The organism is Micromonospora sp. NPDC049523 (assembly GCF_040676775.1).
In the GTDB taxonomy this organism is placed as follows: Bacteria; Actinomycetota; Actinomycetes; order Mycobacteriales; family Micromonosporaceae; genus Micromonospora_G.
Map to the genome: position 1 here is coordinate 1 of NZ_JBFAPP010000006.1, position 57,671 is coordinate 57,671.

Sequence of the window (57,671 nt, forward strand, 5' to 3'; positions counted from 1 at the left end):
GTGGGTGTGGCGTGGGGGTATGTGGGTCGGGCGGGTTTGACGGCGGGTCGGTTTGTGCCTGATCCGTTTGGTGTGCCGGGTGGGCGGTTGTATCGGACGGGGGACAGGGTGCGGTGGTTGCGGGGTGGGGGGTTGGAGTTCTTGGGTCGGGTGGATCATCAGGTGAAGGTGCGGGGGTATCGGATCGAGTTGGGTGAGGTCGAGGCTCGTTTGGTGGAGCATCCTTTGGTGGGTCAGGCGGCGGTGGTGGTGGCGGGTAAGGGTGAGGACGCCCGGCTGGTGGGTTATGTGTCGCCGGCGCCGGGTGAGGTGCCGTCGGGGCGGTTGTTGCGGTCGTATCTGGCGGAGTTGTTGCCGGGGTACATGGTTCCGGGGCAGGTGGTGGTGTTGGACGCGTTGCCGTTGAACACGGCCGGGAAGATCGACCGACGCAACCTCCCCACCGGGGAGTTGGCAGACCCGGAGGCACGCGACTACGTCGCACCGCGTACGGAGATCGAGGAACTGGTCGCGGCGATCTGGGGTGAGGTGCTCGGGCGGGAACGGGTCGGCGCGCTGGACGACTTCTTCGACCTCGGCGGCCACTCCCTGCTCGCCACGAAGGCGGTCGCCCGGCTCGGCGCCGCGCTGGAGCGGGACGTACCGATCCGCATCCTGTTCGTGCAGCCGACCCTGGAGGGATTCGCCGAGGCGATCGAGGACCTGCTCGACGGGAAGGGCGAGTCAGCCCTTTCCGCGTGAGGTTCCCTCCGGGCGCATGCCGGTTTCCTCCTCGAGCGGGTTGTCCGCCAGTGAGCCGGTCGAACTCTCGTCCGGGAACGAGTGGCGCCCCGGCGTGTCGGGGGCCAGGCCCGGTCCGCCCTCGTGGAACGGGGTCGGCTCGACCGTGCCGAGGCCGTCGCCACCGGCGGCGGCCGACTCGCCGGCCCGGCGTTCGCCGCGCCGCCCCTCGCTGACCGCGGTCGGCTCGCTGCCCTCGTCGATCGGTGAGTCCTCCTCGACCCCCCAGGGCGCGTCCTGGTCGAGGCCACGGGTCGTACCCCATGGGCCGACCGACTCCGGCCCGCCCTCCCCGGCGTTCACCGCCTCGCCGTTCGTCGTGGACTGCTTCTTCGCGGCCATGGACTCACCTCGCTGACGGGTCTGTAGCGGTGCCCGTGTGTGTGCCCACTCCCGCACCGGTCATGCCGACAACACCGCCGCAGCCTCCACGTTTGCCGCCCACCGGAACGGGTAGGGGCCCCCACTCCCCACGGGTAGAGCACCCCAGCCCCCAACAGCCGGTACGGGGGATTCCGCGTGCCCGGCACTGCCGGACCGGCGTCTCCGTCGCCGCCGGATGGTCGGTTTCTCCACGGCGGCGGTCCGAGCCGGGTGACGATGGCTCGCGGCGGGGGCGATTGGCCGCCCGAGCGGGGGAAACGACGTGGCGGGTCAGACGATGGGGGAGCCGGGAGCGGCGCGGCCCGCTGGTGGGCTGCGCCGCTGGCTCCTGCACGGTCTGCAACCGGGGAGGGCGAGCGGGCCGTACACCACCGAGAGCGCCGAGCACCAACGGTCGTGGTGGCGAGTCATGTGCCTGACCGGCCTGGACTATTTCTCCACGCTGGGTTACCAGCCCGGCATCGCCGCCCTGGCCGCCGGGGTGATCTCGCCGATCGCCACCCTGGTGCTGGTGGCACTGACCCTGTTCGGCGCGTTGCCGGTCTACCGGCGGGTGGCCCGGGAGAGTCCACACGGCCAGGGGTCGATCGCCATGCTGGAGCGGCTCCTGCCGCGCTGGAACGGCAAGCTGCTCGTCCTGGCCCTGCTCGGCTTCGCCGCGACCGACTTCATCATCACGATCACGCTCTCCGCGGCCGATGCCAGCGCGCACATCATGGAGAACCCGTACCTGCCGGAGTCGCTGGGCGGCCTGCAGGTCGAGATCACCCTGGTGCTGATCGCGCTGCTCGGGGCGGTGTTCCTCAAGGGCTTCAAGGAGGCTATCGGTATCGCGGTGGTGCTGGTCGCCGTCTACCTGGTGCTGAACCTCGTCGTGATCGTCGTGTCGTTCGGTCACCTGCTGGCCAACCCCGGGCTGGTTTCGGACTGGCGGCGGCTGCTGTTCAACGAGCACCCCGACCTGCTCGGCATCGTGGTGGTCGCCCTGCTGGTCTTTCCCCGGCTGGCCCTCGGCCTGTCCGGCTTCGAGACCGGCGTGGCCGTCATGCCGTTGATCCGAGGGCACTCCAGCGACATCCCGCGCCGGCCGGAGGCGCGGATCCGGGGCGCACACCGGCTGCTCACCACCGCCGCCATCATCATGAGCATCTTTCTCATCACCAGCAGCTTCGTCACCACCGTGCTCATCCCGCAGCGGGAGTTCGAGGCCGGCGGTGAGGCCAACGGGCGGGCGCTGGCCTTCCTCGCCCACCAGTACGTCGGCAACGGGTTCGGCACCATCTACGACATCAGCACCGTCCTGATCCTCTGGTTCGCCGGTGCGTCGGCCATGGCCGGCCTGCTCAACCTCGTACCCCGGTATCTGCCCCGCTACGGCATGGCGCCCGACTGGAGCCGCGCGGTACGCCCGCTGGTCCTGGTCTTCACCCTGATCGCGTTCCTGATCACCGTGGTGTTCAAGGCCGACGTCACCGCACAGGGCGGTGCGTACGCGACCGGAGTCCTGGTGCTCATCACCTCGGCCGCGCTCGCCGTCACGCTGTCCGTGCGCCGTCGCCACCGGCGCGGCGCGACCGTGGCATTCGCACTGATCACGGTGGTGCTCGGCTACACCACGGTGGCGAACGTGATCGAGCGTCCCGACGGTGTCCGGATCGCCTCGCTGTTCATCGCCGCGATCATCGCCACCTCCATCCTGTCCCGGGTGTTCCGGGCGACCGAACTGCGGGTCACCGGCGTGCACCTGGACCCGGTGGCGCAACAGTTCCTCGCCGACGTGGTCGAGCGTGGAGAGATCCACATCATCGCGAACGAGCCGAACGAGCGTGACGAGACCGAGTACCGGGAGAAGGAGGCCGAACAGCGTGATGACAACCACATCCCGGCCGGAGAGCCGGTCCTGTTCCTCGAGGTGACCGTCCGCGACCCGTCCGAGTTCGAATCGGAACTGATCGTCACCGGCGAGGAGCGCTTCGGCTACCGGATACTTCGCCTCGAAGGCGCCAGCATCGCCAACGCCATCGCCGGCCTGCTGCTGCACATCCGGGACACGACCGGGAAGCTGCCGCACATCTACTTCGCCTGGACCGAGGGCAACCCGCTGATGTACCTGCTCCGGTACCTCTTCTTCGGCGACGGCGAGGTTGCCCCGCTCACCCGCGAGGTGCTCCGCCAGGCCGAACCGGACCGACGTCGCCGCCCCCTGGTACACGTCGGCTGATCCACGAGCGTGCCGGAACCGTTGAGGGTGGCCCCGCCCGGGGACCCGGATCGGTCCACCGGGCGAGCGCCCAGCATCGACAGACGGTGGTCAGGGCACCTCCGGCGGGTCGACGTAACTCCACTGCATGCCGTCCATGGACAGCCACGCACCGCTCGACCATGGCCAGCCGGACTGGGCGTACCCGCCGGGGACCAGGACGGCGGTCGCGCCCGGTCCGGCCGGGATCGGGCGGATGGTGAGGCCGCCGTCCACGCTCTCGAACAACAGCGGGGCTTGGTCGCCCTCCGGTCCAGCCTGGATCACCAGCCGACCGCCGGGCCCGAGCGCGGCCCGGATGGTCAGGTTGCCCACCTCCCGTCGGACGGGGGTCCCCTGCCAGTGCTGTCCGCCGTCGACGCTGCGGTAGATGCGCAGTACCCCGGCGACCCGACCGACCGCGTAGACGGTCCGGCCGTCCTCGGTGGCGATCGCCGCCGCCGCGAGGTCGCCCTCGGAGCTGGCGACCAACTCCTCCGGGAAGACCTGCCGCTCCCAGGTGCGTCCGCCGTCCCGGCTGACCGCCACCGCGCTGCCGGTGCCGGTGGTCCGGCCGTACGTGGCTGCGCCGGTGTTGTCGGTCGTCTGGGTCGTCACCGTGTCGACGTAGCCGCTCACCCACAGACCGGCGTCGGGCGGCAACCCACTCACCGCCCTGGCCATCTCCAGCGGGCCACGGGGCAGGGACGCGACAGCGCCGGTGACCGGGTCCACCGCGGTGATCCCGCCGTGCAGGAACTCGAAATCGTCCAGCACGCGCCAACCCGCCGGGAACGCGTCCACCGTCTCCGGCTGCACGTCGTGCCAGGTGGCGCCACCGTCGGTGCTGGCGTGCCAGGTCTGGTCGGGTTGCCCCTCGGCCACATCGTCCTGTGCCCAGGCCACCAGTACGCGTGGTGCGACCGCGCGTAGGTCCACCATCGCATTGCGCCCGACTGGCAGCGGGTGGCTGCGCCAGGTCGCGCCGCCGTCCTCGGTGGCCGCGACCATGAGCGTGCAGTCGTCGGCCGAGCGGCAGTCATGCCAACGTACGTAGAGGTGGTCGAGGTCGCCGACCACCATCGCCCCGGTCTTCGACCGGACCTCACCCGGAGCGGGTGTGCCGCCGGGGGTGGGAATGAAGTCGGGGGTTCGGTGCGGTTCGAAGACGGGGCCGCCGCCGATCCCCGTACGGTCGCTGCCAGGCAGTGCGACGGTGGCGACGCCGGCCACCGCCAGGACGGCGGCGCTCAGCGCGGCACCGGTCAGCCGTACGGTTCGGCGACGGCGGGCCTCCCGCCGTACGACATCGGAGAACTGGGGCCGGAACGCCGCTCGGGCGGCCTCGGCGAGGCCGGTGAAGTCCAGGTCAGGCATGACGGTTCTCCGGCTTCTCCGAGGGGGTGGGTGCGGATCGCAGTGACCGTGCGGGAGTCGGTCGAGGTGATCTGGCGGGAACCGGCGGGTCCGGCTCGGCCGCCGGTCCGGTCCGTCGGTCGTCGAGATGTCCGGCGAGGGCGCGCCGGCCCCGTACCAAGCGGCTCTTCACCGCCTCGACCGAGCAGCCCATCGCCTCCGCGACCTCGGCCACCGGCAGGTCGGCTATGTGGTGCAGCACCACGGTCCGGCGGGTCTCCGGTGGCAGCCGTTGCAGTGCGGCGACCAGCGCGACGTGGTCGGCGGACATGCCGGGCGCGTACTGCTCGGGCTGCGTCACGCGGCCGGCGCGGACCAGCCGGTCGAACAATGCCCGCCGCCGGTGCCGGGAGCGGGCCAGGTTCATCGCCACCGTACGCAGCCACGCTTCGGGGTTGTCGACCTGTAGCAGCCGGTCGGGTCGGGCCAGTGCTCGGACGAAGGCCTCCTGCACCACGTCCTGCGCTTCGGCGAAGTCGCCGGTCATCCCGAAGAGTTGGGCCACCAGGCGGCCGGCCGAAGCGGCGTACACCTCTCGTACCTGATCGCGTTCGCTCACACCCACCCCTGTTCCACGGCTCCGGTCATGAGTACGACCCGCGAGCCCGTTCCCCGGTGACATTCCCGGCGGGTTGCCGGGAAGTCCGACGGGTGGAGGACGTCGGCGTGGCGTAACGATCGAGCGATCGGGGCAGGAAGACTCCTGTCCGGAGCCGGCTGTCCGATGGGGCGGACCGGCTGCGGTTCATCGGGAGCCAGGAGGACGTGTGGACTCGTCTGTTGTTGTCGCGCTGCTGATCGTGGCCGCCGCCGCGACGCTCGTCGTCGCGATCGTGCTCGTTGTCAGGCTGCTCAGGATGAGATCGCTGGTCCGGAGCAGCCGCATGCCACTACCGGGCAAGTTCGCCTTCTGGGCAGCGGTGATCTACGGCATCTCGCCGGTGGACGTCCTGCCCGATCCGATCTACCTGGACGACATCGGCATCCTGCTGGGCGCGATCACCTATCTCGGGCACCTGGCCAGGCGGCACGGAATCATCGGTGGCAAATCCACCGCGGGCCCGGTCGAGCAGCCGGCGGTCAAGCGGGTCGAGAGGTTGCCCTAGCGGTGGTCGCGGTCGTCGCCGCCCGCGGTGGCCTCCGTGTCGACCTCGAACGGGGTACGCAGGCGCGTCATCGCGGCCAGGCTCACGTCCACGGTCGGCCGCTGGTCGACCGTGGGGTCACCCTCCGGCAGGTCGCCGAACGGGCTGGGGTCATGGGTGGTCACGTCGGTCAACATCTGCTCCAATGCTTGCGCGCCGGTGCGCGTCTCACCCGCTGGCAGGTGCGAGTCGGGTGCGGAATGAAAAGAACGAGCGGGGTGGATCCGGTCGGGGTGGATCCGGTCATGCCGGAGGATGCATCCCATTCGTGCCATGAGCGTACCCGTAGCGTGCGACACGACTTTGGCGTACGGTCGTCGTCCGTTCCCCGGCGACGGGTAGACTGGTACGTGCAGCCCGCTGGTCTCGACCGCTACCTGCGCTGATGTCGACCACCACGCGCCGCGACCGGAACGGTCAGCGCCGTGCAGGGCGATTCCTTCCACGTTCGGAGACACTCCATGGCGGCACGCCGCCCCAGTAAGACGCTCGATTCCCCACCCCGGTCCTTCGCCGAACTCGGCGTGCCCGGCCCGCTCGTCGCCGCGCTCGATCAGGTGGGCATCACCAGCCCGTTCCCGATCCAGACCGCGACCCTGCCGGACGCGCTGTCCGGACGCGACGTGCTCGGCCGGGGCAGGACCGGGTCCGGCAAGACGTACGCGTTCGCGATCCCGCTGCTCGCCCGGCTGACCGCCAGTCGCCCGACCCGGCGCCCCGGTCGCCCGCGATCGCTGATCCTGGCGCCGACCCGCGAACTGGCCACCCAGATCGAGGCGACGATCGCCCCACTGGCCGCGGCCCTGTCGCTGCGTACCATGACCGTTTTCGGTGGGGTCGGCGCACGACCCCAGGTGACCGCCCTGCGCGCCGGGGTCGACATCGTGATCGCCTGTCCCGGCCGGCTGGCCGACCACGTGTCGACCGGTGAGGCCGTGCTCGACGCGGTCGAGATCACCGTGCTGGACGAGGCCGACCACATGGCCGATCTCGGCTTCCTGCCGGTGGTGAAGCGGCTGCTCGACCGTACGCCGGCCGCTTCCCAGCGGCTGCTGTTCTCGGCGACGCTGGACGCCGGGGTCGACGTGCTGGTCCGGCGGTACCTGACCAACCCGGTCACGCACAGCGTCGACTCCGCGACGTCCCCGGTCGCCGCGATGACCCACCACGTGCTCCGGGTACGCCACGACGACCGGCTGCCGGTCCTGATCGACCTGGCCGCGGCACCCGGTCGCACGCTCGTGTTCACCCGTACCAAGCGGGGGGCGAAGAAGCTGACCAGTCAGTTGGTCGCCTCGGGCGTGTCGGCCGTGGAGTTGCACGGCAACCTGGCGCAGAACGTGCGTACGCGTAATCTGGCGGCGTTCTCCACCGGCGACGCCCGTACGCTCGTGGCCACCGACATCGCCGCGCGCGGCATCCACGTCGACGACGTGACCCTGGTGATCCACGCTGATCCGCCGGCCGAGCACAAGGCGTACCTGCACCGCTCGGGGCGGACCGCCCGTGCCGGAGCCAGTGGCACGGTGGTCACCCTGATGACCGAGGACCAGGTCGCCGACGTCCGGGACCTCACCCGTCAGGCCGGGATCAATCCGACGATCACTCCGCTGCGGCCCGGTCACGCGTTGCTCGCCGAACTCGCCCCGGGCGAGCGGCTGTTCACCGCGCCGCCGATGCAGCGCCCAGCGGTGTCGTCCGGGTCCTCGACCCGCGACACACCGACCGGTGGCGGCTCGGGTCGCGGTGGGTCGGCCCGCAGCGGGTCAGCCCGTGGCGGGTCCGCCGGTGGCGGGTCGGCTCGTGCAGGCTCCGCCGGTGGTGGGGCAGGCCGTGGAGGCTCGGCGCGCGGCGGCTCGAAGCGCGGCGGATCTTCACGTAACGGGGCAGAACAGCACGAATCAGCCCGAGATGCCGCAAATCATGCTGGTTCAGCGCGTCCGGCCCGAGTGGCCGCGTCCCCGGCGGGCAGTGCGGCGGCGTTCTCCGCCGGCAGCCGGGTGGGTAGCCGCGGCCGGCGCTGACCGCACGCCTGAGCGTACGGCCGACGCCGGCCGGGGTGCAGGGGAAGAGGGTATGACCAGCGGTGAGGGCCGCTGGCCGTGGTCCGGCACGGGGGTAAGTGCCGTCATGATCGAGTAGCGCGGGGCGATGTTGGGTCGCCCCGCGCCGGCCGGCTGCCGGGCCTCAGGCCCGCGGCGGCCCGTCGTAGTCCGGTGCCACGTAGACCGGGAGGCGTTCGCCGCCCCCGCGGGCGTAGCGACGGGTGTAGGTGACGTGCCCGCGTGGCTGCGGCAGCCGCGAAGCCGCCGTGGCCGGGTCAGCGGACTCGCCGCCCTCAACCGCCGTTACCGGAACTTTCAGGTACATCGGCAGCGAACGCGCCGCAGCCACAGAACGAGCGGGAGTCACCTCGTGGCGTTGGTCGTGCCACGGACCGCCAAGGAATAGGACCTTCATCCGCTTATCGTCCCCTGTCCAGGGCTCCAATGCCTCATCCGTCGGTCCTTGAATCCGCGAGACGCCCGAAAATCGTCCGATCAGGCGGTAAATACCGCACCACCGCCGGACGACAGAGGGTCTATCGTCCCGGCGGTGGCGGATATTCGAGCGGTCGAGCGGTTCACCCTCCCGAGGCGCCTTCCGGCAGGTCAACGGTGAGTGGTCGGACAGTCACCCGCCGATCAGGTCGAATCGTTCCCATGCCCCGATCGCACCTCTGTTCGCGATCAGAGGCGCGGCGCCGCTGTTTTCCGCGGCGACGTACTGGTTGTTGCCGAGGGAGCGGAGACTGACGCTGCCGTCGCTGTTACGGACGAGTTGGAAGGTCTCCCAGGTGCCGATGGTGGTTTTGTTCGCGATCAGGGGAGCGGTGCCGTTGGCGGCGCTGACTATCAGCCCGTTGGCCTTCGACCTCAGCGCGATGTTGCCGTTGCCGGCGTCCAGGCGGTCGAACTGCTCCCAGGGCCCGATCGCGGCCCGGTTGGCGATCAGCGGTGCCGCCCCGCCGTTGTCAGCGCTCACGTACTGGTTGTTGATCCGGGCCCGCAGACTGACCACCGGAGCCGTCGGCGCGCTCGGGTTGAACCGTTCGGCCCAGTAGCGGGTCCGGTCCAGGTACGCGTTCTGCGCCGCCGCCCCGGTCAACCCGTACGCGCCGGAGTAGGTGAGGTAACCGTGCCCGGCCGGCGGGGTGGAACTCGCCGGCTCGATGGTCGAGCCCTCGTGCCACTCGTTGAACGACGTGATCGACACCCAGTCCGGCGGGGTCGGCGTGCCCAGGGCGTTGGTCCACTGCCGGTCGTACGCGGCGCCGTTGTCCCGGCCGAGCGTGGGTGTGGTGTTGCCCGGCACGGCCCGGTCGTCGAGGTAACCGGGCGCCACCGAAGGTGCCCAGACCAGCCCGTTCGCCCGGCAGTACGCGGCGGCGTTCGCCCAACCCGGTGCGGTCGCCCCGGCGATGCCGTCATAGGTGTACATGCCGCCGAAGTTGGCCACCTTCGAGGTGTCGGTGGTCTGGGCCAGCACGATGTTGTTCGCCCGCACCTGCGCCAGCGGCGACCAGTCGGTGATCCGCAGGCTCTCGAAGACGTAGAACGCCGGGCGGTTGCCGTGCGCCGCGTCCCGGTAGAAGGCGGGGCTGGACCCGTACCGGGAGTTGATGTAGTTGATGTCGGCGACCGTGCTGGCCGCGGTCCGCCCGTTGTACGGCTCCAGGTGCCAGGCGACCTTGATGCCGTACTGGGCGGCGGCGGTCATCACCCGGGCGGTCAGGTTGTCCTCGTACGAGCCCTGACCCCACCAGCTGTAGACGATCGTGCCCACCCCGGCCTGGCTGATCCAGGCCATGTGCTGGTTGATCGTGGCGACGTCGCCGGAGTCGTAGGCGCCCCGGGTCGGGTAGTAGTTGGCGCCGATGTCCTGCGGCGGGGTGTGGTTGCCCTGCTGCCAGTGCCGGTAGCTGCCGGCGACGGTCGGATTGCCGTACCAGGAGTAGTAGAAGATGTGGACGTTGGACGCGGGAGCGGCCAGCGCCTGGACGGGTGCCTGTGCTCGCGGCGCCGCCTGCGGCGCCGGGCCGGGTGCGCCGGCGAGCCCAGCCGCGGTCAGCAGCAGGGTTGCCAGGGCGGTGCGCCCCCAGCGGGAGATCCGGTGCATGTGTTTCCTCCGTGGTTGCCGAGCCTGGCCCTGACCGGTGCGGGCGGTGGCACGCCCGCACCGGTCGAGGGTGCGGCGATCAGCCGCCGATCAGGTCGAAGCGTTCCCAGGCGCCGATCGCCGCTCGGTTGGCGATCAGTGCCTGGCCGCCGGCGCCTTCGGCGGCGACGTACTGGTTGTTGCCGAGGGAGCGCAGGCTCACGCTGCCGTCGGTGTTGCGGACGAGTTGGAAGGTCTCCCAGGTGCCGATGGTGGTTTTGTTCGCGATCAGGGGAGCGGTGCCGTTGGCGGCGGTCACGATCAGCCCGTTGGCCTTGGCCCGCAGCGCGATGTTGCCGTTGCCGGCGTCCAGGCGGTCGAACTGCTCCCAGGGGCCGATCGTGGCCCGGTTGGCGATCAGCGGCGCCGCCCCGGCGTTGTCGGCGGTGACGTACTGGCTGTTCACCCGGGCCCGCAGGCTGATCACCGCGGGTGTGCTGGTGGTGCCGGTGGTGAAGGTGAACGCGTCCAGGTCGAACAGGTTCCCCTGCCCGGTCACGCCCTTGAACACCAGGTAGAGCGTGGTGCTGCCGGTGGGCGCGTTGGACAGGTTGGCGCTGACGTTGGCGAACGTGTCCCAGCTGCCGGTCGGCGCGACGGCGACGCTACCGAGCAGGGTGCCGGTGGCCGAGCCGGTACGCACCTCGATGGTGCCGCCGACCCCGCCGGAGGAAACCCGGGCGGTGAACTGGGTCGCGTTGCCCAGCAGGTACGGCTGGTACGAGATCCAGTCGCCGTTGTCGACGAAGCCGGCCGTACGGCCACCCTCGGCGGCGGCGTGGTCGGCGGTCTGGATGCCGGACTGGGCGCCGAAATGCTCGCCCTGCCGGTGCTTCGGCTGGAGCGTCCGGGTGCTGCGCGAGGTGAGACCGCCGTTGTCGGTGTACGAGGCGTCGAAGACCCCGAAGATGTTCGCGGCCGAGTCGTGCTCCCCGTCGACCGGGATGGTGATCGTCCCGGTGCAGCCGGTCTTGGAGGTGATCTGGTGGGCGTGGCTGTCATGCCCCAGCGAGTACGTCACCGTCACCCGGGCACAGTTGATCGTCCCGTCCTCGTTGTCGGCCGCGCTGACGGTGAACGGGACGGTGTCGCCGAAGTTGAACAGCTGGCCGTTCGCCGGCAGTTGCAGGTTCACCGTCGGCGCGGTGTTGCCGACCGTCACCACCAGGCTCGCCGTACCGGTCAGGCCGGTCGGGTCGGTGACCCGCAGTGTCGGCGAGTACGTGCCGTTCGCGGTGTACGTCTTGGTCGGGTTGGCCGCGGTCGACGTGGTGCCGTCGCCGAAGGTCCAGAGGTACGACAGCGCACCGCCCTCGGGGTCCGAGCTGCCGGCCGAGGAGAACGTCACGGTCAGCGGGTTCGGTCCGGAGGTCGGATTGGCCGAGGCGACCGCGACCGGGCTGCGGTTGCCGCCGCCGATGTACTCGACCCGGATCAGCGCCTGGTTGTTCGAACCGGTGCCGTAGTCGAGCACGTAGAGCGCGCCGTCCGGCCCGAACGCCATGTCCATGACCTGGGTGCCGGTCCATGGGAACGCGGAGATCTCACCGGGGGTGCCGTTGGAGTTGACCGCGATCGCCTTGATCCAGCGGCGGCCGTACTCGCCGGCGAAGAACTGGCCGTCGAGCGACTGTGGGAACTTGACCGGGGAGTTCAGCGAGGCGTTGTACCGGTAGACCGGGCCGCCCATCGGCGACTCCGAGCCGCCGCCGAACTCCGGCGGTGAACCCGCGTCGCCGCCGTACCGGATCCAGCTCGCCTTGGCCGGCGGCAGCGTGGTCTGGCCGGTGTTGCGGAACGAGTTGTTGGTCGGGCCGCCGGTGCAGTTGTACTTCGCCTGCGACGGGCCGGACGGGAAGGTGTACTCGTTGTACGTCTCCGCGCTGGTGTTCGTACCGGTGCAGTACGGCCAGCCGTAGTTGCCCGGCGCGGTGATCCGGTTGAACTCCACCTGACCGCCAGGTCCCCGGTTCGCGTCGCTGACACCGGCGTCCGGGCCGTAGTCACCGAGGTAGACGATGCCGGTGGGCTTGTCGACACTCATCCGGAACGGGTTGCGGAAACCCATCGCGTAGATCTCCGGCCGGGTGTTGGCCGTGCCCGGCGCGAACAGGTTCCCGGCCGGGATGGTGTACGTCCCGTCCGCCTGCGGCTTGATCCGCAGCACCTTGCCGCGCAGGTCGTTGGTGTTGCCCGAGGAGCGCTGGGCGTCGAACTGCGGGTTGCGGTTGGTCCGCTCGTCGATCGGGGTGTACGAGTTCGACTCGAACGGGTTGGTGTCGTCGCCGGTGCTCAGGTAGAGGTTGCCGGCGGCGTCGAAGTCGATGTCACCGCCGACGTGGCAGCACTGCCCTCGGTCGTTGTTCACCTGGAGCATGATCCGCTCGCTGCCCATGTTCAGCGTGTCGTCGGCGTTCAGGGTGAACCGGGACAGCCGCAGGTGCCCCTTCCACGCGTCGAAGTCGGCCGCCGTGCCGGTGGTCGGGGCGTCCCCGCCGGGTGTGCTCAGGGTGGGGGAGTAGTACAGGTAGATGAAGCGGTTAGAGGCGAAGTTGGGGTCCGCCGCCACGCCCTGCAGCCCCTCCTCGTCGTGGGTGTAGACCGGGATGTTGCCGGCGACCTTGGTGTTGCCGGCCGCGTCGGTCACCCGGACGGTGCCGTTGCGGGCGGTGTGCACCACCGAACGGTTCGGCAGCACCGCCAGGCCCATGGCCTCGCCGATCTCGGCGGAGCCGGTGGCCAGTACGACCTGCTGGTAGTCGGCGGGCGGGATCACCACGGCCTGGGCCGCGCTCGGGGCGGCGGCCACGGCGAGCGCGGTGCTCGTCGCGGCGACCGTGGCCGCGACGAGCAGTCGCGACCAGCGGTGGAGGGTGGGGGACATCTGGTTCCTTTCCGGGGGTGGTGCCGGCGGGGGTGAGGGGAAGCGCAGGGTCAGGAGCCGTAGACCTCGAACTCCCAGAGCGAGTAGCCGTAGGGGGCCAGGGCGCGCTGGGTGCCGTACACCCGGACGTAGCGGCCGGTGCCGGTGAGGGTCAGGTCGTCGATCCCGCCGTCGGAGGCGGTGGTCGAGTAGGCGGTGGTCCAGGTGCTGTTGTCGGTCGAGGTCTGGACCTGGTACGCCCGCCCGTACGCGGCCTCCCAGTTGAGCCGTACCCGGCTGATCGACCGGGTGGCGCCGAGGTCGACGGAGATCCACTGCGGGTCGGCGTACGCGCTGCCCCAGCGGGTGGCCGGGTTGCCGTCGACCGCGTTGGCGGCCACGTGCGCGCTGCCGGTCTCGACGCTGGAGGCGACGGTGGGCCGACCCGTCGACAGGAGCGTGGGCGTGCCGGTGACCGGGGTGCCGTACACGTTCAGGTCCCACAGCGAGTAGCCCCAGGCGGTGGCGCGCTGGGTGCCGTACACCCGGACGTAGCGCCCGGTCCCGGTGAGGGTGACGTCGTCGACGCCGCCGTCGGAGGCGGTGGTCGAGTGCACCGTGGTCCAGGTGCTGTTGTTCGGCGAGGTCTGGATCTGGTACGCCCGCCCGTACGCCGTCTCCCAGTTGAGCCGGACCCGGTTCAGGTTGTACGTCGCACCGAGGTCCACCGAGATCCACTGCGGGTCGGCGGAGAGGCTGCCCCAGCGGGTGGCCGGGTTGTTGTCGACCGCGTTCGCGGCCACGTGCGGGCTGCCGGCCTCGACACTGGAGGCGGTGGCCGGCTTGCCCTGGGCCAGGTCGGTGCCGGGCTGCGGCGGGTTGCCGCCCTCGGCCTTGATCCGGATGTTGCGGTAGTTGATGTCCATCCCGGCGCCGTCGTTCTGTACGCCGATGTAGCCGTTGGCGATGTTCCGGGTACTGGTGTAGTCGTTGATCTTCACGCCGTTGAGCCAGATCTCCACCCGCTGCCCGTGCACCCCGATCTCGTACGTGTTCCACGACCCCGGCGGGTTCAGCGCGGCGGCCCGCAGCGCGGTGTCGGGCGCCTTGAAGCTGTAGACGCTGCCGGTGGTGCGGGACGGGTCGGCGTCGGTCGCGTCGATCTGGATCTCGTGGCCGGCGTCGACCGGCTGCCACGGGTCACCCTGCGGGTCGGGGAAACCGATGAACACCCCGCCGTTGTCGTCGCCGGGCATCATCCAGTCGAGCTTCAGCGAGTAGTTCGCGAAGGTGCGGACCGGGTACCAGAGCAGGCCCATCCCGCCGACCGAGGTGAGCGTCCCGTCGGCCAGGGTGAAGCCGCCCGGACCGGCCTGACGCCACTGGTTCAGGCTCGCCTGGCTGCCGTCGAACAGCGCGGTGTAACCGACCTCGGGACGGCAGTCGGCCGGCTTCGCCCCGGCCGCGATCTGGATCCCGCCGAGCAGCATCCGGGTGAAGTTCGCCTCGGTGTACGTCTGCTCGGTGTGCCCGAGGCCGGTGTACCAGGACCGCCCGCCGCCGTAGTTCTGGCACCAGGTGATCGGGTGGTCACCGCCCATCGACCCACCGCTGTACGACGACTCGTCCAGGTTGGACAGCACCTTGACGTTGGCCCTCGGGTTGGCGCGGTAGTTGTACCACTCGTCGGTGCGGGTCCAGTTCTGCGGCAGGTGCGCGGTGGACACGTTCGACCTGTCCTCGGTGCGTACGGTCGCCTGCTGGGTCGCTGGGTGCGAGGCGAAGTAGCCGCCGACGAGTCCGCCGTACCAGGCCCAGTCGTACTCGGTGTCGGCGGCGGCGTGCACCCCGACGTACCCGCCACCGGCGGCGATGTACGACTGGAAGGCGGTCTGCTGGGTGGTGTCGAGCACGTCACCGGTGGTGGAGAGCCAGACCACCGCCTGGTACTGGGCCAGGTTGGCGGTGGTGAACTGACCGGCGTCCTCGGTCGCGGTGACCGTGAAACCGTTCGCCGCGCCGAGTTGCTGGATGGCGGCGATGCCGTTCGGGATCGAGGAGTGGCGGAAGCCGGCGGTCTTGGAGAAGACGAGCACCTTGGTCAGGGGTGCCGCCGACGCCGCCGGTGGCGTCACCCCGACCAGGGCGGCCGTCGCCACCAGGGCGACGCTGAGGACCGTGGAGAGCGCACGGATGCGCATGGTTGCTCCTTCGCGGAGGACTGGAGGGGCTCGGGGAGTTCGCCGTCCATGGGCGTGGACGGAACCGGTCGTCCGCCCGGACGGGGGTCGTCAACCTGGCATCGCCCGCTGGGCGATCCTGGTGGCTGCCGACCCCCGCCGGGCGGCTCGTGGCCCTGGTCGCTAGCTGGAGACCAGGGTGAACTTCTCCCAGGGGCCGATCGTGGCGCGGTTGGCGATGAGCGCCCCCGCACCCCCGTTCTCGGCCGACACGTAACTGTTGTTGACCGTGGCCCGGAAGCTGACCGTGCCGTCCGAGTTGTTCACCTGCGTGAACGTCTCCCACGAGCCGGCCGAGGGCCGGTTGGCGATCAGCGCCGCCGCACCGGCGTTCTCGGCGCAGACGAACTGGTTGTTCGCCCGCGACCGCAGCGCCACGTTGCCCGAGCCGACGGCGACCACGTCGAACTGCTGGGCGGTGCCGACGGTGGTGGAGTTGGCGATCAGCGGCGCGCTACCGGCGGTGACGTACTGGTTGTTGGCCTGGGCGCGCAGTGCCGTACCGCCGGTCGGCGGGGGTGAGCCGCCGGTGAGGATCCGCAGCGCGTCGACCATGCCGACCGCGGTGGCCTTGTTGACGATCCGGATCGTGTGCGAGCCGTTGCTCAGGCCGGTCTTGCTGTAGACCACCGCCTGCGCCTGTCGGGCGCCGCTGACGTACAGGTTCACGTTGGCCTGGAGCACGTTGTCGATGTAGACGTCGACGTTGCCCATGTCACCGTTGCGCTCGGACAGGTACTCCACCCCGGTACCGGTGAAGGTGTACGAGGCGGTCGCGCCGACGGTGTTGGTGTGGTGGGTGTCGTCGTTGTAGTCGCCGTACCCACGGGCGGTGGTGAGGTGCCAGTTGGCGTCGTAGGTGAGCAGCGTGTTGTTGACCAGGCCACCGCCTCCGGTGCCGCCGCCGAGGCCGAGGGTCGAGGCCGTGTTGAGCAGGCTCTTGGCGCCCTGGTTGGCGGTCCCGGTCAAGGTCGTCGAGCTGTAGTTGCTCAACGGCTTCGCGGTCCGCTCGACCACGTACACCGCGTTGGCCGCGGTGGCGAAGGTGATCTCGCCGGCCGTGCTGGTCGTCAGGATGGCGTTGTCCGACGTACGCCGGACCCGGACCTCCTGGGTGCCCCACGGGTTGACCACCCGCGCCTGCTTGCCGTACAGGCTCTTGATCCCGACGTACTTGGTCTCGTTGGCCTCGCGCTCCGAGCTGACCAGGAAACCGTCCTTGGCCAGCAGGGTGAACTTGCCGACGAAGCCCGACGGGATCGCCGGGAAGACCCGGATCTTGTCGTTGTAGCTCTGCATCAGCGACTCGTTCATCGCCGCCAGGTGGATGCCCAGGTACTCGAACACCCCGTTGGTGTTGTTGGTCATGCCGTTGGGGTAGTTCTGGTACTTCTGCAGCATCGTCCGCATGCCCTGGAACGCCTGGTCGGCGAGGCCGAGCCTTGCTGCGTGCACGTGGTCGTTGGACCAGACGTTGCCGTACGGGTGCGGCCGGACGTTGAACGTGTTGATCGCGGTCTGCTGGTCGGGGTAGCCGATGCCGGTCTGGTCGTAGGGCCAGACCAGCTCCAGGGCAACGTTCTCGTTGTTGCGGGTCTGCGAGATCGGCGGGTCGTGCGGCAGGTAGGCGCCGTTCTGGATCTGGTACGGGGCCAGGTTGTTGACGATGTTCTGCCAGTTCGCCCGCAGCCCGCTGTCCAACCCGAGCTGGTTGCTGACCGAGATGGTGAGCGGGAAGAGCAGCCGTACGGCGGCCAGGTCGGTGATCGCGTTGCGCACGTCCCAGTACGTCTCGTGCGAGTTCGAGTTCGCCATGTAGTAACGGCCGTTGCCGTCGACCGACAACCGGTCCTCGTAGAACTTCACCGCTTCCCGCATGTACGGGTACGCCGTGTTGCGCAGGTAGTTCTCGTCGTTGGTGTACCGGTACTGCAGGTACATGTTGTACGCGGCCTCGGTGCCGGTGGAGTACAGGTCGTTGACGTAGTCGCTGTTGATCGTCCCGCGCGCGTTGCCGTCCCAGCCCATCGTCTCCGGCACCCAGAGCCCGTCACTGCCGTACCGGGTCGTCGTGTACGACTTCAGCGCGCTCAGGTTGCGGCTGTAGAGCCGGTTGAACCCACCCATCAGCTCGGTGTGGTTCGAGGCGTAGAACGAGTTGTAGACGTCGCGCTGGTTCCAGTACCAGTAGCCGTTGCTCCACTTGCTCTGGTCCTGCGTCGCCCGGAACACGCCGTTGATGAAGTGCAGCGGGTAGTTGCCGTAACCACCGGCGGCGATCATGTACGTCGCCAGGTAGTAGACGTTCTCCAGGTAGTCGGCGTCACCGGCCGAGTTGGAGTACTGGACGAACGACTTCTCCCAGAACGCGTGCCACCAGTTGCGGTAGTTGTTCAGCGTGGTCGCGTACCCGGTGCTCTTGACCGAGGCGAGCTGGTTGCGGGCCTGGGTGACCGAGTTGAGCCCGGGGGAGTTGATTCGGCTGGCCGCGGTGAACCAGACCGTGTAGCTCGAGGTCGGGGTGATGTTCAGCCGGACCTGGCGGCCGTTGACGACCTGCGAGGTGTAGCTGGCGCCCTCGACCGTGGCGGCGAGCGTGTAGCCGAAGTTGTTCGGGTCGCTCTGCCCCCGGCTGATCCCGACCCCGCTGGCGTCCGCGAACGTCGAGTACGTGCGCCACGTGTTCAGGTCGGGCACGTCGGCGATGTTCTGGACCGTGTTCGGGTCCCACAGGCTCAGGTCCAGCCCGACACTCGTGACACCCGGCCGGGTGTCCTCGACGTGGATGCCCATCACCTCGGAGTTGGGCGAGCCCATCACGGTCACCGTACGGTTGCTGTCGTACTTGGTGGTGAGCGTGCCGTCGTAGAGCGAGAGCCGCTGCTGGAACGTCGAGTAGCCGGTGTCCATCTGCGGGTTGCTGAACAGGTTCACCAGGCCGGCCGCGTACGTCGACTGCTGCGACAGGTCCACACCGGACACCTGCATGGTCAGGCCGTTCTGGTTCCAGGCCATCGCGCCGGTGCGCCCGTTGCCGACCGTCAGGCCGTGCAGCGGGTTGGTGTTCGGGCGGTTGTAGACGATGTCGTGCTTCGACAGGTAGTTGGCGTAGTTGACGTTCAGTGCCCCGGTGCCGGAGTTGAATGCGGCGTCCGTGGTTGACGCTGCCGCCGGGGCGCTCTGTCCGCTGACCGCCAGGCCGACCACGAGCAGGGCGGCGGCGGCGATGCGGGTCGGCGTGCTGATCTTCATCGACACGATCCCCTCTAGATCGTTCGTTGGCGATGGTCTCGTGCCACGGAACGCGGTGCGCCCGTGCGACCCCCCATCCGCCGAAGTGGGGAGCTACCACGAGACTGATATACGTGGGTTCAGCCGGATTCCCGGCACGATGATCCGTCCAGGATGTCCAACCGACCCACATCTGTCACATGCAGTTAACATCGGATGTCTTTGCTAGTCAATCCTTGGCCGTCGATGTTCTGTCGCCCCAGCTCAGGCCCGGTGGACCGGCCGCCCGGCAGGGTGATCCTTGGTAGCGGGGCAGGCACCCGAAGCCACTTCGACCGTCTTCGGCTCTGCTCACCGACCAACTTCGGGGTGTGCCGGCCGCCAGAATTCATCCGATGATGGGCGACTGCTGCGGCCCGCGTCAGGAGAGTGGCGAGGTTCGCGCCGGCCGAGCCCGCGGCTGGCTACGGGTGCCAGCGGACCCGAGGCGGGTCCGTCACCGGTTCGGGCGACTCGTCGCCGCCGGGGCGCGGCGCGGGTACGTCGCCGCGTACCGGGCCGTCGCTGCGCGGATGACGTCCCTCCACGCTGGTCCGGATGACCGTGAACGCGGTCCGCGACCGGTGCCGGATGTACCAGACGTGCGCCGCCGCACTGACCAGCAGGAACACCGCGGCGCAGGTGACGGCGACCCACACCGGCACGATCGCGCGACGCAGCGCCAGTCCGCAGCCGAGTGCGAGCAGGGCGCTGTTCACCAGCCCGATGGTGCCGGAGAGCCCGACGGCGTCGCGCAGCCACGGCCCACCGGGCGGGCGCCCCTGGTAGACGCCGCGATCATCCAGTGTCGGCATGACGATGTACGGGGCCACCTCCGGCGCCCGCCGGGCCAGGTAGGTGCGGATCGAGTCGATCGCCACCGCGTAGAGCCGGGCCCGGTTGGTGAACTCGACCTGTCGGACGAAGATGGTCAGTCCCAGCAACAGCACCAGCGAGCCGATCCCGACCACCGCGCCGGTGTTGGTGCTGCCGCCGCCCCCGCTGGTGATCAACGCGGCCGCCACCGCGGTCGCGGCCGAGGTCACCACCAGGAAGAAGTTGAACCTCGCGGTGGCCTGGTCGTTGCTGGCCCGCCGCGCCTCGCGCAGGTGCTCGTACTCGGCCAGCGCGACGGTCAGCGCGGTGTCCGGATCCTCGGCCACGGCCACTCCCGTCGATCGGCGACCGGTCCGAGCCTAGTCGTCCCGGTCGGGCAACCGCTCCGCGTGCGGGTGGAAGACCTCGGTGAAGGCCGGGTCTCCGGTGCGGGTGGATCCGGGTTGTGGCGATCAGGCGCCTCCGGTCATCCCCAGGTACGTACGCAGGTGTCGGGCGGTGAGCGAGTCGCCGCCCGACACCAGGTCGGCCGGGGTACCGGTGAACACCACCCGGCCGCCGTCCTGCCCCGCACCCGGACCGAGGTCGATCAACCAGTCGGCGTGCGCCATCACCGCCTGGTGGTGCTCGATCACCACGACCGTGTTGCCGTCGTCGACCAGCCGGTCGAGCAGGGCGAGGAGCTTGTCCACGTCGGCCAGGTGCAGGCCGGTCGTCGGTTCGTCCAGCACGTACGTGGTGGCCTTCTCGGCCATCTGGATGGCCAGCTTGATCCGCTGCCGCTCGCCGCCGGACAGGGTGGTGAGCGGTTGCCCCAAGCCTATGTAGCCCAGGCCGGTGTCGGCGAGCCGGTCGAGGATCGCCCGTGCCGGTCCGCTGGTGAAGAAGGCCCGCGCCTCGGTCACCGACATGGCCAGCACCTCGCTGATGTCCCGGCCCCGTAGCTTGTGGGTGAGCACCTCGGGGGTGAAGCGCTTGCCCTCGCACTGCTCGCAGACCGATGCCACCCCGGCCATCATGGCGAGGTCGGTGTAGACCAGACCGATGCCCTTGCAGTTCGGGCACGCGCCCTCGGAGTTCGCGCTGAACAGGGCCGCCTTCACCCCGTTGGCCTTGGCGAAGGCGGTGCGGATCGGGTCGAGCAGACCGGTGTAGGTGGCCGGATTGCTGCGCCGGGAGCCGCGGATCGGCGACTGGTCGACCACGGCCACCCCCTCGCGGCGCGGTAGCGACCCGTGGATCAGCGAACTCTTGCCCGACCCGGCGACCCCGGTGACCACGGTCAGTACGCCGAGCGGGATGTCGACGTCGACGTCCTTGAGGTTGTGCAGACGGGCACCGGTGATGTGGAGCTGCCCCTGCGGCTGCCGTACGCGGTCGCGCAGTCGGGCCCGGTGACCCAGATGCCGGCCGGTCAGCGTGTCCGATCTGCGGAGCCCGGCCACGTCGCCGGTGTAGCAGATCCGGCCGCCGGCCGACCCCGCCCCCGGCCCCAGGTCGACCACGTGATCGGCGATCTCGACCACCTCGGGCTTGTGCTCCACCACCAGTACGGTGTTGCCCTTGTCGCGCAGCCGGATCAGCAGGTCGTTCATCCGCTGGATGTCGTGCGGGTGCAGGCCAACGGTCGGCTCGTCGAAGACGTAGGTGACGTCGGTCAGGCTGGATCCCAGGTGCCGGATCATCTTGACCCGTTGCGCCTCGCCGCCGGAGAGGGTGCCGGACTCCCGGTCCAGGCTCAGGTAACCGAGGCCGATCTCGACCAGCGAGTCCAGGGTGTCGCGCAGGGTTCTGACCAGCGGCGCCACCGAGGGGTCCGTGATGGCGCGGACGAACGTGGCCAGGTCGCTGATCTGCATGGCGGAGCACTCGGCGATGTTGTGGCCGTCGATGGTCGAGCCCAGGGCCGCCGCGTTGAGTCGGGCGCCGCCGCACGCCGGGCAGCCGGTGAAGGTGACGGCCCGGTCGACGAACGCCCGGATGTGCCCCTGCATCGACTCGCGGTCCTTGGCCAGGTAGAGCCGCTGCACCTTGACCAGCAGCCCCTCGTACGTGGTGTTGAAGTTGTTGGTCTTGATCTTGGTGGCGGGTTTGTGCAGGAAGTCCTCCCACTGCTGTGGGGTGTAGTCCTTCAGCTTCGTGTCCGGGTCGAAGAGGCCGGACTGGGCCATGGTCTGCCAGTACCACGAGCCGACGGCGAAGTTCGGTGCGGTGATCGCGCCCTCGTTGAGCGACAGGTTGACGTCCACGAGCTGGTGGACGTCGGTCGTCGACACCCGGCCGAGTCCCTCGCACTCCGGGCACATGCCCTCGGCGCTGTTGAAGCTGAACGCGGTCGAGGTGCCGACGTGCGGCGTGCCCAGCCGACTGAAGATGATCCGCAACATGGTGTGGGCGTCGGTCGCCGTACCGACGGTGGAGCGCGAATTGGCGCCCATCCGCTCCTGGTCGACCACGATCGCCGCGCTGAGGTTGTGCAGGGCGTCCACGTCCGGCCGTCCCAGGCTGGGCATGAACGACTGGACGAAGGCGGTGTAGGTCTCGTTGATCAGACGCTGTGACTCGGCGGCGATGGTGCCGAAGACGAGCGACGACTTCCCCGAGCCGGAAACGCCGGTGAAGACCGTGAGTCGGCGCTTGGGAATGTCCAGGGAGACGTCGGCCAGGTTGTTCTCCCGGGCGCCCCGTACCTCGATCATCTCGTGGCTGTCCGCGGGCCGGGTCGGTTCGACGACGTCGGGATCGGCGCGTTGGCCCGGGGTGGCGTCGGCTGTCGGTTCCCGACCGTGGTCGTCGTCGGCCAGCAGCAGCCCGCCGGCCCGGCTGTCCCGGTCGCCCGACGGCTGGCTGGTGTGGTCGGTTCCCATACCGTTCCCCCTGATATCCTTACGGCATAAAAAGATAACCTGACGAGGTTAGTTTATGCGCTAAGGAGTTGCAAGTGGTGGTCTTTGCCGGCCAGGGTGATCCCCGCCGTTCGATGGCCCTGCTGTGGCGTACCCCGGGCTCGCCCGAGGCGCGGACCGGTCCGGGACCCAAGCCGGCACTGAACGTGGACGAGATCGTGGACGCCGCGATCGAGGTGGCCGACCGGGACGGCATGGCCGGCCTGTCCATGCGCGCGGTGGGCGAGCGATTCGGACGTACGGCGATGGCCCTCTACACGTACGTGCCGAACAAGGCCGAACTGCTCGACCTCATGTACGACCGGGCACACGCCGAACTGCCCACCGAGTACGCCCCGGAGCCGGGCTGGCGGGCCACGCTCAGCGCCTGGGCCGGTGACCTCTGGGAGTTCTACCTGCGCCACCCCTGGGTGCTGCAGGTGTCCCAGGCCCGACCGGTGCTCGGACCGAACGAGTACGTCGTACTGGAGACGCTGCTGCGGATCCTCTACCGGACCGGGCTCGACGCGAAGACGCTGCGACGTACGGTCGGCACGCTGTTCCACTTCGTGCGGGGCATCGCCCAGACGGCGACGGAGGCCCGGCACGCGAAGGTGGCCACCGGGATGTCGGACGAGGACTGGTGGTACGCCCGTTCGGCCCTCCTGGCGCAGGTCGCGCCCGACTTCGCCGAGCGGTTCCCGACCGTGACCCGGATGGAGGGCGACCAGGGTTTCCAGCTCGACGACGAGACCGTGCCCTACCTGGAGCAGGAGTCGCGGGAGACGTTCAAGTTCGGCCTCGCCGTGCTGCTCGACGGCATCGAGTCCGCCATGGCGAGGTCCGCGTAGGCCCGGTCACGAAAAGGATTGGCGGTCGGCGGCGGACTCGGCGACCATGGCCGGCGTGCCACAGAACCCGACAACCATCTCGATCGACCTGGTGCGCCCCGACTCCGACATCGGCAGCGGGATCCTGCGCGACTACTACGACGACATCGTGAGCCGTTACCACGGCCGGCCGGCGACTCCCGCCGAACTCGACGCGGTGTTGCTCGACGAACCCAGCGACGACCTCGTGCCGCCGCACGGTTTCTTCTGGCTGGCAACCGACGGCACCACACCGGTCGGTTGTGCCGGCCTGCGTCTGCTGCCGGACGGCCTGGGCGAGGTCACCCGGGTCTTCGTCGCCGGTTCCGCCCGAGGCCGGGGGATCGCGTCGAGGCTGCTGACCGGGCTGGAGCAGGCCGCCCGGAGCCGAGGGCTTTCGCGGCTGCGGCTCGACACCCGACACGACCTGGTCGAGGCGCGCGGGCTCTACGCCCGGCACGGGTACGTCGAGGTGGAGCCGTTCAACGACAGCCCGTACGCCGAGCACTGGTTCGCCAAACCGCTCCGCTGACGCGCACGCCGCCCGGACTGCGTCCGCCGCCCGCGGCTTCTAGGCTCACGGGATGGCGAAGGTCCTGATCACCGGGATGTCGGGCACCGGCAAGTCGACGGTGCTGGGTGTCCTCGGTGCGCGAGGGCATCGGACGGTCGATACCGACACCGACCGCTGGAGCCACTGGGTGACCCAGCCGGACGGGTCACCCGACTGGATCTGGCGTGAACAGGCCATGACGGACCTGCTCGCCGGCCATCGGACGGGCCACCTGTTCGTGGCCGGCTGCAAGAGCAACCAGGGCCGGTTCTATCCGGAGTTCGACCACGTGGTGCTGCTCAGCGCCCCGGTCGAGGTGCTGCTGTCGCGCATCGCCAGCCGGACGAACAACCCGTACGGCAAGCGGCCCGACGAACGGGCCGCGATCCTCGAGCACGTGGCCGTCGTGGAACCCCTGCTCCGGGCCACCGCCACCGTCGAGATCGATGCCCGCGCACCGCTCGAATCGGTCGTCGAGCAGGTGGAGGACCTCGCCGGGTCGGAGACCCCTTAGTAGCGGAAGGAAATGCCGTGCCGTTTTCGTACGTGGTGACCGGTGGTGGTCGAGGGGTCGGCCGCTCCATCGTGGAGCGGCTGCTCGAAGACGGTCACGCGGTCGTGGTGGTCGAACTCGATCCCAGCGCTCTGGCCTGGACGGCGGACCATCCGGCCGGTGCGCGACTCGTCGCGCTCCCCGGCAACGCCGCCGACGAGGAGGTGACCGAGGCGGCCGCCGATCTCGCGGCGACGGCGGGAACCTTTGCCGGCTGGGTCAACAACGCCGCGATCTTCCGGGTCGCGGCGCTGCACTCCGCACCGGCCCGCGAGGTCGCCGACCTGATCGCCACCAACGTCGAGCCGGCCGTGGTCGGCTGCGCGACGGCGGTCCGCCGTTTCCTCGCCGCCGGTACGCCGGGAGCGGTCGTGAACATCTCCTCCCACCAGGCCCGACGCGCGGTACGCGGCGCGCTGTCCTATGCCACGGCAAAGGCTGCCATCGAGGGACTGACCCGCGCGGCGGCGGTCGACTACGGGCCGTACGGCATCCGGGTCAATGCCGTCGCGCTCGGCAGCATCACCACCGAGCGCTACGAGGCGCTCCTTGCCGGTCTCCCACAGCGGGAGGCGGCCGGGGTGGAGGCGGAGATGGCCCGACTGCACCCGCTGGGCCGGGTGGGTCGCCCCGACGAGGTGGCGGCGACGGTGGCCTATCTCCTCTCCGACCAGGCGAGTTTTGTCAACGGCGCGATCCTGCCGGTGGACGGCGGCCGTTCGGCGCTGGGACTGGATCCCGAGGCCACCTGATCGCGCCGAGGGCCCGTCCACCCCGGTCGGTCCGATCAGGGCTGCACGCCGACCGCCGACCGAGCGTATCGACGGCGATGACCGGTTCGGATAGGACAATCGACCGCTATCAACAGCCAATCGACCTATTCGCAAATAGTCATGTAAGGCGGACTTGATCATGGGCTGATGTTCGCCGCGGGTTCACCCACCGCCGGCACTTCCTTCGTAGCGTCTCAGCGCTGTCCCCGATCGCGCTGCGAAGGCCAAGGAGATCCACCGTGGGTGTCGTACCTGCCGTCGACCTGTCCGACGTCGGCCGATCCGTCGACCCCCGGACGGAGTCCTCGGGTACCCGGGGTGTTCCGGCCGACGTGCTCGACGCGATCGACGACTGGGCACACCGCGCACCGACGGCGGTCGCCCTCGTCGACACGACCGGCGAGCTGACCTACGCGGAGCTGCTCGCCGAGGTGACCGACCTCGCCGGCACCCTCGCCGGAGCCGGGGTGAGCGGTGGCGACCTGGTCGGCCTCTGCCTCGGCCGAGGTCGCACGGCGGTGGTGGCGATGCTCGCGGTGCTCCGGGCCGGTGCGGGATACGTGCCGTTCGACCCCGGCTACCCGGCGGCCCGGCTGGCCCTCATGGTCGAGGACGTACGGCCCCGGCTGGTGCTCGTGGCCGCCGACGTCGAGCCGCCGCCGCTGCCCGAGGGGACCGAGGTGCTCCGGATCGGCGCACCCGGGCTGTCCGCAGACGCGGCTCCGGTCACCCGAGCCGTCGGCGAGGACCCGGCGTACGTCATCTTCACCTCCGGCTCGACCGGCCGGCCCAAAGGTGTGGTGCTGCCGCGCCGGGCGCTGGACCACTTCTGCGTCGCCGCCCGGGACCGGTACGCGCTCACCCCGGCCGACCGGGTGCTCCAGTTCGCCTCCCTCAGCTTCGACGCCAGCGTCGAGGAGATCTTCCCGCCGCTGGTCGCGGGCGCGACCGTGGTGGTCCGGGACGAGGACATGATCAGCCGCCCGGACCTGTTCCTGGACCGCTGCGCCGCGCTTGCCGTCACCGTGCTCGACCTGCCCACCGCGTACTGGCACGAGTTGGTCGTGGCGCTCGACCAGGGTGAGGCGGAACTGCCGGCGACGGTCCGGCTGGTGATCATCGGCGGGGAGGCGGCACAGCCGGGTGCCGTACGGCGTTGGCAGGCCCGCGCCGGTTCGGCCGTACGGCTGCTCAACACGTACGGGCCGACCGAGACGACGGTGGTCGCCACGGTCGCGGACCTCACCGGCTGGAGTGGCGACGGACCGGTGCCGATCGGGCACCCGCTGCCGGGTGTCACCGTCCGGGTGCTCGATCCGTCCGGGGTGCCGGTGTCAGTCGGCGAGCCGGGTGAGCTGGTCGTCGGTGGCGCGGGTGTGGCCACCGGCTACCTGCGCCGCCCCGAGCTGACCGCCGAGCGTTTCCGGCCCGGCCCGGACGGCACGCCGCAGTACCGCACCGGGGACAGGGTCCGACAGCTTGCCGACGGAGAGCTTGCCTACCTGGGCCGGTTCGACCACCAGGTGAAGATCCGTGGCTTCCGGGTCGAGCTGGGTGAGATCGAGTCCGCCCTGCGGGCGCTGCCCGGCAGCACCGACGCGGTGGTCCTGGTCGACGAGCGTTCCGGGCAGCCGAGGCTGATCGGACACCTGACGGCCGCGCAGGGCGAGGTCGACCCGGTCGCGGTACGGCGGCAGCTCGCCGCGACCCTGCCTGCCTACCTCGTGCCGGCCGCGATCGTCGGCCACCCCCGCTTCCCGCTCACCCCGCAGGGCAAGGTCGACCGGGCCGCGCTCGCCGCCGTACCGGTTGCCGCGACGGCGACCGGCCCGGACCCGACGGCGGCGATCGGCGACCCGTACGCGGTGCGGGTCGGCCGGCTCTGGGTGGAGCTGCTCGGTCTCGCCGACGTCGCGGCCACCGACGACTTCTTCGCCCTCGGCGCCGACTCGCTCGACGCGATCCGGCTGACCAGCGCGCTGCGGCGCGAGTACGGTGCGGACCTCACACTCGGGCAGCTCTACGCGGCGCCGACCCTGACCGAACTTGCCGAACTGGTCCGCTCGACCGCCCCGGCGGCTGCGTCGACCACGGCACCGGACCCGACGGCACCGAACGGAACACCCGACCCGGCGGTGCAGCCCGGAACGCCGGACCCGGCGGTGTCCACGGACGAGCCCGACCCGGAGCGGCTGGAACTCCCGCTTTCCCCGCTGCAGCGCGACTTCTGGATCGCCGAGCAGGTCAGCGGCGACCTGCCGGCACACACGCTCGGCATCAGGTACCGGATGACCGGACCGGTCAGCGCCGACACCGTGGCCGCCTGTCTGGCCGAGCTGGCCCGCCGGCATCCCCTGCTGCGGGCCCGGTTCCCGCTCGACGGTGACGAACCACGGATGGTGATCGCACCGGACGCCACGGTCGAGCTGTCCGAGGTCGATCTGCGGGACCTGCCGCCGCAACGGCGCGGACCCCGGCTCGAAGAGGTGCGCCGGCAGGCCGTACGGGAGCCAATCGACCTGGCCGACGGGCCGCTCGCGCGGGCACTACTGCTGCGTACCGGCGACCACGACGAACTGCTGCTCGTGGTCCACCACCTGGTGTTCGACGGCTGGTCGGTCGGGGTGCTCGGCGACGAACTGGCCCGGCACTACCGGGACCTGTCGGCCGGTCGTGCACCGGTACCCACCCCGCCGCACCCGCTGCCGGACCTCGCCGCCCGGCGCCTCGCCCACTCCGCCGACGAGTCGCTGACCGGGTACTGGCGGGACCGGTTCGCCGACGCCGACCTGGACTTGGACCTGCCGGCCGACCGCCCGCGCCCACCCGTACGGTCGTTCGCCGCGGCCCGGGTGTCCCGGCCGCTCGACCCGGAACTGGTCGACCGGTTGCGCGGGTGCGGCCGGGCGCATCGGGCCAGCCTCTTCATGGTGGTGCTGGCGGGGCTCCAGTCGGTGCTGCTGCGCTACACCGGTCGGACCGACGTCACGGTGCTGGCGCCGGTGGCCGGGCGGACCGAGCCGGAGCTGGAGTCGCTGGTCGGACCGGTGCTCAACATCCTGCCGATGCGCGGTGACGTCGGCGGCGAGCCGACCTTCGCCGAACTGCTGGAGCGGGTACGCGCTGCGGTGGTCCGCGACCTCGACCACCAGGAACTGTCGCTGCCGGACATCATCGCGGCCACCCGGCGACCGGCCAGCGGTAACCGCAACCGGCTCAGCGGGGTGATGCTGACCGTGCACAACACGCCCGTGCCCGGTACCGACCAGGTCCGGTACGCCGGTGAGGTGGCCCCGGCGGCGACCATGGTGGACCTCGCGGTCGGCCTGGACTTCCCCGTCGACGGTCCGGTGCTCAGCGTCGACTACGCCACCGAACTCTTCGACGCCGAGCGGGTCGAGGCGCTGCTGGACCACCTGACCACCCTGCTGGTGGCCGGGGTCGAGGCACCGTCCACCCCGGTCACCCGGCTGGACCTGCTCACCCCGGCCGAGCGGAACCGGATCCTGCACGACTGGAACGACCACGCCGCGGACGTGCCGGCCGCCGACGGGCTGCACGAGCTGTTCGAGCGGTGCGCGGCGGCGACACCGGCCGCGCCGGCGCTCACCTACGGGGATACCACGATCAGCTACCGGCAGCTCAACGAGCGGGCCAACCGGCTCGCCCGGCTGCTGCGTGAGCGCGGTGTACGCCCCGGCGGTCGGGTGGCGATCTGCCTCGACCGGGGGATCGAGCTGTTCGTGGCGATGTGGGCGGTGCTCAAGGCCGGCGGTGCGTACGTGCCGCTGGACCCGGCGTACCCGCCGGACCGGCTGCACTACATGCTGACCGACAGCCGTGCGCTGGCCCTGGTGACCCGGCTCGACCTGACCGGTGCCCCGCAGACCCCCGACGGGGTGGCGACGCTGGCGCTGGACCGGGACGCGGCGACGATCGACACGTACGACAGCACCGACCTGCCCGGTGTGAACGTGCCGGCCGACCCGGCGTACGTCATCTACACCTCCGGCTCGACCGGGCGGGCCAAGGGCGTGGTGGTCAACCACGGCAACCTGGTGCACGCGGCGGTGATGTGGCAGCGCGCGTACCGGCTCGATCCGGGGTGGACGTACCAGCAGGCGGCCAGCTTCTCCTTCGACATGTTCGTCGGCGAGACGCTGCGGGCGCACTGCACCGGCGGCCGGTTGGTGGTGGTGCCCCGCGAGGTGCTGCTCGACCCCGCCGACCTGTACGCGTTGATGCGCGACGAGCAGGTCAACTGCACCGAACTCGTACCGGCGGTGCTGCGTACGCTGCTCGCGCACGTGGAGGCGAGTGGGGAACGGCTGGACTTCGTGCGGTTGCTGATCGGCGGCGGCGAGAAGTGGCACGTACGGGAGTACCAGCAGGCCCGGCGGCTGGTCGGGGCAGGGAACCGGGTGGTGAACGCGTACGGCGTCACCGAGGTCACCGTGGACAACGTCTACTTCGACGGTGACGTGGACGGGTTGCCGCCGGACGCGCCGCTGCCGATCGGGCAGCCCTTCCCGAACAACCGGGTGTACGTGCTCGACGCGTACGGCCAGCCGGTGCCCGCCGGGGTGGTCGGCGAGCTGTACCTCGGTGGCGTGGGAGTCGCGCCCGGATACCACGACCGGCCGGAGCTGACCGCCGAACGTTTCGTCCCCGACCCCTTCGCCCACGCGCCATCCGGTGCCGTCCGCTCCGGCGCGGAGCAGGACGCGGCTGGGGTCGGCGACGGGGTGACCGAGCCGGCCCGGATGTACCGGACCGGGGACGCGGCCCGGTTCCACCGGGACGGCAACGTCGACTTCCTCGGCCGACTCGACGACCAGGTCAAGATCAACGGCTATCGGGTGGAGCTGGGCGAGGTCGAGGCCGTCATGGGCACCCTGGACGGGGTGCTGGCCTGCGCCGCGGCCGTGCACCAGCTGCCGTCCGGGATCGCCCAACTCGTCGGCTACCTGGTCGCCCGGCCGGGCGCCGAGGTCACCGAGTCCGACGTACGCGACGCGCTTGCCGCCAGCCTGCCGGTGCACATGGTGCCGGCGCGGGTGGTCGCGCTGCCCCGGCTGCCGCTCACACCGAACGGCAAACTCGACCGTCGGGCGCTACCGGCACCGCCCGACGCGGGTACGGCAACCGGCGGCACGGCACCGCGTACGCCCACCGAGCGGCGCCTGGCGGCGGTCTGGGCCGAGACGCTCGGGGTGACCGGGATCGGCATCGACGACAGTTTCTTCTCTCTCGGCGGGGACTCGTTCACCGCCCTGCGCCTGGTTCGCCGGATCGATCCCGCGCCGACGCTGATCGAGCTGTACCAGCACCCGACCGTCCGTACGCTCGCCGCGCTGCTCGACCGGCGACCGGCCGAACCGACCGGCGGACCGGAACGGCTGCTGCACCGGATGACGCCGAACGACGCCGACCCGGCGACCGGCGGCGTGACCGTGGTCGCGGTGCCCTACTCCGGGGGCAGCGCGATCGCGTACCAGCCGCTCGCGGCGGCCCTGCCCGCGAACTGGGCGCTCTACGCGCTGGAACTGCCCGGTCACGACCAGAGCCGGCCGGACGAAGCGCTGCTGCCCGGTACCGAGGTGGCCGCCCTGGTGCTGCCCGAAGTCGAGGCGCTGACCGGGCCGGTCCTGCTCTACGGGCACTGCCTCGGGGTCGCGGTCACCATGGAGATCGCCCGCCGGGCCGAGGCGGCCGGGGTCGAGTTGATCGGGGTCGGTCTCGGCGCGGGTTTCCCCACCGCCCGGCTGCCCGGACGGTTCTTCGACTGGTTCTACCGGCTGGTGCCGACCGACCGGTTCACCTCCGACCGGGAGTACCTGTCCTACCTGCGCGGGCGGGGCGGCTTCACCGACCTGGACCGTCCCGAGGACGAGGCGTTCGTGCTGCGCAACGTACGGCACGACGCGCGGGACGCGGAGGAGTACTTCACCGCGGACTACCGGGGCGCGCAGCCGGCTCGGCTGCACGCCCCGGTGCTGGCGGTCGTCGGCGCCCGTGACCGGGTGACCGAGCACCACCAGGAGCGGTACCGCGAGTGGGAGCACTTCGCCACCGAGGTCGACCTCGCCGTCTTGCCGAAGGCCGGTCACTTCTTCGTCCGCAGCCACCCCGAGCCGCTGGCCCGGGTCCTGGTGGAGCGGGCTCGGCAGTGGCTGCGGCGTACCGGTGCCGATTTCACGCAGGCCGAGCCGGCACGGCCCGGCGCCGACCCGCAGACCGCGACCGTGCCGGCGACCGTGCCCGTGCCAGCGGTCGTCCCGGTGGTACGCCGCCGGCCGTCGCCGAGCCTGTCTCGGTTCGCGCTGGTCGCCTTCGGTCAGTTCGTGTCGATGATCGGCAGTGGACTCAGCACGCTGGTGCTGAGCATCTGGGTCTACCAGCAGACCGGTGCGATCACGGACTTCGCCGTGGTCAGCGCAATCGGCATGCTGCCCGGGATCCTGGTCGGCCCGGTGGCCGGCGCGGTCGCCGACCGGTGGGACCGGCGACGGGTCATGCTCGCCAGCGACGCGGCGGCGGCCCTCGCGATGGGCACGCTCGGCCTGGCGGTCCTCGGCGGTGGGCTGGAACTCTGGCAGGTCTACCTGGCGGTGTCGGTCACCTCGGTCGCCGGTGCCTTCCAACGACCCGCCTACCTGGCCGCGGTGGCCCAGTTGGTGCCCAAGCGCTACCTGGGCCACGCGAACGGGATCAGCCAGCTCGGGGTCAACTTCGGCCTGGTGTTCGCGCCGATGCTCGGCGCCGGCCTGATCGGTCTGATCGGCATCTCCGGGGTGATCCTGCTCGACGTACTGACCTTCTGCGTCGGGGTGAGCACCCTGCTCTTCGTCCGCTTCCCGGACCTGATGTTCAGGAAGCGGGAGGAGACGTTCCGGCGCGAGGTCGCCAACGGCTGGCGCTACATCGCTCGCCGTCCGGGACTCCGCGCGGCACTGCGCTTCTTCGTCATCGACCACGCCCTCTACACGCTCGGCTTCGCGGTCATCACCCCGATGCTGCTGATCGAGCAGTCCCCGATGGCGCTCGGCGCGGCGCTCTCCGCAGGTGGTCTCGGCGGGCTCTGCGGCAGCCTGCTGATGGGGCTGTGGGGCGGCACCGCCCGGCGGGCGAACGGAATGATCATCTTCATGGGCCTGGCCAGCCTGGCGATGGCGATCGTCGGTGTCGGGGCCAGCCCGGTCTTCGCCGTGATCGGCATGTTCCTGCTCACCTTCGGCGAGTCGGTCACCGAGGGCCACTGGATCGCGCTGATCCAGAGCAAGGTCGGCTTCGAGCTGCAGGGCCGGGTCCTGTCGATCTTCATCACGGTGATGATGCTGACCATGCCGCTGGGCTACCTGGTGGTCGGGCCGCTGGCCGACCACTACGTCCAGCCGCTGCTCGAACCGGGCGGCGGGCTCGCCGACACCGTCGGTGCCCTGATCGGCACCGGACCCGGACGCGGCCTCGCCCTGCTGGTCATCGTCAGCGGGCTGCTCCAACTCGGCTGGGCGATCCGGGGCTGGTTCAACCGTCCGCTGCGGCTGATCGAGGACCACCTGCCGGACGCCGTACCTCCGGCCGAGATCGGCGACCGGGACACCCTCCAGCGCGAGGCCGACGAACTGCTGCTCGCGACCAGGAACTGAGCCGACCCCCACCAACCGCCCGACACCGGTCGACCCAGTCACCGGCCCCAGCCATCTTTCACCGGCCACCCCGGCCAGATCTGAGGATCCCCATGTCCATCGACACCCTCGCCGCCGCCGACGAAGCGCCCACCGACGCGTACGGCACCCCGCTGATCGAGGCCGCCGGCCTGGTGCCGGGCGTACGGATCCTGGTCAAGGACGAGACCAGGTACGCCTCTGGCAGCCACAAGGAGCCGGCCGCACGTGCGGTGGTGGCCCGCGCCATCGCCGACGGCTACCGGCACGTTGTCGTCGCCACCTGCGGCAACTACGGGCGGGCGATGGCGATGGCGACCCGCGCCGCCGGGCTGGCCTGCACGGTCGTGCTCCCGGAGGGTTGGAGTGACGGCGGTGCGTTCATGCGGGCGGCCGGCGCGCGGGTGCACCTGGTGCCGGGCAGCTACGAGGACGCGGTGGACGAGTCCCGCCGGCTCGCGGCCGAGGACGGCGCGATCGACGGCAACGTGGACGGCCCGTACGTCGACGCGGTCTTCGCCGGGCACGGCGTGGTGGTCCCGGCGCTGCGGGCGGTGCTCGGTGAGCCTCCGGCCGCGCTCTGGATCCCGGTCGGCAACGGCACCACGATCATCGCGGTGCACCGCCAGTTGCGTGCCCTGGACTGGCCGACGGTGATCAACGGGGTCGGCTCCGCCGGCAACAACCCGGTGTTGACGAGTTGGCCGGGTGAGTACCGGATGCTCCCGCCCGACGGGGTCAGCACCACCGATCACAACCAGCCGCTGGTCAATTGGCACGCCCTGCAGGGACCGGAGGCGATGGCCGCGATCGCCGACACCGGCGGAGCGGCGTACGGCGTCGACGACCGGCAGCTCTGCGAGGCCCGTACCGCACTCGCCGGCTACGGCGCCCACCCCACCGCCGCCGGAGCCGTCGCGCTGGCGGGTCTGCTCGCCCGGGCGGACGAGGTCGGCCTGGCGCCGGGAACCCACGTGGTGCTGCTCAGCGGCCGCTGACCAGCACCGCACACCCACCCACGACGAACCGGTGCGCCCGTGTTTCCCACCCGGACGCAGCGCGCCGACATCCCTCAGACCGCGATCACCCACGCCCTGGAGACGTGATGACCGTAACAACCGCAGTACCCGGACCAGCGCTGCTGTTCACCCGTACCCGAGTGTCCGGTTCGGACGAACGGGTCTTCGTTGCCAAGCTGGCGGTGCTGGCCGTACTCACCGCGGCGGGCGTGGCGCTCGCGCTGCGGCCGGAGCCGCTGCTCGTCGCGCTCGGTGTGGTGCTGCTCGCGGCGATGTACACCCACGCGGTGGAGTTGCAGCACCAGTGTCTGCACCATTCGGCGTTCCGGAACTCGTTGCCGCACCGCCTCGTCGGCGTGCCACTGGGACTTCCGCTGCTGGTGGTCTACAGCCACTACCGGCTGCGCCATCTGCAGCACCACCGGTTCCTCGGTACCCCTCAGGACACCGAGTTCTTCGGGTTCGACACCCGTAAGCCGATCACCGCGCCGGGCCTGCTGCGCGGGCTGCTCGACTATCCGAGGCTCGGCTCGGTCGGGCTGGACGTCGTCCGGTCGGCGACCGGCCGGTGGAGTTACCAGTACGGCGCGGTCAGCCCGACCATGCGGCGCAAGATAGTCACCGAACACCTCATCCTGGGTGCGGTGGTGCTGGCCGCCGTGGGTCTCGCCCTGGCCGGGTACGGGCAGTACCCGCTCCGGTTGTGGGTCCTGCCCCTGCTGCTCGCGGTGCCGATGCACTTCCTGGTGGAGTTGCCCGAGCATCTGCTCTGCGAGACCGACACCACCGACGTGCTGCGCAACACCCGCTCGATCCGCGGTAGCTGGTTGAGCACCTGGTACACCAACGGCAACAACCTGCACATCGAGCACCATGCGGCGATGACGGTGCCGATCAACCAACTGCCCGGCCGGCACGAGGAGACGCGGCTGTACGCGACGAACGTCGAGCGCAGTTACGCCGACTTCTACCGGCTGCTCTGGCGTGAGCTGCGCCGCCACCGGCAACAGGTGGCGGCCGGTCGGCAGGCCTCGAGCGACCGTACGGCGTCGACCGTCTGAGCGGTGACCGGCCTTCGCCGGTCGAAGAGCGGCCCGGCGCGACGTGGCCGGGCCGCCGCCGTCGCGGGTCAGACCGCGGCGACGGCAGCGGCCACGAACACGACCTGGAGCAGCGTACGGGCGGCGAGTGGGGTGACCGGCCGCCCGGCGAGGGTCAGCCCGCGCCGGGCGGCGTCGTAGTTCGCCGGGAACATGGCGAGCATGAGCAGGGCCAGGCAGCCCGCGGCCCAGGGGGCGGTGGCGGGCAGCAGCAGCCCGACCGCACCGGCGAGTTCGAGAACTCCGGTGACCGTGACCAGCAGGTCCGGGCGGGGGAGCCGGCGGGGCACCATGGCGATCAGGTCGGCCCGCCGTCGCCCGACGAAGTGCGCGCTGGCGGTGAGCAGGAACATCAGCGCCAGGCCGCCGCGCAGGGCGGGTAACCAGCCGTCGAGGGCGTCAACGCCGGCCGCGCCGAGCAGGCGCAGAATGACAAAACCGGTGGTCAGGGCGATAAGGGGAGCCATCGATTGTCCTTCGTCCCGCGAATCTTTACGGTGACAACATAGCCTGGTCCTGGGCAACTTTGCAATGACAAGATTTGCGTGCCGGTGGTGCTGGCAGGAGACTTCCTGTCGTACCCCGACGGCACCATGACGTGATGTCCGTCCCCGCCGCGCACCGCCGACCCGGACAGTCCCGTCAGAGCGGACAGGGGAGTAGGTAGGCTCGCGGGCAGCGCCGGCCCGCCGACCGACGATCATGCCGATTCTCGGCGTGTAACACCGCACCTCTGGGAGTTCAGCTCGTTGACTGCACAGCCTGAGATTCTGTACGGGGCAGATGACCTCACCCATCTGGAAGGCCTCGACGCCGTCCGGAAGCGACCCGGCATGTACATCGGGTCGACCGACAGCCGTGGCGTGGGTCACCTGTTCAACGAGATCCTGGACAACTCCACCGACGAGGGCGTGGCCGGTCACGCCACCCACATCGAGGTCACCCTGCACGCCGACGGTTCGGTGCAGGTGGACGACGACGGCCGGGGCATCCCCACCGACCTGCACGCGCGATCCGGGCTCTCCGGCGTCGAACTGGTGCTGACCCGGCTGCACGCGGGCGGGAAGTTCGGCGGCTCCGGCTACAAGACCTCAGGTGGTCTGCACGGTGTGGGCGCCTCGGCGGTCAACGCGCTCTCTCACCGGTTCGACGTCACCGTCGCGCGCGGCGGGCAGGTCCACCAGATGTCGTTCCAGCACGGCGTACCGGGTGTCTTCGACGGCGCGGGACCCGACGCGGCCTTCGCCCGGCAACCGGGGCTGCGGTCGCTGGGCCGGATGAAGCGCGGCGCCTCCACCGGCACCTCCATCCGCTACTGGCACGACGCCCGCTACTTCGAGACCGGGGCGTCGCTCGACGTCGAGGCCGTCCGGGCAAAGCTGCGCAACACCGCGTTCCTGGTGCCCGGCGTCACCTACGCCCTGCGGGACAACACCGCCGAGGAGCCCACCACCGAGACGTTCCACTTTCCCAACGGCCTCGGCGACATGGTGGACTTCCTGACCCCGGCCGGGGACAAGCCGGTCTCCGGCACCCTGCTCATCAACGGTGAGGGCACCTACCGGGAGAACGCCGCCGACGAACACGGCGTCATGCAGAGCAACGTGGAGCGCCGGGCCGAGGTCGAGGTCGCGCTCAAGTGGGGGACCGGTTACGAGCGGACGGTGGAGACCTTCACCAACACCATCCGCAACGTGCACGGCGGCACCCACCGCAAGGGTTTCGAGCGCGGTGCCGTACGGGCCTTGACCACCGCGATCCGCAACACCCGCGGTCTGCTCAAGCCGAAGGAGGATCCGCCGATCCTCGACGACGTGCTCGAGGGCATGACCGTCGTGGTGCACGTGCGGATCCCGGAGCCGCAGTTCACCTCGCAGACCAAGGACGAACTCTCCACCGCCCCGGTCACCAAGGTGGTCCAGACGGTCGTCGAGCAGCAGGTCAAGGCCTGGCTGGAGGATCGGCGGACCAAGGCCGAGGCGCGTACCGTGCTGCAGAAGATCGTGGACGCCGCGCGGGTCCGGTTGACCCAGAAGCAGCAGAAGGACGCGGCCCGGCGCAAGACCGCGCTCGAGGGCGCCTCGATGCCGCCGAAGCTGGTGGACTGCCGCTCCACCGGGGTCGAGCGCAGCGAGCTGTTCATCGTCGAGGGCGACAGCGCGCTGGGCACCGCCCGGCTGGCCCGGTCGTCGGAATACCAGGCCCTGCTGCCGATCCGGGGCAAGATCCTGAACGTGCAGAAGGCCAGCCTGCAACAGGTGCTGGACAACGCGGAGTGTTCGGCGATCGTCCAGGTGCTCGGCGCCGGCTCGGGTCGCACCTTCGACCTCGACGCCCTCCGCTACGGCCGGATCATGATCATGGCAGACGCGGACGTGGACGGCTCGCACATCCGTACCCTGCTGATCACCCTGTTCGCGAAGTACATGCGACCGGTGATCGAGGCCGGACGGCTCTTCGCGGCGGTGCCACCGCTGCACAAGGTCAGCACCAAGGGGCGCAACCCGGAGACCCACTACACCTACACCCAGGCCGAGATGTCGAGCACCGTGGCCCGGCTGGAGAAGGCCGGCAAGCAGGTCGTCACCCCGATCCCGCGGTTCAAGGGGCTCGGTGAGATGGACGCCGACGAGTTGTGGGACACCACGATGAACCCGGCCACCCGCGCGGTCCGGCGGATCAAACTCGACGACGCCGAGGCGGCCGAGGAAGTCCTGGAACTGCTCATGGGTGAGAAGGTCGAACCCCGCAAGAACTGGCTCATCGACTCCGCCAGCCGGGTCGACCAGGAGACCATCGACACCTGACGGAGCGCAGCCGGCCGCCCGCGGGGCCGGCTGCGCCACGCCCGAGTCGCTGTGCAGGAAGAGCGGTCGCCGAAACCGGCCGACGGATGGAAGAGAGCACGCAGCCATGGCACGCCGTACCGGCAAACCCTCGAAGGTCGACCTGTCCGCCTTCGACCAGGCGGGGGCGCGGGTTCTCGACAACCCGCTCGCCACCGAGGTGGAGGACTCCTACCTGGAGTACGCCTTCTCGGTGATCCACTCCCGGGCCCTGCCGGACGCGCGCGACGGTCTCAAGCCGGTGCACCGCCGGATCCTGTTCTCCATGAGCGAGCAGGGTTACCGGCCCGACCGGGGCCACGTGAAGTCGGCCCGCGTCGTCGGTGACGTGATGGGTAAGTACCACCCGCACGGCGACACCGCCATCTACGACGCGATGGTCCGGCTGGCGCAGAACTTCTCCCTCAACGTCCCGCTGATCGACGGCCATGGCAACTTCGGCTCACCGGACGACGGGCCGGCCGCCGCCCGGTACACCGAGGCGCGGATGTCCCGCGAGGCGATGCTGCTGGTCGGCGAACTGGGCGAGGGCACGGTCGACTTCCGGCCGAACTACGACGGGTCGCTGTCCGAGCCCAGCGTCCTGCCCGCCGCCTTTCCGAACCTGCTGGTCAACGGCACCTCGGGGATCGCGGTCGGGATGGCCACGAACATGATTCCGCACAACCTCGGCGAGGTGGTCGCGGCGGCCCGCTGGCTGATCAAGCACCCGGACGCGTCCCTGGACAAGCTGATGGAGTTCGTCCCCGGCCCGGACCTGCCGACCGGTGGCCTGCTGCTCGGCCTGGACGAGGTGCGCAAGGCGTACGAGACCGGCCGCGGTGTGGTCCGGATGCGGGGCCGGGTGACGATCGGCCCGCTGGAGGGCAGCCGGGGCCGGCAGGCCATCACCGTCACCGAACTGCCGTACGGCGTCGGCGCGGAGAAGGTCATCGAGGCCATCACCGACGAGGTACGCGGCAAGCCGATCACCTCCGGCCCGCGCAAGGGTCAGCGGCAGCCGGCCCGGCTGCAGGGCATCGCCGACGTGAAGGACCTGACCGACCGGGAGAACGGCACCCGCCTGGTCATCGAGTGCAAGGTCGGGGTCAATCCGCAGGCGCTGCTCGCCGACCTCTACCGGCTCACCCCGCTGGAGCAGTCGTTCGGCGTGAACAACCTGGTCCTGGTGGACGGGCAGCCGCAGACCCTCGGCCTCAAGGCGCTGCTGGAGGTGTTCCTCGCCCACCGCTACCAGGTGGTGACCCGCCGTACGACGTTCCGTCGGCGTAAGCGTCAGGACCGGTTGCACCTGGTCGACGGCCTGCTGATCGCGCTGCTCGACATCGACGAGGTGGTCCGGTTGATCCGGGGCAGCGACAACGCCCTGGCCGCCCGGGACGCCCTGATGGGCCGGTTCCAGCTATCCGAGATCCAGGCCGCTTACATCCTCGACACCCCGCTGCGCCGGCTGACCAAGTTCGACCGGATCGAGCTCGAGGCCGAGCGGGACCAGTTGCGCAACGAGATCGCCGCGCTGTCGGCGATCCTCGACGACGAGGCCGTACTGCGCCAGGTCGTCTCCGACGAACTGGCCGCCGTGGTGAAGGACTTCGCCACCGCGCGGCGTACGACCCTGGTCGACGGGGACCTCAAGGAGGTGCTCGCCGCCTCCGCGCCGGCCGGTCCGCTGGAGGTCGCCGACGACCCCTGCCAGGTGATCCTCTCCGCGACGGGTCTGGTCGCCCGGACCGCCGCCGAGTCCGAGGAGACCTCCGAGGGGCGGCGCCGCAACGGCCGTACGAAACACGACGCGGTCCGTACGGTCGTCCGCGCCACCGCCCGTGGCCAGGTGCTCCTGATCACCAGCGCCGGTCGGGCCTTCAAGACCGACGTACTCCCGCTGCCGGTGCTGCCCGAGCAGGCCGGCACGGTCTCGGTCAGCGGCGGCATGTCCGCCTCCGAGTTGGTGTCGCTGCGCTCGGGGGAGACCGTCGTGGGGCTCGCGCCCCTGGGTGACCAGGGTGCCGGTTCGCCCGGCCTTGCGCTGGGCACCCGGCAGGGCGTGGTCAAGGTGTGCGCGCCGGAGTGGCCGGTCCGGGCCGACGAGTTCGAGGTGATCGGCCTGCGCGAGGGTGACGAGGTGGTCGGTGCGACCTGGCTCGCCGACGGTACGGAGTCGCTCGTCTTCGTCACCTCGGACGCCTCGCTGCTGCGGTTCCCGGCCCCGCTCGTACGCCCGCAGGGGCTCAAGGGCGGCGGCATGGCCGGCGTCAACCTCACCGCCGACGCGCAGGTCCTGTTCTTCGGGGCGGTTCGGACCGACGACCCGGGGCAGGGCGACCCGATGGTGGTCACCAGCACCGGCAGTGGCGTGAAGGTCACCCCGTTCGCCCTCTACCCGGCCAAGGGTCGGGCCACCGGAGGAGTGCGGGCACAGCGGTTCCTCAAGGGCGAGACCCGGCTGGTCGTGGCCTGGGTGGGGCCGCGTCCGGTCGGTGCGAGCAAGCGGGGGGAGCCGCTCGCCCTGCCCGCCCCCGACGAGCGCCGCGACGGGTCCGGCACCGCCATCTTCGGCCCGGACATCATCGGCCACCTGGTCGAACGCGGCTGACCCTGGCCATGGCACCACCGCCGGTCGGCCTCCGTGGTCGACCGGCGGACGTGGTCGCGAGGCCGGCCGGTTCCCACGACATGTACGGCGGGTGAACGGACTTCCACCGTGGACCGCCGGCACCCACCGTCGAGCAGTGGCCTGTGCCACTCGTCGGTCTGATGGCGCCGTGGCCCCGAGCCCGGCCCGAGCCTCGGGTATGGCGGAAGTTACTGGCTGTGACCAAATAGGACCGCTTTGGTGCGCCGATCACGCGGCAGGCGACGAATTGATACATCCGTTACCGGCCAATGGGTTCGCGCTCGGACTCTTCCCCTACTGGCCGACAAACTCTGCCAGATGTGCCGCTGGCGGAACGGCTATGGCGGCCGTATCCTGCTCCCGGCGCGTTTCCTGTTGCGCCAAACGGGGAGGTCATAAACATGTCGAGCTGGCCGACGGTGCGCCAGGATTCGGTTGGGCAACCCATCGACGAGGCGAACGCCCAGTCGGTACCGGTGCCCGGCCACGGGACGGCGGTCGGCGAGTTCGACACCGAGACGACGATTCCCAAGCCGCGTCCGGCGCGCGGACGGGCGACTGCGCCGGGTACCGCAAGTTCCTCACCGCACGCGACGACGGCGGTACTGCCCTACGTCAGTTCCCGCGCTTCGGGCCGTACCCGTGGTTTGCGGGCCTGGATGCTCACCGCGCCGGTCGACATCGTCGCGCTCCTGGCGCCGCTGCTGCTGACCGACCGTTACCAGCGCGGGACGCTGTTCGCCGCCGCGCTGACGGTCACCATCTTCGCCACCGGTGGCCTCTACCGGGCCCGCCGACACGTGAGCATCCTCGATGAGTTGCCCAGCATCTGCGGCCGGTTGCTCGCCTCGGCCGGCATCGTCGCGGTCATCGCGGCCTCACGGCACGACGAACTCCAGTACCTGGTCGGGTTCATGCACGGGGTGGCACTCTCCGCCGGGTTGGTGATCGTCGGCCGGGCGATCACCCGGAAGATCGCGTTGGTCGCCCGCAAGCGACGGTGGGCGGAACACAACGCGATCATCCTTGGCGGCGGTCCGATCGCCCTCGAACTCGCCCGGTTGCTGCGCCGCTACCCTCAGTACGGTCTGCGCTTCGCTGGCTGCGTCGACGCCGAGATGCACAACGAACCTGGTGCACCGCCGCTGATCGGCACCTTCAACGACCTCGAGAAGCTCATCGAGGTTGTCGAGTGCGACGTGCTCATCATCGCCGACCCGACCTCCGACGAGGCCACCCTGATGGAGATCCTGCAGCAGCGCGGTTCCGCGAGCTGTGACCTCTGGGCGGTGCCACGGCTGTGGGGCTCCCGTTCCTACGCCGGCCTCCCGGACCACATCGGCGCGATCCCGGTCGTACAGATCCGGCACACCACCCTGTCCGGCCCCAGGTGGGCGGTGAAGCGGGCCTCGGACATCGTCTTCGCGTCCATCGCACTGCTCGCGCTCAGCCCGATCCTGTTGCTCTGCGCGATCGCCACGTTCCTCGACGGTGGGCGCGGGATCTTCTTCTACCAGGAGCGGATCGGGCGTTACGGCCAACCCTTCAAGGTGATCAAGTTCCGTTCGATGCGCCCGGTCAACGAGCGGGAGTCGCAGACGAACTGGTCCATCGCGACCGACCAGCGGGTCAGCCCGATCGGTCGGTTCATGCGCCGTACGTCGTTGGACGAGCTGCCGCAGCTCTGGAACATCCTGCGCGGTGACATGACCGTGGTGGGTCCGCGTCCGGAGCGTCCCTTCTTCGTGGAGAAGTTCTCCGCCGAGCACCCCGACTACGCGATGCGCCACCGGGTGCCGGTCGGTCTGACCGGACTTGCCCAGGTCAGTGGCCTGCGGGGGGATACGCCGATTTCCGACCGGGCCCGGTTCGACAACTACTACATCGAGAACTGGTCGCTCTGGTTGGACATCAAGGTCGTGCTGCGTACGGTGGCCGAGGTGTTCCGTGGTGGGGGTCGCTAGCGGGTGGTGGGGTTGGGGCGGCATGCCCCGCTCCGGGCGGTCAGGCTTGATCCCTGCGCGGGGCATGCCGCCCCAACCCCTGGGCCGCGTGCCTGTGCGGCGGGTTGTCTTAGCTGATTGAGTTGTGTCGAACGCCGGGTCGCCTTTGGTGGCCCGGCATTTTGGCGTATTGGGGGCCGCAACTATCTGTTGAACGGCATGTGTCTCTCCGTGGCTGGGGCGTGGGGGGCGGGGGTCGGGGCTGGTAGGGTTCGGCGTTGTGAAAACGATTTTCATTTCAATTGCGGCCGTGGTGGCCCTTGGTGGGTTGGCTGCCTGTGGGCAATCCTCGGTGCCGGAGGCGGCTGGGGTGACGGCGGGCGCGAGCCCGGTGGTGGTGAGCAGTTGCGGGTTGCCGCTGACGGTGCCGGCACCGCCGGGCCGGGCGGTCGCCCTGGAGCAGAACGCCACCGAGATCATGCTGACCCTCGGGTTGGCCGACCGGATGATCGGCACCAGCTACCAGACCGATCCGGTGCTGCCCGAGCTTCGTGGCGACTACGACCGGGTGCCGGTGCTGGCCAAGCTCTACCCCTCGCGGGAGGCGGTACGGGCGGCGAATCCGGACTTCGTGTACTCGACGTATTCGTCGGCGTACGCGCCGGACGCCGCCGGGGAGCGCAAGGAGCTGGGTGGGCTCGGGGTGCCCGCGTACCTGTCCGCCTTTGCCTGCGAGGACCAGGCCATCGCCAAGGACGAGGTGACGTTCGACGGCATCTTCGCCGAGGTCAGGGACATCGCCACCATCTTCGGTGTGCCGGCCAAGGGCGACCAGGTGGTGGCCGGACAGCAGGCCCGGCTGGACGCGGCGAAGCGGACCGGTACGGCCGCCCCGGACACCTCGCTGCTCTGGTACTACTCCGGGACCAGCACGCCGTACGTGGCCGGACACGGTGGGTTGCCGGACACCATCAGTTCGCTGCTCGGTGCGACGAACGCGTTCACCGACGCCAAGCAGAAGTGGCCGGCCGGCAACTGGGAGGAGATCGCCCGACGCAACCCGGACGTGATCGTGCTGGCCGACCTGACCCGTGGCGGAGACGGCGACAGCGCCCAGTCGAAAATCGACTTCCTGCGGAAGAACCCGGTGACGGCCAAGCTCGACGCGGTGGTCAACGGGCGGTTCATCAGCGTGTCCGGGTCGTCGATGGATCCCTCGATCCGCAGCGTGGGTGCGTTGGAGCAGGTCAGCGCCGGTCTGCACACCCTCGCATCGAGCACGCGATGAACAGCGGAGGAGCCATGCTCGACGAGACGACCACCCACCCCGCCCGGCGACTGCTCCGGCTCTGGGACGACCAGCAGGCCGCGTACGTCGCCAACCGCGAAGACCGGTTCACCGCCATGCTGGACGTGTTGCGGTTGCTGCTCCCGGACGACCTGACCGTGCTCGACCTGGCCTGTGGACCCGGCGCGATCTCCGACCGGGTGCTCGGCGTACTGCCCAACGCCCGGGCGATCGCCGTCGACTACGACCCGATCCTGCTGCACGTCGCCCGGGGGGTGCTCACCGAATACGGTGAACGCGCGCAGGTGCACGAGGTCGACCTGGTCGCCCCGGACTGGAGCCGGTTCCTTGACGGGCGGCGGGTGGATGCCGTACTCAGCTCCACGGCGTTGCACTGGCTGTCGCCCGTACAGCTGCTGCGGGTCTACACCGCGGCGGCCGAGCTGCTGCCGCCCGGCGGGATCCTGCTCAACGCCGACCATCTCCGGTTCGCCCCGTCGACCACCCTGCACGACCTGGCGCAGTGGCACGACGCGAAGGTGCAGCGGGCCGGCTTCGCCGGTGGTGCGCTCGACTACCAGCAGTGGTACGACGAAGCGCTCGCCGATCCGGAGATCGCCCCGCTGGCGGTGGAGCGGGAACGGCGTTTTGCCGACCGGCCACCGCAGCCCTCGGCGTCGCTGGAGTTCCACCTCGCCGCGCTGCGTACGGCCGGGTTCGCCGAGGTCGGCACGGTTTGGCAGCACCTCGACGACTACGTGGTGTTCGCCCGCCGATGAGGACGTCGCGCATGGGTGGGTCGGCAGCGGTCGCCGATCCACCCCGACCCCGGATCGCCCTCCGGCCGGCAGGAGGCGTCACCGGACCCGTCCTGGCCGTGGGCCTGGCGCTGCTCGCGCTGAGCGCGGCGGCGGCGGTCACCATCGGCACCGCCGACCTGTCGATCGCGGACGTGGCCCGCACCGTGGGCGCGCATCTCGGCGTACCGGTGCGACCGTTGCCCCGGCTGGCCGACAGCATCGTCTGGGACCTGCGGATGCCCCGGGTCCTGCTGGCCGGGCTGGTCGGCGGTGGGTTGGCGCTCTGCGGCGCGGTGCTGCAGGCGCTGACCCGTAACCCGCTGGCCGACCCGTTCCTGCTCGGCATCTCGTCCGGGGCCAGCACCGGGGCGGTCGCGGTGCTCGTACTCGGGCTCGGGGTCGGCTCGGTTTCGCTGTCCACCGGAGCGTTCCTGGGCAGTGCCGCCGCGTTCGGCGCGGTGCTGCTCTTCGCCGGGCGGCAGTGGACGCAACCGAGCCGGATCGTGCTGGCCGGCGTCGCGGTCTCCCAACTCTTCAGCGCCGTGACCAGCCTGATCGTGGTCTCGGACGCGAGCGTGCAGAACACCCGCAGCGTCACCTTCTGGCTGCTCGGCTCGCTCACCGCGGCGTCCTGGCCGGCGGTGGCCCTGGCCGCCGTGGTCACCGGCGCCGGCTTCCTGGTCTGCTGGTGGTGCGCGCCCGCGCTGGACGCCTTCGCCTTCGGCGTCGACACCGCCGAGTCACTCGGCTTCGCCGCGGCCCGGACCCGGCTGGTGCTGTTCGGCACCACCGCCCTGGTCGCCGCCGTGCTGGTCGCGGCGAGCGGTGCGATCGGTTTTGTCGGGCTGACCATCCCGCACGCGGCCCGACTCCTGGTCGGTGCGCAGCACCGGATCCTGCTGCCGACCTGCGTGGTCACCGGTGCGGTCTTCCTGATCTGGGCCGACACCGCCGCCCGGACCGTTTTCGCACCGCAGGAACTGCCGGTCGGTGTGCTCACCGCGCTGATCGGGGTGCCGGTGTTCGCCCTGGTGATGCGCCACCGGAGCCGGCCATGACCCGCCCCGACGACAGCGGTGCGGACCTGGTCGCGGGGGAGGTCGACTGGGGTGTGCGTGGGGTGCGGATCCTGAGCGAGGTGGCGCTGCGGGCCGTACCCGGCAGCACGGTCGGGCTGCTCGGGCCGAACGGCTCCGGCAAGTCGAGCCTGCTGCGGCTGCTCGCCGGGCTGGGCCGGCCCGACGCCGGGCTGGTGCTGCTCGACGGGGAGCCGCTGGTCGACGTGCCACGCCGCCGGCTCGCCCGCCGGATCGCCGTGGTGCACCAGCAGGTCAGCCCGGACGTGGACATGTCGACGATGGACGTACTCCTGCTCGGTCGGATCCCGCACCGACCGCGGCTGGCGGCGACCAGCGCGACCGACCTGGACCTGGCCCGCCGGGCGCTGGCCGACGCCGGACTGGCCGGCTTCGAACGGCGTCGGTGGTCGGGACTCTCCGGCGGCGAGCGTCAGCGGGTCGACATCGCCCGCGCCCTGCTCCAGGAGCCCGACCTGCTGCTGCTCGACGAACCGACCAACCACCTGGACGTACGTCACCAGCTGGAACTGCTGCACTTCCTCGCCGGGTCGCCGATGACGGTGGTGGTGACCCTGCACGACGTCGACCTGGCCGCCCAGTACTGCGACCAGATCGTGCTGCTGCACGACGGGCGGGTGGCCGCCGCCGGCACCCCGGCCGAGGTGTTCACGCCGGAGCGCCTGCTGGCGGTCTACCGGGCCGACGCCGAGGTGAGCATCGGGTCCGACGGCCGGCCGAGGGTACGTTTCCGTCGCCCCCGTACGCCGGCCGCCGGTCCCGAAGCCGGTGACTAGTCCTTCGACTTGCCGTTCGGCGCGGTGTCCCACTCGGGGTTGCCGAACGTGGTCACCCAGTCCCGTACCCGGTCCAGGTTGGTGGGGGCGAAGGCGAGGCTGAGCAGGAGCAGCAGCCGCGCCTTCTGCGGCAGCAGGTCGTCACCGGCGATGATCGGTGCGGTGGTGCTGCTGCCGTAGACGGAACCGGAGCCGGTCCGGGTCGTACTCACGAAGACCACGCCCTGCGCGGCGGCGGCGCTGCGGGCGCTGCTCTGCGCGGACGACAGCCCACCGGCGCCAGTGCCGGCGGTGACGATGCCCTTGACCCCGGCGGCGGCGAACCCGCTGATCGCCTCACCGCCGGCCTGCTGGTAGCTGTACACGACCTCCACCCGCGGCAGTGCGGTCGGCTGGATCCGGGACAGGTCGAACGGGGTCAGCCAGTCCCGGGTACGGTCGCAGTCGTCGACCCGCGCCGGGGCTCGCCCGACCTTGATGTTCGGCCCGTCGACCCAGCCCAGTACGCCGAACTCCCGGCTCTGGAAGGTGTCCATCCGGCTGGAGTTGGTCTTGGTCACGTCCCGGGCGGCGTGGAACTCGTCCCCGAGCAGCAGCACCGTGCCGTAGCAGTACGTGGTCTGGCTGGCCGCCAGCACGATCGAGTTGTAGAGGTTCGCCGGACCGTCCGCGCCGATCACCTGTGGCCCGTCCGGGGTGACCGCCGCCCACGGCCGCATCGCACCGGTGATCACCACCGGCTTGCGGCTCTGCACGGTCAGGTCGAGCCAGTACGCGAACTCCTCCATGGTGTCGGTGCCGCTGGTGACCACCACCGCGTCGGCCGACTTCAGCGCGTTCTGGACGGCGAGGGTGAGCGCGTGGAACTCGGCCATGGTGTAGCCGCCGGAGCCCTTGTTCCCGAACTGCACCGTGCTGACGTCGGCGACCTGACCGATCTCCGGTTGGAGCTGGCCGACCATGCTGGAGATCGCGATCTGGCCCGACCGGTAGTCGGTGAAGCTGCTCCGCGAGGTGGCGACGCCGGAGATGGTGCCGCCGGTGCCGATCACGGTCACCTTCGGCTTGCGGGTCTTCGCCGTGGCGAGCGCCTCGGTGTAGGCGACGCTGCGGATCCCGGTGGGTGCCTGCACCCCGGTCACCGCGCCGGCCGGCGGTGCTCCCGTCTCGGTGGAGTCGACCTGGGTGGTCAGGCCGAGGACGAGGGCGGCGCCGAGGGTCGCGCTGAGCAGCGGCGTGAGTACGGCACCGAGGCGCCACGGCGCCGGTCGCGACCGGTACGCCGGTTCGGCCGCGCTGTGCACGTCACCCTGGACGGTCGGTTCGGATTCGACGCTTGTTTCGGACGGGACGTTCGGGTCGGACATGGTGGCCTCCGCGGTGGGGTGCGGTGGAAGGGGAAACCGCATCCTCCGAGTCAGAGTTTTCGATCTTGTTAAGCATCGATTTCACCTCGTCCCCGCTGGCTGGCTCGCCTACCGGCGGGTGCGCCTCTAGCCTGTGCGGGTGCGGATCAAGACTGGATCGTTGCTGCTCGCCATCGGTGTCACCGTCGCCCTGCTGCCCGGCTGCGGGCGTACGGCCGATGTCGACCCGTCGTCGCCGACGCCGACCGGCAGCGGTGTGCCGGCCGGTCCGGATGCCGGCGCGAGCGATGGACTCGGTGCGGCACCGACGGGTCGACCGTCGAGCACGCCGAGCAGGACGGCGGTGGTGCCGGCGCGGGCGGGCAACCCCGGCGGCGGTGCCACGGTCCCGGCCGAGGGCCGCCCGGTGGACACCAGCCGCCCCACCCGCAAGATCGGCACCGGCACACCCGCGAGCTGCACGAGCAAGGCGGTCGTGTCGGCGGTCGCGGCCGGCGGGATCATCACGTTCGACTGCGGGCCGGACCCGGTGACCATCACCCTGACCGAGACCGCCAAGGTCAGGAACGCCAACGGTCCGCGGGTGGTGCTGGACGGCGGCGGCCGGGTCACCCTCAGCGGTGGCGGCAAGCGCCGCATCCTCTACCTGAACACCTGCGACCAGGCACAGGGTTGGACCACGTCGCACTGCGACAACCAGGACCACCCGCAGCTCACCGTACAGAACCTGACGTTCGCCGACGGCAACTCCACCGGGGAGAAGACCGAGGGCGGCGGCGGGGGCGCGATCTTCGTCCGAGGTGGGCAGTTCAAGGTGGTCAACTCACGCTTCGTCCGCAACCGGTGCGACCGGACCGGACCGGACCTCGGCGGGGCCGCGATCCGCGTGCTGAGCCAGTACCAGGGCAAACCCGTGTACGTCGTGGACAGCACCTTCGGTGGTGCCGCCGGTCAGGGCAGCTCCTGTTCCAACGGTGGCGCGCTGAGCAGCATCGGGGTCTCCTGGGTGGTGCTCAACAGCGTGTTCAGCCACAACGATGCGATCGGCCAGGGCGCCAACCCGGCCCGTGGCGGCACACCCGGCGGCGGCAGCGGCGGCGCGATCTACTGCGACGGCAACACCTTCACCGTACGGATCGCCGGCAGCATCATCGAGAACAACCACGCGGAAGAGGGCGGTGGGGCGGTCTTCTTCGTCAGCAATGATCGCAGCGGCACGATGCGGATCGAGAAGTCGACGCTGCGACGCAACCCGAGTGACGGTTTCGAAACCCAGGGCCTGCCCGGAATCTTCTTCCTCGGCGCGAGCCGGCCGACGACCACCGGATCGACATTGAGCTGATCTCCGCGACGGAATACCGCACGGTAAAGGAAGACAGCAAGAATTCGACTATGGCAGCGGGCCACGCATCTCTAGGTTCGGATGCATGAGTCTCCCGACCGAACCGATCGGAAGCATTCCCCGACCGCCGGCACTGCTCGCCGGCATCGCCGACTTCGAGAGCGGGCGGATCGGGCGCGAGGCGCTCGACGCCCTGTACGACGACGCCGTACGGGACACCATCGCCCGGTTCGAGGCGCTCGGATCACCCGTCGTCAGCGATGGTGAGCAGCGAAAACCGAGCTTTGCCACCTATCCCGTACACGGGTTGGCGGGGCTGTCCGGCGACGGTGTGGTGATCCCGTTCGCGGACGGCCACACCCGTACGCTGCCGAGCCTGACCACGGGTCCGTTCCGGTACGCGACCCGCGCCGAGGGCTACCTGCGGGCAGCCCTTCGGCACGCGACCGCACCGGTCAAGCAGGCGGTGATCGCGCCCTCGGCGCTGAGCCTGCTCTACCCGGCGGCCGGAATCCCCGGCTACGACCGGGAAGCCTTCCTCGGGGACCTGGTCGACGAGGCCGAGGCGGACATCCGGGGCGCCCTCGACGCGGGCGCCCACGCGGTCCAGCTCGACTTCACCGAGGGCCGGCTGTCGGTCAAGCTCGATCCGTCCAAGGGCATCCTCGACTCGTTCGTGGCGCTGAACAACCGGGTGCTGGACCGGTTCACGCCCGAGCAGCGGGCCAGGATCGGCGTACACACCTGCCCCGGTGGCGACCAGGACTCGACGCACAGCCTCGACATCGACTACACCGAACTGCTGCCGAGCCTGTTCGCGCTGCACGCGGGCATCTTCTACGTACAGCTCGCCAGCGAGTCCGATCCGGACCGCGTACTGGCGGCGATCGCCGCCCACGCCCGACCGGACCAGCGGATCTTCGTCGGGGTGACCGACCCGATCAACCCGGTGGTCGAGACGCGCCAGCAGGTCCGCGACCGGGTGCTGCGCGCCGCCGAGTACATCCCGCCGGAGCGGCTCGGCACCTGCGACGACTGCGGGTTCGCGCCCTTCGGCGACGACGTGTCGACCTCACGAGAGACGGCCTGGGCGAAGGTACGCGCCCGGGTGGAAGGCACCGAACTGGCCGCACGAGAACTGGGAGTGTGAGACGTGGCGCACATCGATCTGGGCATCGACGAGGGCGAGTTTCCGGGCATCACCGGCCCGATGCGGTACCGTCCGGAGACCGCCAAGCCGCTCAACGAGCTGGCCGAGGTACTGCTCCGGCAGGGTTCGGACACCTTCACCCCGGGCGAGCGCGAGCTGATCGCCGCCTACGTGTCCGGGCTCAACGACTGCGACTTCTGCTGCTCGTCGCACTCGGCGTTCGCCGCCCGCCAACTCGACGAGGGCATGACCCTGGTCGACCAGGTGCGGGCCGACCTCGACAGCGCGCCGGTCTCGGCGAAGCTGCGCGCCCTGCTGCGGATCGCGGGGGCGGTGCAGAACAGCGGCCGCAAGGTCACCCCCGATCTGGTCGAGGCCGCCCGCGCCGAGGGCGCCACCGACCTGGAGATCCACGACACCGTGCTGATCGCGGCGGCGTTCTGCATGTTCAACCGGTACGTCGACGGGCTAGGCACCCTCGTACCCGCCGATCCAACGGCGTACTACCCGGCATCGGCGGAACGGATCGTCACGATCGGCTACGGCGTCTGAGTAGTCGTCACCGCTGACGGGTCTGGGTGAGCCGGTCCTGTAGGCGGGCGTGCCGGAACTGGTAGACCGAACCCACCACCCGCAGGATCTCCCGCTGGTGGGCGTTCTCCAGGAAGCGCATCCCGCGTACGGGACCGTCTCCCCGGGCCCACAGTTGCAGGAAAAGCAGCCCGGTCCGCCAGGTGCTGGACACGGTGATCGTGGCGGCGACCGCGGTCGCCAGACCGAGTGTCAGTCCGGTGATGATCCCGACCCCGGCGGCGACCGGGAGCGGGTCGTGCCGGCCGGTGGCCATGGCATCGGTGAATCCGGCGGCGAAGCCGACCACGAGTCCGAAGATGGCGCCGACCGACAGGCCACGTCGTCGATCCTGCTGCCAGGCGGTGATCGGGTCGATCGGGGCGGCGACGTCGAGCGAGGCGGCCGAGAAGCCGTCGATGAGTCCGAACGCGAGCACGAAGGCCAGCCCGATGACCAGCCCGGTACCGAGCCCGGTCGGCATCCCGTACGCCAGACCGACGGGCACGCCGGTCGCCAGTCCGATCGGCACCCCGGTCGCGAGTCCGGCCGGCAGCCCGTGGGTGAGCCCGGCCCGGATGGTTCGTCCGAGCCCGGACTGCGGTGCGAGCGCGGAACCGGTCGGCTTGATCCCGATTCCGGAGGCGATCCCGGTCGCGATCCCGGCGGCGAGGGCGGCGCCGAGGCTGACCGTGAGCGCGGTGACGGCGCCGAAGCTCGGCCCGACGGTGAGTACGGTGGCGATACCGACCGCGAGCCCGGACACCAGCCCCATGCCGAGGCTGAACCGGGAGCCCGCGGATCCGGAGAAGCCGCCCACCGGGGACTCCCGGCGTTCGACGGCCAGCCCGATCGCCAGCCCCAGCACCAGGCCGACCACGGTGGCCGGCAGTGGGTCCATGGTGGAGCGTTCGCCCAGCTCCTCGGTGAACCGGGCGACGACGGCGGCGGTTGCCCCGGCGGCGAGACCGACGAACAGCAGCGTGGCGAGGATCCGTACCGGTGCCGAGGCCCACTGGTGCATCCGCCACCAGGCGAGGTCGCGGGTGTTGTGGCTGCTCATCTGCGCCGCCGCGTGGCCGAGCCAGCGCCTGGCCCGGACCAGGTCGTACGGGCCAACCGGCCTGCCGGGGCGGGGTCGGTACGCGGCCGGCAGCACCCGGTCGAGCAGGAAGTCCTCGATTTCGGTCGCGTCGCGGAAGCGTTCCGGTGCCAGCAGTTCGTCGACCTCGGCGGCGTCGACGAAGGTGTCCCGGAGCAGGGTCACCGTCAGCGGCGACGAGAGGGCGTGGGCGAGCGGGCTGTCCGGCTGCTCACGGAGCCGGGCCAACAACCGTCGCCAGGCCGGTGGCGGAGCGTTCACCAGCCACCGGGCGAGATAGTCGGCGGTGACGGCGGCGGGAAGCGGGCGCAGTTCGAGCGCGGCCGCGTCGTGCAGGTGCCCGGTGCGTACGGCCTCGGTGAACTCCTCGCTGCGGGTGAGCAGCACCAGGCGGAAGTTGGCCTGCTCGTCGATCGACTCCAGTGCGCTTGCCCGCGACTCGGGTGCCATCTCGTCGAAGCCGTCGAGGAAGAGTGCGATCAGGCCCTCGTCGACCAGCCGGGCGGCCGCGTCCGGCCCGTACTTCGGTGCGTTGAGGAAGGCGAACTCGCTGGCGAGCCGGCCGACGAGCCAGTTGCGCAGGGTCTGTCGCTGCGGCTCCCAGCTCTGCGGGGTGAGCAGCACCGGCACCGGCACCGGTCGGCGTACGTCCGGGTCGAGCCGGAGGCGGTGGTGCAGCGCCTCGACCAGGGTCAGGATCGCGGCCGCGGTCTTGCCGGCGCCGGGGTCGCCGAGGATCACCAGCCGGCCGGAGCTCAACCCGGCGTAGATCCGGAAGAGTTGTGCCAGCCCACCCGCCTCGATCATGTCGGCGGTCACGGTGTCGGTGCCCGGCAGCGGCTCGAACCGGCCCAGGGACAATCCCTCGGGGTCGGCGACGGCGTCCTGGAGCCGGCCGGTGACCGGTCGGGTCGACCAGACCCAGCGGACCGGGATCGGAGCCGGCCGGTACAGCCGCCGATCGGTTGCCGCGTCCTCCCACTGCTCCCGCAGCGCCTTGGCGAGCGCGTCGGCGGCCAGGGCGAGTGAGTCGGCGTCGTCGTGCCCGTGCAGCCGCCGCTGCCGCCACAGCACCGCCACGAGTCCGCTGATCAGGGGCGTGACGATCGCGGTGACAACCGAGATGACGATCCCGGTGGCCTCCCGGTTGCCCGCGGCGAGGGTGAAGGCGAGCACCGTCCCACCGGTCAGCAGCAGCCCGAGCGTGGCCAGACCGACCACTGGCCACAGTCGTAGGCGTTCGGCCGGCGGCATGTCTCGAAGTGTGACAGCCGGTCGTCACCGCTCACTACCGGAAAACGGCCGGCGGCGCCCACCCGCCGGTCACAGCTTGGCGCCCCTCGCCGCACGTACCTGCCGCGACGCGATCGCCGGGACTATCAGCCGCGGGACTGCGTGAAACGCAGCAGGTTTCCGGAGGGATCACAGAAGGCACAGTCGCGGACGCCGGAGGGCTGGTCAATCGGTTCTTGCAGCACGTCGGCGCCCGCGGCCTCGACTCGTTCGAAGGTGGCATCGCAGTCGTCGGTCACGAAGACGAGACGGCCCAGCAAGCCCCTGGCCATCAGGTCCTCGATCGCCTGCCGGTCGGCCGGCGTGGCGCCCCGGTGCACGCCGGGTGGTTCGAGGACGATCCGCACGTCCGCCTGCGACGGCGGGCTGACGCTCACCCGCCGCGTCCCCTCGAGATCGACGTCATCGCGTACCTCGAAGCCGAGCACGCCGCCGTAGAAGCGGAGCGCCAGGTCGAGGTCGTGGACAGCAAGCGTGCAGTACGAGAGCTTGACATCCATACCGGTCACGCTTCTTTCTCGCAGGGCAGGTGTACGTGCGATGATCGTCGCCGCTCCTTGTCGCTGGTGCTGAGGAAGACGATGTCGAGGTCGCGGAGCCGGTCCGGGTCGGTGTCGATGGTGATGCTGGTGATTTTCTCCTCGCTGATGGTGAACGTGAAGACGGCCTTCGGTAGGCCTCGGTGCGCATAGACGGCCGCTGGAACGCCGTCGACCAGGGCGGGCCGGGCGGCCTGGGCTCGTCCGGCGAAGGTTGCCGCTACCGCGTGGGCGCCGCGGGCCTCGCCGGTCACGGCGTCGGGGGCGAGCAGCGTGAGTAGGGCGTCGAAGTCGCCGTTGCGGGAGGCGGCGAGGAAGGCGGCGATGATGTCCCGCTTGCGGGATCGCGCGGCGTCGGACGCGGCGGCTGCTCCCTGCACCCGCCGCCGGGCCCGGCTGGCCAATTGCCGGGCCGCTGCCGGTGAGCGGTCGATGATCGCGCCGATTTCGCCGAACGACACGTCGAAGACGTCGTGCAGGACGAACGCGAGCCGTTCAGGGGGAGTCAGCGTGTCCAGCACCACCATCAGCGCGACACTGACGGATTCGGCCAGCAGCGCCTCGTCCTCGGGGTTTGCCTGCCTGGTGGGGTCAATGTTCGGGTGCGGTGTGGCTGGCTCGGGTGGCAGCGCCCCGGCTGGCTCCTCACGGCGGGCCCGGCGTGCTTCGAGCATGTTCAGGCAGACCCGGGCGACGATCGTGGTCAGCCACCCGGCCGGATTCTCTACCTGGTCGGTGTCGGCGCGGCTGACCCGCAGCCACGCCTCCTGCACCGCGTCCTCGGCGTCGCTGGGTGAGCGGAGCATCCGGTAGGCCACCGCGTGCAAGCGGTCCTGGTGCTCGGCGAACCGCTCACTCAGCCAGTCGTGCTCGGTCATCTGTCACGTTCCTCCGTCGCGGTCTGTCATACCAATTGACCGGCGAACCCAAGCCGGTGTGACATCCCTGGCTCAGCACGGATGTCCGGCCCGTCGATCGGGCCAGCAGATCGACTTACAAGGAGAGAATCGTGTCACTGCCTGTGAGCGCCATCATGCTCGGCGTCAAGGACCTGGACCGCGCCAAGAAGTTCTACGCCGAAGGCCTGGGCTTCAAAATCGACAAGGACACCCGCAACTTTGTTTCGTTCAGCCTGAGCGGGGGATACCTGCAACTGGCTCTCTACGAATGGGACGCAGCGGCACAGGACGCTGGCGTCTCCGCGGAGGGATCCGGCTTCCGGGGCGCTTCGTTCCACCTCAACCCCGACTCCAGGGATGTGGTGGACGAGACCATCCGCAACGCGGTGACCGCGGGCGGTAGCGTGATCAAAGAGGCGGCCGCCGCCCAATGGGGTGGGTACTACGGGTACTTCAGCGACCCTGACGGCTACCTGTGGAAGGTCACCACCTACGCCTCCTGACCCGGGACGATCGGCAGGGAGTACGCCGTGAAGTTTCGCACCCTCGTCGAGCCCCCCGAGCCCATGCGGGGGCTGGAAGTTCCGCCCGAGGTGGTGGAGGCGCTCGGCGGGGGTGCCCGGCCGCCGGTGACGATCACGGTCAACGGGCATTCCTGGAAGACCCGAGTCGCCATCATGCGCGGCCGTCACCTGCTCGGCCTCAGCAACGCCAACCGGCAGGCCGCGGGTGTCGCGATCGGCGACGAGGTCGAGGTTGAGGTCGAGGTCGACACCGACCCGCGCGTCGTCGTCGAGCCCGCGGATTTCGCCCGAGCCCTGGCGGACGACCCGATCGCCCGCGCCGCGTACGACAACCTTGCGTACAGCCACAAACGCGAGCACGTTCGCGCGATCGAGAGCGCGAAGAAGCCCGAGACGCGCCGTCGGCGTATCGAGAAGGCCATCGCCGCCCTGCGGGGCTGAAACCCGAAGGCGACAGTCCGCTGGCAATGCAATATCGCCATGCGGAAACCTGACCCTGCCCAAGCGCGGGAACCACCGACATCGTCAGCCACGACCCGACGGTGGAGAACTGGGCCGCACCGACCCACCTCGTCATCATGGGCATTCTCGCGCTGGCCGACACTGGCGAGTCCTCCGGGTGGGCTCCTACCCCGACGGCAGCCTCGGGCGACGGTCCGGACCTCGACGGTGCCGGCTATTCGCCGGTGAGGAGAGCTGCCCGGACAGGTTCGGGTGTCATCTCCGGGAACCGCTCCTGGAAGTCGAGGGTTCCGACCCAGGTCGGGCGCAAGCCGATCCGGACCATCCGCAGACCGGGCTTGTCGATCGCCTCCAGGTAGGCGTTGCCCATTTCGTCGCCCATTCCCGCGCGCTGCATGGTCGCGTACTCGGGAAGGACGCCCTCGACCTCGGCCATGGTGACCTTTCCGCGCAGCGTGAGCACCTGCGGCAGGCCGTCGGTGGTGTCGATGCAGATCGCCACCTCCGGTCGGGCCCGCAGGTCACGGATCTTGTACGTGCCGGCGAACGCGCCGACCACCACCTCTTCGCCGGTCCACAGGAAGTTCACCGGGATCAGCCGCGGTGTCCCGTCCTTGCCCGTGTAGGCCAGGCGGGCCACTGCGGTGGTGGTGAGCAGGCGTTGTGCCAGCGGGGTGTCCAGCAGCTTCACGTCACCCTGCGGCAGGCCCGCGGCTTGCGTGTTGGGGAGGCTCATGGGAGTCAAACTAGAGGACTGACTCCTATAGAACAAGCACAACTCCTGAATTAGGATCTGAGGTAGCCTGATGCCCATGGGCGGCATGCGTAGCTATGGGGATCCGTGTGGGGTGGCGCGTGGACTGGACGTCCTCGGCGAGCGGTGGGCGGTGCTGGTGGTGCGGGACCTCCTGCTCGGTCCCAAGCGCTTCAACGACCTGCTCGGCGGCCTGCAGGGCGTGAGCCCGAACGTGCTGAGTCAGCGGCTCCGCGAGCTGACCGAACACGGCGTCGTGCAACGGCGGGACCTGGGCCCGCCGACCCGGGTCCACCTCTACGAACTCACCGAATGGGGTCGTGCCCTGGAGCCCCTCCTGTTGCAGCTCGGACGCTGGGGAAGCCAGGCGCCGCAGTCACCCGGAGGCGTACTCGGCATCGACTCCCTGCTGCTCAGCATCAAGGCGGCCTTCGACCCGGCTCGGGCGGTGGACCTGGGCGGCGTCTACGAGTTCCGCGTCGACGCCGATACCTACCTTGCCGAGGTGGCCGACGGCTCGGTGCGGATCCGTCGCGACACGGCATCCGAACGACCCGACGCGGTGCTCACCACCGATCTCGACACGCTCCGGGCCGTCTGCGACCACCGGATCACCCTGACGGCCGCACTGGACTCCGGCGCGCTGCGCCTGACCGGTGACAAGCACGCCAGGCGGCGCCTCACCGACCTGCTCATGGCCCCGTTCACACCTCCCACCCCGGCCGCTCACGCGGTGGGGTAGCCACGCGGCTCGGAACTGTTCCAGGGGGCCGGCGGGCACTGACTACGCTGTTGCGGTGACCACCGGTGGAGGACGGGCACCGGACGCCGATCTGGCGTTGGCCGAAGCGGCGGTACGCGGCGGACGGCCCGACGAAGCACTGCGCCACCTCGCCGCCGTACCGGTGACCGTGCCGCTTCCCGCCGCGCTCGCCTGGCGGGTCGGTGTGCTGCTGCACCGCCGGGGCGAGTTCGACGACGCCGAGGCGCTCTTCGCCCGAGCCGTCCTGGACGGCGCCGAACCGGACGATCGACCGTCGATCGTGGACCGGGCGCAGGTGCTCGCCGGCTGGGCGGCCGTGCGCTGGGCGCGTGGCGAGCGGACCCGTAGCCGGGAACTCGCCGACGAGGCACTCCGGGTCGCCGAGCAGAGCGGGGACGACGGGGCGCTCGCGGCGGCGTACGTGACCCAGGCGCTGGTCGCGTTCAGCGAGGGTGACCGGGCCGGCAACGAGTACGCGTACACGCGGGCGCTGGCCGCGGCCGAGCGCGGTGGCGACCTCGGGCAGCAACTACGGATCCGGTGCAATGTCGGCTCCCGCCTGGTCGAGGAGGGACGTTACCGGGAGGCGACCGACCAGCTGACCGGCGCGATCCCGCTGGCCGAGCAGACCGGTGAGACGATGCTGCTCGCGCTCGCGCTGCACAACCGGGCCGAAGCCCGGCTCGGGTTGGGTGAACTCGGCCCCGCCCGGACCGACGCCGATGCCGCGCTCACCCGCTGGCAGCGGGAGG

41 protein-coding genes are annotated in these 57,671 nt (G+C 70.5%); 24 read left to right on the forward strand and 17 right to left on the reverse strand.

Annotated features, from left to right (window positions below; genetic code table 11):
* Positions 1-168 precede the first annotated feature (168 nt).
* On the forward strand, positions 169-741 hold the full coding sequence (locus AB0J90_RS10670) for a phosphopantetheine-binding protein (RefSeq protein ID WP_363595017.1): 573 nt from the start codon (positions 169-171) through the stop codon (positions 739-741).
* Here AB0J90_RS10670 and AB0J90_RS10675 read toward each other — a convergent pair.
* The gene (locus tag AB0J90_RS10675; protein WP_363594406.1) at positions 724-1,122 is read right to left on the reverse strand and encodes a hypothetical protein; all 399 of its coding nucleotides are present in this window, start codon (positions 1,120-1,122) and stop codon (positions 724-726) included. The genes AB0J90_RS10670 and AB0J90_RS10675 overlap by 18 nt on opposite strands.
* A 304-nt stretch (positions 1,123-1,426) precedes the next feature.
* On the opposite strand from AB0J90_RS10675, the gene AB0J90_RS10680 reads away from it, so the two are divergent.
* Positions 1,427-3,385, forward strand: coding sequence for an amino acid transporter (locus tag AB0J90_RS10680; protein ID WP_363594408.1), 1,959 nt, complete (start codon positions 1,427-1,429; stop codon positions 3,383-3,385).
* A gap of 90 nt (positions 3,386-3,475) precedes the next feature.
* Here the strand turns inward: AB0J90_RS10680 and AB0J90_RS10685 are convergent, their stop codons facing one another.
* A complete protein-coding gene (locus AB0J90_RS10685; protein ID WP_363594410.1) occupies positions 3,476-4,780 on the reverse strand; it encodes a sialidase family protein in 1,305 nt (434 codons plus the stop codon).
* Positions 4,773-5,378, reverse strand: a complete 606-nt coding sequence (locus AB0J90_RS10690; protein WP_363594412.1) for a SigE family RNA polymerase sigma factor — start codon at positions 5,376-5,378, stop codon at positions 4,773-4,775. The genes AB0J90_RS10685 and AB0J90_RS10690 overlap by 8 nt, the downstream gene beginning before the upstream one ends.
* A gap of 208 nt (positions 5,379-5,586) precedes the next feature.
* Here AB0J90_RS10690 and AB0J90_RS10695 point away from each other — a divergent pair, with 208 nt between their 5' ends.
* Entirely contained in the window at positions 5,587-5,925 is a 339-nt protein-coding gene (locus AB0J90_RS10695) for a YkvA family protein (RefSeq protein ID WP_363594414.1), read from the forward strand.
* Here the strand turns inward: AB0J90_RS10695 and AB0J90_RS10700 are convergent.
* On the reverse strand, positions 5,922-6,101 hold the full coding sequence (locus AB0J90_RS10700; RefSeq protein WP_363594416.1) for a hypothetical protein: 180 nt from the start codon (positions 6,099-6,101) through the stop codon (positions 5,922-5,924). The two genes, AB0J90_RS10695 and AB0J90_RS10700, sit on opposite strands and share 4 nt — an antisense overlap.
* Positions 6,102-6,425: 324 nt before the next feature.
* Here AB0J90_RS10700 and AB0J90_RS10705 point away from each other — a divergent pair, with 324 nt between their 5' ends.
* On the forward strand, positions 6,426-7,988 hold the full coding sequence (locus AB0J90_RS10705; RefSeq protein ID WP_363594418.1) for a DEAD/DEAH box helicase: 1,563 nt from the start codon (positions 6,426-6,428) through the stop codon (positions 7,986-7,988).
* 649 nt (positions 7,989-8,637) lie between these two features.
* On the opposite strand, the gene AB0J90_RS10710 is transcribed toward AB0J90_RS10705, so the two are convergent.
* From AB0J90_RS10710 to AB0J90_RS10735, 6 genes are all read right to left on the reverse strand, one after another.
* Positions 8,638-10,122 carry a hypothetical protein gene (locus AB0J90_RS10710; protein WP_363594420.1) on the reverse strand — a complete coding sequence of 495 codons (1,485 nt, stop codon included), beginning with the start codon at positions 10,120-10,122 and terminating at the stop codon, positions 8,638-8,640.
* A 79-nt stretch (positions 10,123-10,201) separates the two neighbouring features.
* On the reverse strand, positions 10,202-13,045 hold the full coding sequence (locus AB0J90_RS10715; protein WP_363594422.1) for a PQQ-dependent sugar dehydrogenase: 2,844 nt from the start codon (positions 13,043-13,045) through the stop codon (positions 10,202-10,204).
* Between the two features lie 50 nt (positions 13,046-13,095).
* Entirely contained in the window at positions 13,096-15,225 is a 2,130-nt protein-coding gene (locus AB0J90_RS10720) for a ThuA domain-containing protein (protein ID WP_363594424.1), read from the reverse strand.
* A 162-nt stretch (positions 15,226-15,387) separates the two neighbouring features.
* Positions 15,388-18,516, reverse strand: a complete 3,129-nt coding sequence (locus AB0J90_RS10725) for a carbohydrate-binding protein (protein WP_363594426.1) — start codon at positions 18,514-18,516, stop codon at positions 15,388-15,390.
* Between the two features lie 443 nt (positions 18,517-18,959).
* Positions 18,960-19,697 carry a hypothetical protein gene (locus AB0J90_RS10730; RefSeq protein WP_363594428.1) on the reverse strand — a complete coding sequence of 246 codons (738 nt, stop codon included), beginning with the start codon at positions 19,695-19,697 and terminating at the stop codon, positions 18,960-18,962.
* A gap of 126 nt (positions 19,698-19,823) precedes the next feature.
* Positions 19,824-22,070 (reverse strand): excinuclease ABC subunit UvrA, encoded by a 2,247-nt coding sequence (locus AB0J90_RS10735; protein WP_363595019.1) that lies wholly within the window; start codon positions 22,068-22,070, stop codon positions 19,824-19,826.
* A 242-nt stretch (positions 22,071-22,312) separates the two neighbouring features.
* On the opposite strand from AB0J90_RS10735, the gene AB0J90_RS10740 reads away from it, so the two are divergent.
* The 7 genes from AB0J90_RS10740 (at position 22,313) to AB0J90_RS10770 (ending at position 34,751) form a co-directional block, all read left to right on the forward strand.
* On the forward strand, positions 22,313-23,107 hold the full coding sequence (locus tag AB0J90_RS10740) for a TetR/AcrR family transcriptional regulator (protein ID WP_363594430.1): 795 nt from the start codon (positions 22,313-22,315) through the stop codon (positions 23,105-23,107).
* A gap of 55 nt (positions 23,108-23,162) precedes the next feature.
* Positions 23,163-23,657, forward strand: coding sequence for a GNAT family N-acetyltransferase (locus AB0J90_RS10745; RefSeq protein ID WP_363594432.1), 495 nt, complete (start codon positions 23,163-23,165; stop codon positions 23,655-23,657).
* Positions 23,658-23,709: 52 nt separating this feature from the next.
* The gene (locus AB0J90_RS10750) at positions 23,710-24,192 is read left to right on the forward strand and encodes an AAA family ATPase (protein ID WP_363594434.1); all 483 of its coding nucleotides are present in this window, start codon (positions 23,710-23,712) and stop codon (positions 24,190-24,192) included.
* Positions 24,193-24,209: 17 nt separating this feature from the next.
* A complete protein-coding gene (locus tag AB0J90_RS10755; protein ID WP_363594436.1) occupies positions 24,210-24,983 on the forward strand; it encodes an SDR family oxidoreductase in 774 nt (257 codons plus the stop codon).
* Positions 24,984-25,243: 260 nt separating this feature from the next.
* Positions 25,244-32,653, forward strand: coding sequence for an amino acid adenylation domain-containing protein (locus AB0J90_RS10760; protein ID WP_363594438.1), 7,410 nt, complete (start codon positions 25,244-25,246; stop codon positions 32,651-32,653).
* Between the two features lie 92 nt (positions 32,654-32,745).
* Positions 32,746-33,669, forward strand: coding sequence for a pyridoxal-phosphate dependent enzyme (locus tag AB0J90_RS10765; protein ID WP_363594440.1), 924 nt, complete (start codon positions 32,746-32,748; stop codon positions 33,667-33,669).
* Positions 33,670-33,776: 107 nt separating this feature from the next.
* Positions 33,777-34,751, forward strand: a complete 975-nt coding sequence (locus tag AB0J90_RS10770; RefSeq protein ID WP_363594442.1) for a fatty acid desaturase — start codon at positions 33,777-33,779, stop codon at positions 34,749-34,751.
* Between the two features lie 68 nt (positions 34,752-34,819).
* Here the strand turns inward: AB0J90_RS10770 and AB0J90_RS10775 are convergent, their stop codons facing one another.
* On the reverse strand, positions 34,820-35,257 hold the full coding sequence (locus AB0J90_RS10775; protein ID WP_363594444.1) for a DoxX family protein: 438 nt from the start codon (positions 35,255-35,257) through the stop codon (positions 34,820-34,822).
* Between the two features lie 282 nt (positions 35,258-35,539).
* On the opposite strand from AB0J90_RS10775, the gene AB0J90_RS10780 reads away from it, so the two are divergent.
* The 7 genes from AB0J90_RS10780 to AB0J90_RS10810 all read left to right on the forward strand — a co-directional run bounded on the left by AB0J90_RS10780 (position 35,540) and on the right by AB0J90_RS10810 (position 46,154).
* Positions 35,540-37,597 carry a DNA topoisomerase IV subunit B gene (locus tag AB0J90_RS10780; RefSeq protein WP_363594446.1) on the forward strand — a complete coding sequence of 686 codons (2,058 nt, stop codon included), beginning with the start codon at positions 35,540-35,542 and terminating at the stop codon, positions 37,595-37,597.
* A 106-nt stretch (positions 37,598-37,703) separates the two neighbouring features.
* A complete protein-coding gene (locus tag AB0J90_RS10785) occupies positions 37,704-40,229 on the forward strand; it encodes a DNA topoisomerase IV subunit A (protein WP_363594448.1) in 2,526 nt (841 codons plus the stop codon).
* Positions 40,230-40,651: 422 nt separating this feature from the next.
* Positions 40,652-42,214, forward strand: coding sequence for a sugar transferase (locus AB0J90_RS10790; protein WP_363594450.1), 1,563 nt, complete (start codon positions 40,652-40,654; stop codon positions 42,212-42,214).
* A 349-nt stretch (positions 42,215-42,563) separates the two neighbouring features.
* A complete protein-coding gene (locus tag AB0J90_RS10795) occupies positions 42,564-43,481 on the forward strand; it encodes an ABC transporter substrate-binding protein (protein ID WP_363594452.1) in 918 nt (305 codons plus the stop codon).
* A complete protein-coding gene (locus AB0J90_RS10800; protein ID WP_363594454.1) occupies positions 43,478-44,260 on the forward strand; it encodes a class I SAM-dependent methyltransferase in 783 nt (260 codons plus the stop codon). Before AB0J90_RS10795 ends, AB0J90_RS10800 begins: the two co-directional genes overlap by 4 nt.
* An 11-nt stretch (positions 44,261-44,271) precedes the next feature.
* Positions 44,272-45,339 carry an iron chelate uptake ABC transporter family permease subunit gene (locus AB0J90_RS10805; protein ID WP_363594456.1) on the forward strand — a complete coding sequence of 356 codons (1,068 nt, stop codon included), beginning with the start codon at positions 44,272-44,274 and terminating at the stop codon, positions 45,337-45,339.
* Positions 45,336-46,154, forward strand: coding sequence for an ABC transporter ATP-binding protein (locus tag AB0J90_RS10810; RefSeq protein WP_363594458.1), 819 nt, complete (start codon positions 45,336-45,338; stop codon positions 46,152-46,154). The genes AB0J90_RS10805 and AB0J90_RS10810 overlap by 4 nt, the downstream gene beginning before the upstream one ends.
* On the opposite strand, the gene AB0J90_RS10815 is transcribed toward AB0J90_RS10810, so the two are convergent.
* The gene (locus tag AB0J90_RS10815; RefSeq protein WP_363594460.1) at positions 46,151-47,521 is read right to left on the reverse strand and encodes an asparaginase; all 1,371 of its coding nucleotides are present in this window, start codon (positions 47,519-47,521) and stop codon (positions 46,151-46,153) included. The genes AB0J90_RS10810 and AB0J90_RS10815 overlap by 4 nt on opposite strands.
* Positions 47,522-47,660: 139 nt before the next feature.
* Here AB0J90_RS10815 and AB0J90_RS10820 point away from each other — a divergent pair, with 139 nt between their 5' ends.
* The 3 genes from AB0J90_RS10820 to AB0J90_RS10830 all read left to right on the forward strand — a co-directional run bounded on the left by AB0J90_RS10820 (position 47,661) and on the right by AB0J90_RS10830 (position 50,565).
* Entirely contained in the window at positions 47,661-48,863 is a 1,203-nt protein-coding gene (locus tag AB0J90_RS10820; protein WP_363594462.1) for a hypothetical protein, read from the forward strand.
* Positions 48,864-48,948: 85 nt separating this feature from the next.
* The gene (locus tag AB0J90_RS10825) at positions 48,949-50,013 is read left to right on the forward strand and encodes a cobalamin-independent methionine synthase II family protein (protein ID WP_363594464.1); all 1,065 of its coding nucleotides are present in this window, start codon (positions 48,949-48,951) and stop codon (positions 50,011-50,013) included.
* Between the two features lie 3 nt (positions 50,014-50,016).
* Positions 50,017-50,565, forward strand: coding sequence for a carboxymuconolactone decarboxylase family protein (locus tag AB0J90_RS10830; protein ID WP_363594466.1), 549 nt, complete (start codon positions 50,017-50,019; stop codon positions 50,563-50,565).
* A gap of 7 nt (positions 50,566-50,572) precedes the next feature.
* Here AB0J90_RS10830 and AB0J90_RS10835 read toward each other — a convergent pair whose 3' ends face one another.
* The 3 genes from AB0J90_RS10835 to AB0J90_RS10845 form a co-directional block, all read right to left on the reverse strand.
* The gene (locus AB0J90_RS10835) at positions 50,573-52,939 is read right to left on the reverse strand and encodes a hypothetical protein (RefSeq protein ID WP_363594468.1); all 2,367 of its coding nucleotides are present in this window, start codon (positions 52,937-52,939) and stop codon (positions 50,573-50,575) included.
* Between the two features lie 125 nt (positions 52,940-53,064).
* A complete protein-coding gene (locus AB0J90_RS10840) occupies positions 53,065-53,478 on the reverse strand; it encodes a VOC family protein (RefSeq protein ID WP_363595021.1) in 414 nt (137 codons plus the stop codon).
* A gap of 5 nt (positions 53,479-53,483) precedes the next feature.
* Positions 53,484-54,395 carry a sigma-70 family RNA polymerase sigma factor gene (locus AB0J90_RS10845; protein ID WP_363594470.1) on the reverse strand — a complete coding sequence of 304 codons (912 nt, stop codon included), beginning with the start codon at positions 54,393-54,395 and terminating at the stop codon, positions 53,484-53,486.
* Positions 54,396-54,526: 131 nt separating this feature from the next.
* Between AB0J90_RS10845 and AB0J90_RS10850 the strand changes: the two genes are divergently transcribed.
* Positions 54,527-54,919 (forward strand): VOC family protein, encoded by a 393-nt coding sequence (locus AB0J90_RS10850; RefSeq protein ID WP_363594472.1) that lies wholly within the window; start codon positions 54,527-54,529, stop codon positions 54,917-54,919.
* A gap of 27 nt (positions 54,920-54,946) precedes the next feature.
* Positions 54,947-55,381 (forward strand): YdeI/OmpD-associated family protein, encoded by a 435-nt coding sequence (locus AB0J90_RS10855; RefSeq protein ID WP_363594474.1) that lies wholly within the window; start codon positions 54,947-54,949, stop codon positions 55,379-55,381.
* A 235-nt stretch (positions 55,382-55,616) separates the two neighbouring features.
* Here the strand turns inward: AB0J90_RS10855 and AB0J90_RS10860 are convergent, their stop codons facing one another.
* Positions 55,617-56,138 (reverse strand): pyridoxamine 5'-phosphate oxidase family protein, encoded by a 522-nt coding sequence (locus AB0J90_RS10860; RefSeq protein WP_363594476.1) that lies wholly within the window; start codon positions 56,136-56,138, stop codon positions 55,617-55,619.
* Between the two features lie 112 nt (positions 56,139-56,250).
* On the opposite strand from AB0J90_RS10860, the gene AB0J90_RS10865 reads away from it, so the two are divergent.
* On the forward strand, positions 56,251-56,898 hold the full coding sequence (locus tag AB0J90_RS10865; RefSeq protein ID WP_363594478.1) for a winged helix-turn-helix transcriptional regulator: 648 nt from the start codon (positions 56,251-56,253) through the stop codon (positions 56,896-56,898).
* On the opposite strand, the gene AB0J90_RS10870 is transcribed toward AB0J90_RS10865, so the two are convergent.
* A complete protein-coding gene (locus AB0J90_RS10870) occupies positions 56,861-57,448 on the reverse strand; it encodes a hypothetical protein (protein WP_363594480.1) in 588 nt (195 codons plus the stop codon). The two genes, AB0J90_RS10865 and AB0J90_RS10870, sit on opposite strands and share 38 nt — an antisense overlap.
* Positions 57,449-57,671: the final 223 nt, after the last annotated feature.

Coding starts and splice junctions, on each gene's coding strand:
- AB0J90_RS10675 (WP_363594406.1), bottom strand. CDS start 1,122: ATGGCCGCGAAGAAGCAGTCCACGACGAACGGCGAGGCGGTGAACGCC.
- AB0J90_RS10685 (WP_363594410.1), bottom strand. CDS start 4,780: ATGCCTGACCTGGACTTCACCGGCCTCGCCGAGGCCGCCCGAGCGGCG.
- AB0J90_RS10700 (WP_363594416.1), bottom strand. CDS start 6,101: ATGTTGACCGACGTGACCACCCATGACCCCAGCCCGTTCGGCGACCTG.
- AB0J90_RS10705 (WP_363594418.1), top strand. CDS start 6,426: ATGGCGGCACGCCGCCCCAGTAAGACGCTCGATTCCCCACCCCGGTCC.
- AB0J90_RS10710 (WP_363594420.1), bottom strand. CDS start 10,122: ATGCACCGGATCTCCCGCTGGGGGCGCACCGCCCTGGCAACCCTGCTG.
- AB0J90_RS10715 (WP_363594422.1), bottom strand. CDS start 13,045: ATGTCCCCCACCCTCCACCGCTGGTCGCGACTGCTCGTCGCGGCCACG.
- AB0J90_RS10720 (WP_363594424.1), bottom strand. CDS start 15,225: ATGCGCATCCGTGCGCTCTCCACGGTCCTCAGCGTCGCCCTGGTGGCG.
- AB0J90_RS10725 (WP_363594426.1), bottom strand. CDS start 18,516: ATGAAGATCAGCACGCCGACCCGCATCGCCGCCGCCGCCCTGCTCGTG.
- AB0J90_RS10735 (WP_363595019.1), bottom strand. CDS start 22,070: ATGATCGAGGTACGGGGCGCCCGGGAGAACAACCTGGCCGACGTCTCC.
- AB0J90_RS10750 (WP_363594434.1), top strand. CDS start 23,710: ATGGCGAAGGTCCTGATCACCGGGATGTCGGGCACCGGCAAGTCGACG.
- AB0J90_RS10765 (WP_363594440.1), top strand. CDS start 32,746: ATGTCCATCGACACCCTCGCCGCCGCCGACGAAGCGCCCACCGACGCG.
- AB0J90_RS10770 (WP_363594442.1), top strand. CDS start 33,777: ATGACCGTAACAACCGCAGTACCCGGACCAGCGCTGCTGTTCACCCGT.
- AB0J90_RS10775 (WP_363594444.1), bottom strand. CDS start 35,257: ATGGCTCCCCTTATCGCCCTGACCACCGGTTTTGTCATTCTGCGCCTG.
- AB0J90_RS10785 (WP_363594448.1), top strand. CDS start 37,704: ATGGCACGCCGTACCGGCAAACCCTCGAAGGTCGACCTGTCCGCCTTC.
- AB0J90_RS10790 (WP_363594450.1), top strand. CDS start 40,652: ATGTCGAGCTGGCCGACGGTGCGCCAGGATTCGGTTGGGCAACCCATC.
- AB0J90_RS10800 (WP_363594454.1), top strand. CDS start 43,478: ATGAACAGCGGAGGAGCCATGCTCGACGAGACGACCACCCACCCCGCC.
- AB0J90_RS10805 (WP_363594456.1), top strand. CDS start 44,272: ATGGGTGGGTCGGCAGCGGTCGCCGATCCACCCCGACCCCGGATCGCC.
- AB0J90_RS10810 (WP_363594458.1), top strand. CDS start 45,336: ATGACCCGCCCCGACGACAGCGGTGCGGACCTGGTCGCGGGGGAGGTC.
- AB0J90_RS10815 (WP_363594460.1), bottom strand. CDS start 47,521: ATGTCCGACCCGAACGTCCCGTCCGAAACAAGCGTCGAATCCGAACCG.
- AB0J90_RS10825 (WP_363594464.1), top strand. CDS start 48,949: ATGAGTCTCCCGACCGAACCGATCGGAAGCATTCCCCGACCGCCGGCA.
- AB0J90_RS10835 (WP_363594468.1), bottom strand. CDS start 52,939: ATGCCGCCGGCCGAACGCCTACGACTGTGGCCAGTGGTCGGTCTGGCC.
- AB0J90_RS10840 (WP_363595021.1), bottom strand. CDS start 53,478: ATGGATGTCAAGCTCTCGTACTGCACGCTTGCTGTCCACGACCTCGAC.
- AB0J90_RS10845 (WP_363594470.1), bottom strand. CDS start 54,395: ATGACCGAGCACGACTGGCTGAGTGAGCGGTTCGCCGAGCACCAGGAC.
- AB0J90_RS10860 (WP_363594476.1), bottom strand. CDS start 56,138: ATGAGCCTCCCCAACACGCAAGCCGCGGGCCTGCCGCAGGGTGACGTG.